The organism is Candidatus Kuenenia sp. (assembly GCF_039794105.1).
Classification (GTDB): Bacteria; Planctomycetota; Brocadiia; order Brocadiales; family Brocadiaceae; genus Kuenenia.
The window spans coordinates 1-41,693 of sequence record NZ_JBDIWA010000033.1 but is presented as its reverse complement, the minus strand read 5'-3'; the positions used below and the strand labels follow the sequence as shown (position 1 = coordinate 41,693).

The window sequence follows — 41,693 nt, the reverse complement described above, 5'->3', positions numbered from 1 at the left end:
CACCATTGTTAATACTTATCGAACAATTCGGCGCTGTGGTATCAGCGGTAGAGGTTGATGACGGTGGCGGTAATTTCCACGTGCCGGCAAATGAACTTATATAAACGTAGCTATTGTCTGGCCTTACTGTTATGTTGGCAATACCAAACATTGTACCGAAAGTGTTATATGTTATGTTAGTCCATGTTTCGCCGCCGTCTATAGAACGAAAAAGGCCATTTGCCATGCCCTTCCAGTTTGCCCTTGTGCCTGCATAAACAACATTTGCATTATTAGGGTCTGTTGCTATCGTGCTCGTATTTATTTCCCCAAACTGGTCTAATTCGATTCCGTGCGCATCGTTTTTCAATACCACCGTTCCACCATTGGCAGAAGTGTCGTTTATTATATAAATCCCCTTTCCCGCTACTGCCGCATAAATCCGATCTTGATTTACAGGATCTACGGCAATTTGCGTTACAGAATACCCAGACGGAATATTTAATGAAGGATATGGCGTCGTCCATTTAGCACCCGCATCGGTAGATTTATAGATAGTACTTCCGCTATATGAATAAATTATGTTTCCATCCCCCTTAAATACACTAGCAACTATCTTGCGAAGGTTAGTAAAGGTATTTTTGTTTTGAATGTTGGTAAATTTGTATTTTCCTGCATATACAATATTATTGTCCTGCGGATGAAAAGAAATGAGTTTAAAAGTATCAGTTGTGCTTTCAATTTTGGTCCAATTTGTTCCTGAGTTCCTTGATATAGCTATCACCTGTGAATTAGTACTATAGTCATTTGTAGCGCCAACTGCTTCAATAATAATATTCTCATACATTGCTGCCGCCGCAGTTGCGTATCGACCATTATGACTAACAGTGGCTTTTAATGCGAAAGTATCTTCGTTATCCTCCGTAAGCGTACTCCCCCAATCGCCCTGGGAGAAAACCGCTCGATTATAATTAGTGGAATCCCACCCAATCGCGCTGGAACTTTCCTGATTACCCACGGCTGATCCCGTATAGCCTGTATTAGAATATTTCCATGTAACGCCGCCGTCAGTAGTTTTCTTAACCTGATTACCCCATCCAATCGTCAATGCGATATTTTGATTTGTTGGATGAAAACTGATAGGTGAGTGAGCATTATCAACGCCAGACTGATTTTGTGTATAGCCAAACACAGAACCCGCAATCCACCCATCTTCATTTGATTCATCCATATTAGTTGTCTTTGTCCAGTTTGCTCCTCCATCGCTAGTGTGATACACATAACTACCAAACAAATTCCTAAAAGTAATTATTAGTTTGCTAGAATTGACCGGACTCATTGCTATATATCTGACCTGTCCACCAGCGCCAAGGGGGGTTGACAATCCATTATTCCTTGTGCTAAAAGTAGATCCGCCATCGATAGAGCGATATACGCCATTTGAATTAGCAGCAACATACATTGTACTTGGCGAACCGGGGTCAATCTGTAGCTGATATACTGCGCCCGAAGGCAGTCCTGTTCCTATCTTGGTAACAGTCGCAGAGCTACCACTATCCACAATCTTATACAATCCTTTAGAAGCAGATACATATAAAATGGTATTATCCTTAGGATGAGCTGCTATATTATTAAGATCCAAGGTATCAAGAATCTTCTCGCCGCCAGATGTAGTTAGGAAATTCCACGTAGTTCCACCATTCGTTGATTTTAAAATACCGGTTTTACTTGGCGCTGCATATATATTGCTTCCGGCAAAAGCGATATGAACACCATCTGAACGGGCAATCCTGTTGAAATTTGCACTTTTTACTAATGTCCAGTTGTTCCCACCATCTGCGGTTCTAAATATACCCTGTACAACATCAGGGAGCGGTGTCCAACCACCTGCATTTTCATTCATACCTGATACATAAGCAATATCTGCATTTGTTGGGTCAAAAACTACAGAAGTACCTCCGGTTGCCCCAAATCCATTAGACTTTCTCTGCCAACTTGTACCCCCATCGATACTTTTCCAAACCTGACTTGTGTCGGCAACAAAATATGCAATATTTGGATTGGATGGAGCATAGGCAATCCCAAATATCATCTGCTGCCCTTCACCCCCTGAAAGTCCGGCAGTTTTCTGAGCGGCAGTTCTTTTTGCTACCTGCTGCCACGTCAGCGTACTGTCAGATTGTTTGGAGGTTATGGCCTTCGTCCTCTTTTTTGACGATACACTGTTACGTGGTCCACCAGCAGAATAGTACTCTACCCACGTCGTATGCGTCGGTCCACTGCCATTTACTGTTTCATCCGAAGTCTCCGAACCCGATGTCGCATCTGACTCTGACTCTGTCTCTGCCTCTGCCTCCGCTGCTAACGGTTCACCTTCTGCTGATACGGTAAAGATGTAACCTTTCCCTATGTTATCTTTACTCTTTAGCCTTATCTCGTTACCAACAATGCTGACATCGGCGCCTCCATCCACTGACTCAATAAAATAACCGTCAGTGCGCTGCACCGAGGTTGCCGTCTCACCAGCATTAAGCGTTATAGCCCCGGACAACGTTAAAAATACCGCAAATAATTTCCCTGTCTTTGGATGATATGAATACATGACATCACTATCCGCATAACTCTTTGTACTCTGATAAACGCTGCCATCCCATGACCGTTCACTCAGAGGCACATTATTAAGATTATCCCAGTTGGGTATGCACCTTATGAGTTTGAGTCTGGAATCAACCTTGGTAATACTCCCAAAGTCCGGCATATCCACTGTGTCGCCAAACCGCCCAAACCAATTACACCAGGCGCCGTTAATGCTCGCCTTGGCTGCAAAAAGACGATTCCTGTATTCATCTGCTTCGCTTGTCTGGGAGTTGCCAACCTTGTCTTTTGTAATATCTACCCCGGCATTAAAATTGTTGGCATCATCTACATAATTTGTATTTTGCGGGCTTTTTTGGCTTAGCATATCCGGCGTTAGCTCATCCTTGTCTGCCCGGACTTTTATCTGATATATCCATTCATCATTGTCCGCCTCACTATAGAGCAACGTCGGTTGAACGATCCATTTCGGATTCGTGAATTCCTGAGAAATCCTTGTCCTTAATTTCTTGTAAAATGCCGCCATTCCCTCTGAATACGTTGCATACTCATGGGTAATAGCGTCATGCACCAAACCCAGATCCGCCCCTGTCCAATAAGACAAACCTACAGATATGTTATTCCCCGTTTCGTCTAATCTGTAAAATTCACCTGCAAGCTTCGGCTCATCAATTATATATCCGCCAAAGGTGAACGACAATCCTGTGTTTTCATAACTCTTTGCCAGGCTTATAATATTTTCAACTACCTCATCAATAACCGCCTGTTGCTGAAAATCCCACATTACGTAAAATTGCTCTGAAGAACCAGCAGGATGATACCCTGTCGCCAGATTGTAAGGAAACGGCTCATGGCTTTTCCATACCATACGCTGATTGTAAAATTCCTTTGCTTCCTCTGAAAGAGACTTTGTAATGTCTATCGTCCTGCTATATCCGGATAAAATCTGTGGATACCAATGTGGGTTGATCAGATAATACTTAAGGCCTGTGCAATTGGGATCATTATGATAGTCTTTAACTTCTGAGGATGGATTTATAACAATAGAATCATACCCCATCTGCCTTGCATAGTTAATGTCCTCAGATGGTTTATCATTCCAGAGTATGCCATAAATATTTTGATATGCTTTTTCTTCCGCAAAATTCTTTTCAGCAAAAAGAACAATATGGGCAATTATTAAAATGCTTACTACGATGCTAATCTTTGACTTCACAAATATTTCTCCTAATAAGAGATTAATTAAAAAAACAGAGGCGTACCCCATTGTCAATACAATATTTTGATAAAAACAAGATATTAAATCAGGCCTTCGGCAACTATTAACTGAATAAACAAAACGAGGAGACGCATGCAATGCGTCTCTACAAAAACTTTGAAATTCCTAAAAAATAGGGGCAACATACCTTACGAATGAGAAAATGGGTAATCCATATAACCGAGGGAGGACTCACATCCTGTGACCATGCCCCTAACCGCAAGATATAAGGGAAAACCGAAGTCCAGGCCGTATGAGATGGTGATATGTGTTTTTTTCAAACAGGTATCTTCATAGTAGTCAGCATTATTCGTATTAGCTTTGAACTTATTTCGGGGTAAAAGGGGGAGTATAACCGTATAGGAATGTATGAAAGGTACAGATTAAATACGTCCACAAGCTAAGATATTATTCAAATAACATTGAATAGGATACAGTAGTTATATATCCCTTAAACTTGTGAAAAACGATTGTTAAGTCTGAATCCACAATAAATCAAAGGTAGCATCGGGAGACGCTCTTGCATGCCCTATACCCATTTCTTTGCGTATAGAGCAAACTATACGCGGAGCTTTGGAAGTAGATGAAATTTCCGTCCGTAGAGGACATCCCTATATGACCAATATCAGTGCTCCGGATAAAGGAAGTCCCTATGAGGATATCGGCGGTAAAGATCCTGGCGGAATGCCCGGATTTATTTTACTATTCTTTCTGATAGCCAGAAGAAGAACATCTAAATTGCTGTCACAGACATGTGGAAACCATTTAGGAAGTTAACATTTAAGCATATTCCTCATGTTCAAATTATCTACGACGCGTTTCACCTCCTTCGCCATCCGCATGATGCTATGTACAAAGTCCGTAACCAAAAATTTCGCCCGCCGGGTAAATGAGAAAGAACGGATGTTTACAAAATGCCTGAAGTATTCACTTCTTTCACACAAAGCCAATTTCGGTCTCAATGGTAAAAGTGCATTAAGGCTTCTCTTTATGTATCTTACAAGGCTTACCTCTTGGAAGAGTCTTTGGCAAGCTCTGGGATGATAGAACTATATAATAATGCCAAACGGTTCTTTGCTAATTTAAAATTGCACCATTCAGACAATTTGTAAAAATGATTAAACGCGATTGATGGCACGGACAAACAGCGTTTGCCTATACCATCCTGAAAATCCAATCAATTGTTTACTGCTTATTATTCCTCGCAGGTGCAATCATCTTTCTTTTTTCCGCATTTTTCGCAGATATCCTCATTGGAAACAGCAGCACTAACATATGAGGCACTCCTTGTTTTATAACTACCCATCAACTTTTTTAACAATCTTCAGGGAACACTTCAGAAACAAATTTTTTTCACGGCGCAACACCTACGCAATGCGTTTGCCATTGAAAATTAAAACAATAAAATTTTTTCATACCAGCAGTAATAAATTTATAACCTTCAAAGATAAAAGTAGTTATAACTGATAAAATTAACAACGGAATGAGAAGCAGTGATGAAAACAAATCCGGGCAATTTACGAATAGTGTATGCAAATCAATACACCGTATAGTTGATATTTCATTAACTATTAATAATCAAAGTTGTTATGCTTGTTTCCTACTGTATGCAAATACATACAGCAGATTATCTGATTAAATTCAGTATTGCATAGCGCAGTGAAACCGCAACCAAAAAGAGTTTAACCACGAAGAACAAGTGGCACAAATGGCACGAAAAAAAACTTACAAAAAAAGAGGTTTTTTGAGGAAAAGACAACGACGGGTGACGAAAGATTGCGGCAGTCGGCAGTCGGCAGTCGGCAGTCGGCAAATTGCAAATTGATGATAGAGCGACGTGTGTTTAGTTATAATGAGAAGAGGGCATAGCCATTTTACTGATTTACTGACTTTAATAATTGCAAATGCACAATTCATTAATTCGTTGGATAATTTTAAATTTTAAAATTGCAAATATGATTTCATTTTGTATAATCTGACAATCCACCTTGTTCAGGTACTTACCATGATATTGTATTCTACTATAATTTTGATCAAAAACCACAATCTTGCCCTGTTGCAGGTGGAATTACCACTGCCTTGCGATTCAAATTCCATAAGATTAGCAGGATAATCTACCATGATATATTTGTACTTACCTGAGTAAAGCAGATATTCCTATTGTATAATTAATGCAAATAATCAGACAAATAGAGGGATTGGTTTGTTTGTACTATATACAAGCCCTGATGTCTTTTTAGGTTTAGATATCACCGTTTTGCTCTCTAGGATAACAACTGTAACAAAGCCATTGCGGTTGGTTTAAGGATACTAAATAAATGCTTTGGATAGGACAAAAAATTACGCACCTATATGGAAAATTACAGTGAATAACCTGACAAGACATTTAAAAACTATATTAATCGCATGCCTTTGGGCAGTTATTTTCATCACTTCCCCTTCAAGCACTTATGCCTTCGGTAATGATAGATTAGATCTCACCATTACCCGATTCCTTGATGCCCTTTCTTATAAATACAAAGGATTCGATATAAAGATTACAGAGGTTTCAGTTGGCGAAACATTTGATGATAACATCACCTTTACCAACAAGAATGAAAAAGAAGACTTCATCACTAATGCCCGACTAGGGCTAGGGGTAAATTACGAAGGCAAAACCAGGACATTTGAACTAACCGGCGACATCGCCTATCAGGCATTTGCCAAAAATGATACTTTCAACAATATCACCCAGCACATAAATTTAAATTTCAAAAATGAGTTTTCAAAACGTGACCGCATAAACCTAAAAAACGTCTTTACACACATCGAAGCGCCCTCCTCGGATGAAGAAGATTTTACCTCGCAGCAATTTGGCAGGTCAAGGGGGCGATTTGAATTTTTTCAAAACAAGTTTGACATAAATTACTCAAACGATATTGCCAAACAAATTTCTCTCTTTGTAAAATACGCTAACGAGATAAACATATTTTCAGGGTCAAACAGGTCAAATTCTTTTCTCAATAAACCAGGCATAGGCCTAAGTTATTTGTTTAGTCCCACCGAAACTATTTTTTTGTTTTCATACGACTTCATCAGTGCACAATTTGAAGATGAACAAGATGCCACAATAAATACAATTGGCCCGGGCATAAGACAGTATATAACAAAGAAACTTTTTTTTGATGGGAAAACGGGGGTAGATTTTATCGATTCTTTTGACGGTGAAAACCTCACCAAACCCTTTGTTCAGACATCACTGACATATATCGTAGACGAAAGGACCCGTGCAAGACTTTCGTTTGACAAGAAATATACAACAAGCCCTTACTTTGCAGACATCTTTAATAACTGGCGTACTTCTGTTTCTGTAACCAGACAAATGTTAGAAAGACTTGGTTGTTCCTTATCAATTTTTTATGGTGAGGGTGAATATGTTTCCTCGTCCTTTGAACAAAGACTGTTGGGGGTAAATTCCTCTTTAAACTACGATATTAGCAGGAATTTAAAGGGACGTTTGACATACACTTATTCACAATTAGATTCTAATTTTGAAACTGCCGAATATTCAAAAAATACCATATTCCTGGGATTAACCGCAGGGTTTTGAGATGATAACTTTGCAATTCACCACCGAAAAGGCCGGGATAAAACTATCTCGTCTCTATCCAACACTTGAGAGTTGACGAAACATTATTGAGAATTGTCCACGAAGTTTATAGCTTTCCATACAGCATCTCCTGCTTTACTTTTCCCTTCTTTGAGTTGAACCTTTACAACATTTTGATATCCGCCAGGAAAGCGAACCCTCACATCAACAAATATTATTTCCCCGGATTTCACAACTTTTCTTACTTGGAATATAGCATCACGGTAGAAATTTCTAAGAAAATTTGGATATTCCTTGTTTTGTTCTAATAAGACTTTATTTTTTTCATACATATCGTCAGAAATATACTCTTTTATTGCATCAACATCGCCATTTTTGAATGCCCGAAAAAGAGGAACAAATGTATCACTCTTAACATTTTTATATAACAAATCGCTCCTTGAAATCTCTTGGGCATTTAGTATATTGCATGAAACATAAACGAAAAAAACAAACCATGCTAAAAAAACCACTCTCATCATTTTCCTCCTTTATTGAGTTAATGCCTGGAACCACAGATTGGACATAGACCGGTACCCAATTCCATTTGGGTGGAGTGTATCCGCATATTCGTCTTCATAACGACGACGTTCTGTTGACGCATCTAAATAGTTAAAATAACTGTAGAAATCAGGAGGAATTATGAGAATATTGTTACTGAAATTACTTTTTAATTCATCTACAACCTGATTATACTCTTTAATCAGTATATTTCTTGGCGCCTGGTCAGGGTCTTGATAAGTTCCGGAACTATCTCCTAAAGCGATTGGGGCTTTTGCTAAACAGGCTTTCTGACCTGCAGCATTTATTGCATCTAAAATTTTTTGCATATTATTTTTAAAAGTCCCGGGATATCCAGGATCGCCAGGATTCAAACCCAGCCCGCTTGGGATTGGCAATCCAAACGGATTCGCATCATTTGTTCCATACTGAACCAAACACCAACTGGCGTTGGGATGTCTTAGAAGCATTCTATTAATAGAAGAAGATCCATCAGATGATGTGGCCCCCCCAACCCCTTCATTAAAAACAGTGTGCGGAGTCCCTTTCTCTGCTGTAAGTAAATCATTTAATACTGGCGTGTAACCACCCCCTTCATTTCGTCCGTCTTGTGAAGTATTATCAGAAACGTCATCGTCCCCAACTCCTTTTGTAATACTATCTCCCATTCCCCAATAATAATCACCAATACCAATCTGCACTCTTTTGTCGTGTGCATACTCTCCGGAAATTTTATTACCCTCAGCATCCACGACAAAAGCATCCATTACATATTCACCCTGAGAAAGGTTTGTAAATACAACTTCATAAGGCGCTGTGTAATCGCTGATACTTTGCTCATAAGCAGTTCCGCTATCGAGCACAAAGAGAATTCCCTGCTTTTGCTGTAAATTGTTAGTTTCTGCCTGAACAGAGAGATCAGAATTTTCCTGTAAATAATAATTATCGGGTGTTGTAATCCTCACAAGCGGCGTCGTATCAGGCGTTGTAGTGTTATAAAATCTTAAGGACAACACCTCCCCGGCGCTCAGCGCCCGGTTGTAAACCCTAACCTCGTCTATCTTACCGTCCATATGGCCATAATTAGAAGTTAATGCCCCTATAGCCATATACGATGCTGCTGTGTATGGCACTATGGTATTTCCCGCAGGGTGTGTTTGTGTATTAACGAGTTGCCCATCTACATATAATTTCTGTTCACCCGTAGTTTTGTTGTAAGTGCCGGTAACGTGGTACCACTTGCCGGTTGAAGTGCTCAAATCCTTGGTAGCGTGCTTTTGCGTTTTCGTGCCTTCGGATGTTTTACTGGTTACAATAAATCGTATGGTGTTTCTCGAAGCGCTATACTGATTAAAATATAATCCATATCCCTGTAAGTTAACCCAACTCCAACCGCCAAAAATAACATCTTCCCCTGCCGTATCTACTGAATATCTGTAAAACCACGCAGAAACCGAAATCTCGTCATAATTTAAAGGCGGAATCGATACATAAGTACTTTCGCCGTTAAAACTCAGCGCCCTTCCGAATTTCCCTGTTGTAGTCCATGTGGATCCGGTAAAGCCAGTAATTGTGCCGTTTTTATTATGACCCGAAGAATCCGTTGCAATCGCTCCCGTCCCTTCATCAAATGCATAGTGGACCTGCTGACCACCTGGATCTTCACTCAAGCCCGTGGTAAAGTTCCATGTGTAATTGGCAGTCATCCCATTGCCAGACGCATCCGTTACCCCTGTGGTAATCGTAGCCGTGTAGGTGGTGGAAGAGGACAGGTTGCCAGACGGGGTAAAAGTAGCAGTCGTACCGCTGTACGATACCCACCCACCTATATTACTGATCCCATCACTCACCAGAAAGGTGGCCGTTGTTATGCTGCTTGCGTCCATCGCCTCGCTGAATGTGCAGGTGATGGTACTGTTTACCGCCACCTCAGTAGCATTACTTACAGGACTCGTTGCACTCACCGTCGGCAGTGTCGTGTCGGGCGTTGTAGCATTATTAAATAAGGACAACACCTCCTGGGCGCTCAAGGCTCGATTATAGATACGGATGTCGTCTATAATTCCACGAAAAAAGCCAAAATCGGTATACCTGGTTCCTATGGCCATATAATTCCGATCCGTTAATGGCACTATCACATTCCCCGATGGATGTGTTTGTGTATCCACCAACTGCCCGTCCACATATAACTTCTGTTCTCCCGTAGTCTTGTTGTAGGTACCAACAACATGATACCAACTCCCATTCGAATCGGTAAAATCCTTTGTTGCATCTTTTACTGTCCTTGTTCCGCTTGTATTACTTGTGGCCGCGACAAACCTAAGTATATTTGGCGTACCCGAACTAAAATACAAGTCAAATCCTTCCCGCAATTGCACATTAGCATTATATCTAAAACCACCAAATATAACGTTAGTGCCAGATGTATTTTTATTGAACCATGCAGATACCGAAATCTCGTCATAATTCATGCGAGGAATTGTTACATAATCATTCCCGTCAAAATTCAATGCCCCTGCGATTTTCCCTGTTGTCCATGTAGCTCCGGTAATTGTCCCATTTCTGTTATTACCTGACGAATCCGTTGCAGTCGATCCCGTCCCTTCATCAAATGTATAGTATGCCTGCTGACCGCCAATACCCCCAGTAGCTGCCGTAGTAAAGTTCCACGTATAGTCCGTAAGCATTGCATTACCAGACGCATCCGTTACCCCTGTGGTAATCGTAGCCGTATACGTGGTGGAATAGACAAGAGGACTTGGACTTGACGGGGTAAACGTGGCCGTCGTACCGCTGTACGATACCGCCCCACCTATATTACTGCTCCCATCACTCACCAGAAAAGTGGTCGTTGTTATGCTGCTTGCGTCCATAGCCTCGCTGAATGTGCAGGTGATGGCACTATTTACCGCTACCTCCGTAGCATTACTTACCGGACTCGTCGCACTCACCGTCGGCGGTGTCGTGTCGGGCGTTGTAGCATTGTTAAATAAGGACAACACCTCCTGACCACTCAACGCCCGGTTGTATATCTGGACGTCGTCTATAATTCCACGAAAAAAGCCAAAATCGGTATACCTGGTTCCTATGGCCATATAATTCCGATCCGTTAATGGCACTATCACATTCCCCGATGGATGTGTTTGTGTATCCACCAACTGCCCGTCCACATATAACTTCTGTTCTCCCGTAGTCTTGTTGTAGGTACCAACAACATGATACCAACTCCCATTCGAATCGGTAAAATCCTTTGTTGCATCTTTTACTGTCCTTGTTCCGCTTGTATTACTTGTGGCCGCGACAAACCTAAGTATATTTGGCGTACCCGAACTAAAATACAAGTCAAATCCTTCCCGCAATTGCACATTAGCATTATATCTAAAACCACCAAATATAACGTTAGTGCCAGATGTATTTTTATTGAACCATGCAGATACCGAAATCTCGTCATAATTCATGCGAGGAATTGTTACATAATCATTCCCGTCAAAATTCAATGCCCCTGCGATTTTCCCTGTTGTCCATGTAGCTCCGGTAATTGTCCCATTTCTGTTATTACCTGACGAATCCGTTGCAGTCGATCCCGTCCCTTCATCAAATGTATAGTATGCCTGCTGACCGCCAATACCCCCAGTAGCTGCCGTAGTAAAGTTCCACGTATAGTCCGTAAGCATTGCATTACCAGACGCATCCGTTACCCCTGTGGTAATCGTAGCCGTATACGTGGTGGAATAGACAAGAGGACTTGGACTTGACGGGGTAAACGTGGCCGTCGTACCGCTGTACGATACCGCCCCACCTATATTACTGCTCCCATCACTCACCAGAAAAGTGGTCGTTGTTATGCTGCTTGCGTCCATAGCCTCGCTGAATGTGCAGGTGATGGCACTATTTACCGCTACCTCCGTAGCATTACTTACCGGACTCGTCGCACTCACCGTCGGCGGTGTCGTGTCGGGCGTTGTAGCATTGTTAAATAAGGACAACACCTCCTGGCCACTCAACGCCCGGTTGTATATCTGGACGTCGTCTATAATTCCACGAAAAAAGCCAAAATCGGTATACCTGGTTCCTATGGCCATGTAATTCCGATCCGTTAATGGCACTATCACATTCCACGATGGATGTGTTTGTGTATCCACCAACTGCCCGTCCACATATAACTTCTGTTCTCCCGTAGTCTTGTTGTAGGTACCAACAACATGATACCAACTCCCATTCGAATCGGTAAAATCCTTTGTTGCCTCTTTTACGGTCCTTGCCCAGCTTGTATTCCTTGTGGTCGCGACAAACCGAAGTCTATTGGGCGTACCAGAATTAAAATACAAGTCAAATCCTTCCCGCAATTGCACATCAGCATTATATCTAAAACCACCAAATATAATGTTGGTGCCAGATGTATTTTTATTGAACCATGCAGATACCGAAATCTCGTCATAATTCATGCTAGGAATTGTTACATAATCATTCCCGTCAAAATTCAATGCGTCACCGATTTTCCCTGTGGTCCATGTAGCTCCGGTAATTGTCCCATTTCTGTTATTCCCTGACGAATCCGTTGCAGTCGATCCCGTCCCTTCATCAAATGTATAATATGCCTGCTGACCGCCAATACTCCCGGTAGCTGCCGTAGTAAAGTTCCACGTATAGTCCGTAAGCATTGCATTACCAGACGCATCCGTTACCCCTGTGGTAATCGTCGCTGTGTAGAATGTATCGTAGGACAGATTGGCTGTCGGCGTAAACGTGGCCGTATTACTCGTTCCATTGTAGGATACTGTCCCCGTTACTCCGCCCACGGTAAATGTGGCCGTGGTGATCGTAGCAGGGTCCATCGCTTCGGTAAACGTCGCTGTTATCACGCTATCTACCGATACCCCAGTCGCATTACTTACGGGACTCGTTGCGCTCACCGTCGGCGGCGTAGAGTCCTGTGCATAAGTCGATTGCAAAAAAGGCACAAAAATCAAAAAAAATAAAAGGGTTTTATAAAAGAATGATTGTGCAAAAAATGTTTTGCTTCGCTTCGTCATATTATCATTCCGATTTGTTATAAGAACAGTCATTTAGTATTATTACCTCACAAAACTTCTTTTTAATCTCTCAAGCAAAATCTGCGTGAAGATTATCGAAAATCATCGTATAGAAGGAGATACTATGTGTTGTATTTACTTAAGTTAAGGAAATATACACTTAGATTTATTTGACTATAACTTTTTGAAGGAACAGCGCAAATCTGTGTCCAAATGCATTTTTTAGGAATTATCTTATGTCAAAAAGAAAGATATGATCTTTTTTCTTTTGTCAATTATTTTCACTTATTATAATTTTACTTTCTTTATATGATTATATCTATACCCGAAAATGGATACGCCCATAAGAATACCCCCTAAAGGATATACCGTACTGCTTCTGCTACAATAAATACGAAGGAGCAGCTTCAAATGTTCGTAAATTTATGATTAATGCCTATGCACTTTACTCAGATATTAATATCGTAACTAATTAAAAATAAATATAATCAAACAATCGCATCACTTTAGTTTTTTGAAAAATCCAAGGGAACATTTAAAAACCATGTAGCCCCTGTGTTTTGCTTCAGACGGAAATGGAATTTCTCTTATTGAAATAAGCTATACTTAAATTATTTCAAAGGAGGGAAAAATGAAAGAAGTAAGTGTGAGAAAAAGGTATCTACCGGAGAAACGAGTGGAGATAATGAAGCAACATTTACTCGAAAAGAAAACACTCTCGGATGTGTGTGAAGCCCAGGTTATTCATCCAACCATGTACTATCGTTGGCAGAAACAGATCCTGAAAGGCATAAGATAGGTTAAAGTCAAAGTATCCAAATACCACAAAGGTACGTTTAAGACATCTGTATTGCGTCAATCTGAGGTCAGATACGAGGGAGAACATGGGTAGGATGTTTTTAGTGCCACATATTAAGTTTATAAAGCCACAGGTTATTGGGGAGGAGTCTTACCCACTAGAGGGTGTGAAAGGCAAATGTTTTACTGGTCAAGTATCTGAAGTGAGTAAGTACCTGAATCTTGCGTATAATCCAGGAAGTCAATTTGTTACAAGATTAATGTACTAGCTACTCTTATTATGACGCGCCTTCATGGCATCAAACAATTTTGGCGCGTGAGTACGCAACAGCCGTCCCGCCGTGCGCCGCATACGTGCTGCGGTAAGAGGGAGTGAATACACCGGATTCCACCACTTGTGGAAGCGGTAAACAGAATGCTGCAGTGCGGTCCTATACATGAGGGATTCGTTCTCTCGCATGATAACGTCGCCTGTGCGCTTTTCCGGCAGCAGAACGCCGAGAGCAAGGCCACACCACATCTGCCGGTAACGATTACCCTCTTCCTGCATGACAAACCTGCCGACTACGAAATCCAGTTCTACCATGTGCACATGGGGATTGCTTGACCAAATGGCCGTCTTTATTCCCCTGCGGCAACCTGGGTTGAAACTGTCGTGCATGACGATATAAAGAGGCCTCTGAGGCATGTAACGCAGCACATTGTCCAGGTCGCACCTAACCCCTTCCTCGGAATGGTTGGCATCGATAAGCACGAAACCCAAGGGTTCTCCCGAGTTTTGGATCCGGTCGATAAGTTTTGGCAGAGTGTTCTGTGATGGCCCGGTGATAAATTCGACGTTGGGGAAACGGCTTGCATATGTGGCAGCACAAAATGGGTCGATGTCCAGTGCGTAGACCTTCTGGCACTGGGCCGCAAGAATAGCAAGGCTGCCTGCCCTGTAAACGCCGACCTCGATCGCAACTTGCGGTTTCAGCGTTGAGAGCATCGAGTGCACCGTGGCGCGTTCGGCATCGGTCATCATCCACTCATCGTGAACACCGCTCAATCGCTGAACAATCTCCGTGTTAGTTGACGGTAAGCGTATTGCACGGTCTAGAAACTGGAAAGCCATTTTTGTCTCCTAATATCGGGTTTGGTCAAATGCCAACTTCCCTGTGTTCAGATAATAAATAATCTCATTACAACAATTGATGTAAATTATAACAAAACATAGCAGCTTGCAAACTTTTTTAATTTATCAGCTAACTTGAAGCAAAACAGTAAGACGGAAATCACTTCCAAATTGTGCAATGATACCCCGAAGGGCAAACTTATCCCCTTCTAGTGGTAAACCCAAAGCCACCTGCTCTGCGGGTGGATTCTTTACTTGTTTGAGGTATTGCATCACTATGAAATTATTATGGTTAATTGGATAGATTCACCAGTCATTATGATCTTTCACATACCAATTCCGTTTCTGTGCACGACCGTACATTAACAACTCAGGGATAGTGACAAAACGAAACTGGCTGCCCACCTTCGCAAGAAACATATCGAGCGCTTCAAGCATCGGCGCCCTATCTTCCGCTCCCTCTTCTATAATATCCCCCCATAAGGCGTCATGGAGGAGGATAATACTCCCTGGCTTAAGGTGACTCGTAAGGCTATTCGCCATCCATTGAGCATCGTGCTTTTCCCAATCGCGTACCTGCACATTCCAGGTGATAACCTTGTAACGAAGTAAAAGTGCATCCAGCCGGGACGCTATAGTCTGATGGCCTTTCGGGGGTCTGAACATTTTTTCTCCATAAGGAGAAATTGCATTTTGGCACATGCGAAACTGATTTCGCCGTTCCTTTCCGGAAATTGAAGGAAATGAAGGGTGATTCCAGGAGTGATTACCTATTGCATGCCCTGCCCGTGCAACTTTTTGAACCAGTTCCGGGCAACGTTCCGCATTTTTACCAATCATAAAAAATGTTGCATGCGCATTATACTTTTCCAATACGTCGAGAAGTCGGGGTGTAAAAATAGGATCAGGCCCATCATCGAAAGTTATGGCAACAACTGGTTTCTGTGTTGAAACATGTGTTATTGTTCCCATCACATGCACTGGAATGGACTTAAAGAGCCTATAGATTTTCTTTATCAATCTGAACATGGTTCCCACAGTGAATTCTTAGTCATTCAAAGCACAAAAACTCTATACTTAATGCTACCTTTCAATCGCCCTATATACCATCCAAACTGCCATGCCCAGTAAGCAAGATCCCCTTTGTCACGGATTCTGGGAATGCTTTTCATAAAGTGCATAATAAATGCCTTCCATGAAAACACACCTTGTTTCCATGAGAGTTTTGGCATACCCAACGGAAGATATTTTTTATAAATTTTCACGTTGTACTCACCGTAGCCACGGGCTTGTCGGTAAATACCTTTAATAGTATCTCTTAAACGGACATGCATTGCAGCATCTGGGACAAAATGAAGTTCTAGACCCTTAAGCTGAGCCTTCCAGCAGAAATCAGTATCATGGAGCAAGGGAAAGGATTCTTCAAAACATCCTATTGCGTCGTAAAGCCAACGTTTAAAACCAATGGTCCCCCCACCCGCATGTGGTAGATAGGGAGGATAGTCATATTTTTGAATCCCATCTTGCTGAGGACTCTTGCGGTTCTTTCTTACCCACGGTGCGTTCAGTTTGTCTATATCAATACGACAGGCAACAAAATCATATTTCGATAGGGCCTCACCCATAGCAATCAACCACCCAGGGGCTACTTCATCGTCAGCGTCGCATAATGCCAAGGATTCACCAGTTGCAGCCTGTATACCAACATTAAGTGCATAAGGTTGTCCTCGCCTTGCGGATGCATCAACAATGCGTAGGTAAGGTAGTCTATTTTGATATTGTTTCACAATTTCCATTGAATTGTCAGTTGAGCCATTGTCTGAAACAACAACCTCCCATTGTTCAGACCACTGCTGATTTGCAAGTGCCTCAAGTTGATCAGCAATTGTTGCAGAGGCATTATAACAGGGAATTATTACGCTTAGCTTCATATCAATTGAACAAATATTCCTCTCTTAAATAAGTTTTTTAAACACTTCGCCGCATGCTTTAGCAAAAAACAAATAACCATCCAATCATCTGAGACTCCCAAAACGCTTAATCTTGTGTATGATATTTTTTTTAATCCTTGCACACTGCGTTGAGAAATACAAAAGTAATGGCAACGTAAAGCGCTGATAGCTATGTTCAATCCACCACGAATCCTCAGCATATCCAAGTTCACACAACAGGCCTCCAGCCGTGCAGTGAAATACGAGTCTCTGTGTCGGATCCAGTACATTCTGCCAATCTCCAACCTGCCCTTTCCGGTAAAAATTTTTGGCCCGATAAAATTTGCTTGCTTCCATCTGTTTTTGTTTCATCTTCTCAAATTGGTGCTCCTCCAAGATCGAAGCAAGCTCTTTTGAATCGACCGGTAAGCCAACAAAATTGAATATTGACCCAAGAGTCTTTACTCCATTATTCAAAAGATCTTCGTACCTTACTTCCAGATACCGATTACCGTATTGCCGGGCCTTTTGCGCTCCCAAAACCCATTTTTCCCACATTGAGGCAGCCGATTCAACGTATTTGGGCGCCCACCCCTTTGCCCATCCTTGTGAGGCAGCCATCGTTGATACGGCAACATCGCGTCCGTCCCTGATCACATGGATATATTTCGCATTAGGCACTAAACTCTCGATGTGTTCTATATGAAGGGCATAACTTGGGGTCTTATCTAAAAGAATAGTAGCCTCGGGCTTTGTCGCCAGAACCCGGCTATAAACCCTCTCCAGGAATTCCCGAAGAAACCCATATAAATCGCCCTCAGTCCAAACAATTGGCAATCCAACAAAATTGCCATCAGTCTTCTGAAGGTTAATTTGTTGTTTCCAAGCATTTACCCAGGGAGATGTGTAGAAGTCGAAAAGCTGAAGCTCACTCAAGGTACAGACTGAAGGATGTGCTCCCAACATTTGTTGTAGCCACGTTGTACCACTTCTTGGAGAACCTATTATGAATACGAATTGTTTATCTTCTAAAATCATTTTTTTTAACACTCCCAACGTACAATAGTTAACTACAAAAAGACGTCTTTTCAACCGAAGGGAAAAATATTAAGATTCCTCGCTTTGCCCGGAATGGCAAGTCTTTAATGTAGATTTATTTATGCCGTTTAATATTGGTGTAACCCTGTCTGTTTGTTTCCTCTCTTGTTGCCATGTATAATCAACCAAGACTCCCGGCAGATGAGACGCCGGGAGGTATCCAGAACCATAGTAATCACTAGCCTCCACGTCAAAAGAACCTGCATCCGTAACCCAATCAAGCACATTATTATTTTTTTCAGCAAATAGAGCATAAGTGTAATGCCCGGCCTTGAGTGGGAATCTGGGTAAAGAGCAATCCGTATACCCTTCCCCGGGATGAATGTCAAGTTTTACTCCCACGGCCTTGCTTCTACAGCCGAATAGCTGGGCGCCTGTCATAGTAGCAATCGCAATGCCAATCCCTACATCTTTTATGGTTTTACTGGATTTGCACAAATAGTCAATCCTTATGATTACTGGTTGACCAGAAACCAAAACATTCCACGGAGTCATGTTTTGTGGATTGAGAAATTGTACACTGGCAAAGCGAAAACTACCTCCACCCACGCGATCCTGCCGCAAATCGAGTTGTTGTTTGTGCAATTGCTCTCCAATGGCACAATATTTCATTACCGCTTGATCTTGTGGTCCTTCAAAGGCGACACTGCCTTCGTTCAGAAGGATAGCTTTCGTACAGAGCGACTGAATCGCCATCATGTTATGACTTACAAAGAATACCGTCCTTCCCTCCCCTGCCACGTGTTGCATCTTGTCCAGACATTTCTTCTGAAACTCTGCATCACCCACTGCCAATACCTCATCCACTAGCAATATCTCCGGCTCCAGATGTGCTGCCACTGCAAAGGCAAGTCTCAGATACATGCCACTGGAATAATGCTTTACTGGTGTATCAATAAATTTCTCTACCTCAGAAAAGGCCACGATTTCATCAAAATTTCGATCAATCTCGGCTCGCTTCATGCCCAGTATTGCGCCATTCAGATAAATATTTTCTCTACCGGTCAATTCTTGATGGAAACCGGTACCTACCTCTAACAATGACCCAACGCGACCGTGAATCTCTGCAAAACCCTTAGATGGTTCAGTAATTCGTGAAAGGATCTTTAAAAGCGTACTTTTGCCTGAACCGTTTCGTCCAATTATACCTACAGCTTCACCTCGTTTGACCTCAAAGGATATATCCTTAAGCGCCCATATCGTTTCATCCAATTCGGCAGCGCCTGCGGCCTGTCCCCGCAATAGTTTACCAGCTCTGCGTATGGGAGAAACAAAGGCATCTGTCAATGTCTCTCGTAAGGTTTTATGCTTCCCTTGCCGCCTGCCTATATGAAATTTTTTACTGAGTCCTTCTACTCGTATTGCAATGTCACTCATTAAGTTTACTCACAATAAAATATTAAATTCCAATATCGAAATCCTGATTTAATAACCCTTTTTGCAAAATTTAATGCCCTCTCCTCTAAATCATATCGTTTTGAATTTTTGATTTATGTCATTTGATGTTGTTTAGTATTTAGGATTTTATTCACTTTTCATAACAAGCACTATACACTGAGCCTTCGGCGCTACACCACATCTGCAAAGTTCTTTTCCATACGCCGGAAATAGAGAGCGCCGCTGAGAAGAAGCAGGCATGCCACAAACGAAGAAACTATAATACTTGGTCCAAAAGCCAGAGGCGTTCCCAACAATGCCCAACGAAAACCCTCCACTACCCCCACCATGGGATTAATACTATATATGGTTCGCCACGGTTCTGATAACAGGCTACCGGGATAGACAATGGGCGTTGAAAACATCCAGAGTTGCGTAAGAAAAGGCATAATGTAACGCACATCGCGAAATTCTACATTGAGGGCAGAAAACCAGAGAGACGCACCAAGAGAAGTAACAAGCGCAAGCAGTAAAAAAAGGGGTAACCAGAATACGTTTATTGTCGGTGTAAAACCAAAATAGAACATTAACCCGATCAGCATAATAAACGATAACATAAAATCCACCACGCCGGACAAAACAGTCGCAATGGGTATTGCCAGTCGGGGGAAATAGACCTTCTTAATGAGGTTGGCGCTCCCTACCAGACTGTTTGACGCCTGATTCAGCCCGTTAGCAAAGAATGTCCATGGCACCAGCGCAGCAAAACTGAAGATGGGATAGGGGACGCCATCAGACGGCATCCTGGCTAAACGCCCAAAAAAGAGACTAAATACTACCATAGTGAAAAACGGTTGGATAAGTGCCCAGGCTACCCCTAATACCGTTTGTTTGTAACGCACCTTAACATCTCGCCATACGAGAAAGTACAGGAGTTCCCGATACGCCCACAGTTCTTTGAGCTTAAGGGAAACCCAACCCTTTGAAGGTTCAATCCGAATCACTAATGGATTAGATGGTACAGTTGAAACACCCAGATTTTGATTACTATTTTGTTTCATAATAGTGCTATCTTCCTCATTGGTAGTTTTAGATGAGATTAAAACTAACTTTTCAATGTTGCCTTCAACAACAACAGCTTTCCGTGCTTCAAATGTAAAGTTTCTTAATCGGGACCAAAAATTGAAAAACAAACAGAATTTCGTTGTTAATAAAGCACGCCTACTTTTATTCATATTTTAGAAAAGGCCTTATATGGATATCTGTAACTTCTGCGCTTCGAGGTAATGTAAGTGCATTTATGACCACTTCGCCTACATCTTCTGGCTGCATAAATCTTTCAGGGTTATATGGTTTACCTTCCATCTTACAGATAGATGCCTGCATGGGAGTGGCAGTTCTCCCGGGATAAATACTCAGAATCGGGATTCTTCATTAAGAAGTCTCTGGTACAATTCTAGCAATTGGTCGTTCAATTTATTAACATCGTAATTCTCTGCCACATATTTTCTTCCCGCTTTTCCCATCTCAGCCCATATTTCCTGATGCCCGATGAGATACATCAGTCTCTCTGCTAAACTATCAACATCTCGCTCAGGAACGAGAAAACCAGAGATTCCATCGTGAACCAGTTCAGGTATTCCACTGTGGTAGGTACTAAGTACCGGTATACCTTGTGCTAACGCCTCCATTAATACAACAGGAATTCCCTCCTGATCCCCATCCTGACTAGTTACACTGGGCGCTAATAATATATCCGTAGTTTTCATTAATTCCATAATTTCTTCCTGTGTCTTCCACCCTAGTAATTTAATATTATTACTTACGTCTAACTCATCTATTAATCTTGTCATATCACCTCTTAAGGTACCGTCCCCAACTATCTTGTATTCTATATCGGGATGATTCTTAAGCACTTTTGCCACTGCGTTAATGCCATATTGTACACCTTTTTTTTCAACGAGACGTGCAACAGTTAACAATTGTACTTTCCCATTGTCTCTTGGCTTTCGTGGATAAAAAAGAAATTTTCTCGTATCTATACCCATTCTATGGACAAAAATCTTTTTTTCATCACAGCCTAATTTAATCAATTCATTTTTCCATCTTTCGCTTATAGGCAAGAACATATCACCTTTTTCAAAAAGATAGTTATATACATCATTACCTTCTTTTTTTATATACAATGACATATCATAACCATGGAAAGTTGTAACAAGCCTGCCTTTTATGGTTCCAATATCTTTCAGTAAAGCACCTATATTACCAATTTGCCCAAAATGACAATGAATAATGTCATAATGACCTTTATCCGAAAATTGAACAGTTTTATAAAGTATATTCAATAATGATGACTTTCCTCTAATTTTTAAAATATTTAGTGTTTTTAGTAAAGCTATGGGGTTCTTGTGAAAATTTGAAATTACTAAAAAAAAATATTTACCAAGGCGTGAAAACTTATTTATAGGTATAGTTTGATAATAGGTACACTTTAAGAGATTATATTTTATTACATCTTCGTGCATTACAGGATAATTCCCCAGTTTTTCTGGAAAAATATCAACTTTATGACCACGATCGATTAGACCGGTAATTTGATTTAAGATAAAGGCTTCAGATAAAACCGGAAATTCACCAACAATAAATGCAATTTTCATATTACTATTTACATATCTTTATCAATGATTTTAATAAGCAACCAAACTTTTTTATGTTTGTAATATCTGTTGACCCACAAAGTCAAACTTAGTAAAGGCCAAAGCGCCAGGCATAGTTATGAGTAAAACTGGAAACTCTCCAATAATAAACGCAATTTCCATCTTAGCTTTCTCTATCAAACTAAGAAAATCATTGATTTATCTTCGCAAATTTTTCGATAGCATATTGATATACTTCCAAATCAGGTCTGCATATTTCTCTAATTTTCTCTTCTATTTCTTCAGTTATTATGGAATTACGTAGTGATTCCGGCGCGGGACTTTGATTTTTCTTTTCGATGTTTAATTTGACTGCAAACCGTTTTTTAAATTGATTTAGGAAATTTTCTTCATATTCTATAAATCCGACAATATCAAATTTATCTATATTATTCTTCGCTCGATTAATGGCATTTTTAGAAGTATAGTCCCCCTCATTATCAAGTCCACCCAAAAATTTCACATATTCATACCCTTGTGCCTGGCCAAATTTTGATTCCAAGTAGACAGTAATGTCATCTTCCATTTTACAGTGATCCTGTTTTTTATATCTATTGAAGAAATAAAGAGAAATCCATCTCTTTATAGGATTTCGCAGAACAGTAACAAAAACATATTTATTAGAAAAGTTACGATAAGCTATTTCACTAAAGCTAAAGTGGCCATAAATATATTTTTTATTATTTTGACTCATGTAATACAAAAGCAGATTTTCACGAAATTTTAATATTGGATAATCATCACTTGTATCATAAGGAAATTCTTTTTGGTTAACAAAATTTATTGCTTTTGCAGATGCGACAGGATCAAGAGAAGCTACTAAATTATAGTCATTTCTAATATTTAAGGTATAATAACAACAACCAATTGCCCTACTGATTGATACACCACCACATTTAGGTACATGCAAGAAAAATATATTTCCCTTTACTCCTCCACAAATTAAATTGAACGCTCTTTTAAAAACAGATCTAAAAATATGCATTTTTACCTGCCCCCAGGAAAATTTCTGTAAGATGTTCAAAAAAAACTTTCACCGTTTAGAGACTACTTTTGTAATACGAAGGTCTATTTCTTTGCGCCTGAAGCGGAGGCCTGCCGATAAAAACATCTTTAACAGGTTGCCACAACTCATGAAATGATGGTGCATTTTGTTCTTTATCTTGAGGATGAAAGCTGCGCGCGCAACTCCTATAGTTCGGTGTTTTTGCGAAAAATTCTACCAGTGCTTCTTGCTGAATTGTCAAGAAAAACAGCGCCTCAGAACATTATTTTTTTCTAATTTTTTCTGATACCAGTATTACGCAATTTCTTAACCGGATAATCCTGGTTTTTATAATACCTTTTCTTTCTTTTAAAAATTTTATTCCATGATATACAGACGTCCCATAAAGTGCTTGATAAATAGGCATAAGAAAAAAACTTTTAGACGGAAGATAATGATAATTAAACTTTTTAAAAATAATTAAATATGTAATAAAACGCTTACATGGTGACTTAATTTTCCTGGCTTTCAGATAATTTAGCATAGAGAAGAATCGCATCCCTTCTTTCCGGATTATCTTTTTACTTTTCTCCGGAACTAACTCACACATCAAATCCAGCAACATTAGTGAATCTTCACACCAATCAATAATTTTTGCCTTAAATGCCATTTCACCAGTATGTTTACGAAAACTAGCTTTAATATCTTGCACATCCACTCTGCCAAACTTTGACACTAATTGTACCATCGCAAATACATCCTGAAAAAGATTCTTTTTTGATTGAAATCCTCCAACCTCTTTTAATTTTACAGTATTAAATAATGTGCTACAAATATATAAGGCTGTCTTATTTGCAAACCATACTCTAAAAAATTCCTCGACAGAAAGTCCTCCAGCCACATTGAGATGCTCATGTATTATTGTCCCTTGGGAGTCAATTATACGGGTTCCTGTTCGTATAATGCCGACATTAATATTGTAGTCAACACCATTCATACACTTTTCTATAAAATCGCTATCAATCAAGTCGTCATCCATGAGAAACAAAAAATATACACCTTTTGCCTGCTCAAGGCAAAAATTGAAATTATTATTTGCTCCAATATTTTTTTCCTGTCTGAAATATCGTATACGTGGGTCATTAAAATCTTTTACAACCGCTTCAGTATTATCAGTAGAGCAATTGTCAGAAACAATAATCTCAATGTTTGAATATGTTTGGTTTATTGCACATTGAATGGCTTGCTTTAGATAATTATCAGCTCTATTATATGTTGGAATTGCAATGGTAATTAAGGGATATGTTGTTTCGTTAATCATCTCTTTGTACACGATTTACTGCCTTTTTTAGAATTTTTTTAAGTGGTGAGCGTATATACGATTTTATAATTGAACAAAAAGTCTTTGTATCATAATGAGGATTTATAGAAACACTTAAAAGTTCTGGCCATAACTTTAATATGAGTTTTTTGTGTAACACATATTTTGGCGGTCTTCTGCATTTTTCTTTTACCGACAACATATTTATGAGTAAATTTCTACAATTATAAGGTGTAAAAATGTCTTTCCAGGCAATATCAAACTCCAACTGACACATAGCAAGCCAGGTACCATGCCCTTGTTCCCACTCAAATAAGTCCAGCACGTCTACGTTATATATTTCACCTAACCCTAAAAGCCAATTTTCAAAATGTTTAATTGCAAATTGATTTTCCCCCATATTTTGCACTTGTGATAGGTCATGTACTGTCACTTTTTTCCAATGAGATCTCGGTAGCCGTGACCTAAAAGGCCACCTTGCAATTTCTGAAATACTTCCTGTTACTGCAACTTTACTTTGACAATAATAGGCTAAAATAGCATGCGCATCAGGTGCATATATGTAATGTGGTAACGTAACATTTTTTTTAAATATATTTATAAATTCATCATTTATAATAAAACTGCTTTTCACAACATCATGCTTCATTCCTAATTTCGAAAGGAGCATAGAAGGTATTATTATATCCGGATAGTTATCAGGCTTATCGATTTGTCTCACTGTTATATAAGAAAGTTTATTACTAATTTCCTTTGAAGCTGCTAATACTAATCTGCTATCCAAACCCGCTGTTAATCCAAACGCTAAGTCGAAACGATTTGATGCGCTTTTCATTAATGCCTTAAGAATTTTTGAACTTTTTTCTAAACCCTCTTCCAGTGATAGATTTTGAAAAGGTTTATCAGGCCAATACCTTTTACACAACCCCGTTTTTAAATTTAAATAGTGATTAGGTAATAAATGTTTTATTTCTTTATACGGTGAACTATCGCATGGAAACCTGAATTCTTTATTTTTTCTGAATTCGTAAGAATTAATGAAATCAACCGCGTCTTTATCCATTTTTAAATTTAATAATTGTGCTATAATGCCCGGTTGCGATGCACACCATAAATCTTTTGTATAATGAGTTTCTGTATAAAATACTTGACGCAAGCCCGTTGCATCATTAAACAATCTTATTTCTTTGGCATCATTTACAATAAGTATCCATCTGCCACCGAAATCATACGTGAGCTCGAAAAAAGTGTCACCATTAGAGAGCTTATGAATCAAACCATTTATTATATCGGAATCGCTAGCCTGTGGATTATCCGGATCCAAAATAAATCCTAATAAAGTTATCGATTTGTTTTCATAAACAGCCTGGTAGGTATTTAAATCCGGATGCACATTTAAATGCATCGAACTATTCATTTTAATCCTTTTCCAGGATGCAAGTTCTTCAATGAAGAATGGTCCTAAAACAAACTGATTATGATATAGCAATTTTTCAAACATTAGATGTTATGTTATTGACGTTACTTCACATGAACTCAAAAATTCAGGCGTATATTTACTGCCGGTTGTTGTGCAAGATTGATTGACCATGCTTTCGATTTTCTTGAATAACGTAAGATTTTCGTTGAAGAACATCTCGTACCACAGGATAAAACTAATAGCCCTCCAGTCTTTCTGGAATTTTGCTTTATTAGATAACTCTATGAATGGGTTATCCGCATGTGATAAGATAAGGTCTATTATCTTTCTACTATTTTCATAAAATGTTTGATACGGAAACGGGAATCCCATTTTTTGTTTTCGCCAAAGGACATCAGATGGCAAATAATCTTCCAATGCCTTGCGCAGAATCCATTTGTGCCACCCATGCCGTATGAGATATGTGACAGGCAGTTGCGTGGCAACTTCGACGACCCGGTAATCAAGGAAAGGGCAACGACCCTCAAATGGCATGCCCATCAATATCTTATCACCTGAACGCAGCCAGTATGGAATCCGTGTATTGGTAATATCACTATATAGCAATTCCGTCAACGTTTCTGTGTTGTATCGCCACTGTGGCATAGAGATGTTACGCAAGTAATGGCGGTTTCTCCGCCTAAACTTACTAGCTTGCGGCACGAGGTACTTAAGGAGATACCGTGGTGGACGAATCAGTGATAGCGCCATGTTTTTAATGCTGTGACGGCGCTCTGACCAATGCAATGCGTTTTCGATAAATTGACGGTAGCAACCATTTTTCAGGTTTTCTCTCTGCGCTTTCGAATAATAATGAGTATAGCCGGCAAACATTTCATCGCCTGCAGCTCCAGTTAGGGTGACTTTGGTTCCCTCGCCGCGCATATGCGACCAGATGTCCTGACTCGTCTGCAAATTGGGGGAGTGGAATGGCTCCTCCTGAAGATATGTAAAGGCAAGGATGTGCTGCCAGAACGTTTGCGAAGGTGGATCAATCACTCTGTAATCGACGTTGTAATGCTTTGCAACTGAGCGGGCAAATGGCTCTTCGTTAGTGCCCGGATCATGAAACCGAACGGTGTAAGTGGTGATTCGTTCCGGATGAATTTGCGCTGTCATAGCCAGAATGGCAGAAGAATCTAATCCTCCGCTCAGTTCGAGCGCTATGGGTACGTCCGCCCGCAAACGAATACGAACTGCTTCCATAAGTGTTTCCCGTACAAGCGTAGCGGCTTCAGAAATTCCAATATCATTTTCACTCATGCGCTTTTCCGGAACTTTCCAGAAGGTTTTAAGCTTATTTGGAAAATTCTCATCAACAATCACCCAGGATGCAGACGGAAGACTGAATATGCCCTCAAAACAAGTCGAAAAGTTCAGATCTCGCAAGCCGGAGGAGCACCAATGCCAGATTGCATCCTGGTTGACCTTTTTGTTTCGAGCGATCTCAGGCACTTTAAGGAGAGATTTGATTTCAGACGCGAAATAGACACGGGAATCGTTCCTGACCCAATATAGCGGCCTCTTACCAATGCGATCCCGGCTGAGGATCAGGCGCTTTTTCCGAAAATCATAGAGAGCCAATGCCCAGAACCCATTAAATCTCGTAAAACATTCAACATCCCAAGCCTTATATGCCTCTAACAGGACTTCGGTATCAGAGTGTGATCGAAAGATAACGCCTCTGCTTTCTAATTCGGCGCGTAACTCTATGTAGTTATATATCTCACCATTGAATACGACGCAACAGGATCGGTCGTTATTAAAAAATGGCTGGTGGCCTGCTGCCGTCAAATCAATGATTGAAAACCGTCGGTGACTCAATCCAATATTTCCGGCAAAGGCAAATGCGGATGTTTTGAAATTGGGATTGAATGCCTGAATGTCGGGCGGGCTATCGGGACCAGCATAGGTTTGGAAGCTTGAAGTCGCCTGGTTAATTAGCACATATCCCTCGTCATCGGGACCACGATGACGGATCACATCAGTCATAGGTTTCAATATTTCAGGATCGATTGCTTTACCACTAAGATCAATTAAACCTGCTATTCCGCACATTATTAACTTTCCCCAAGATTTTTATTTTTAATGAAGCTTATTCAATGTTTTCAACAGAAACCCATCGCTGTGTATTTTCATCCCATGTTTTAATAACCTTAGCGGGAGACCCTACCGCAATACACCTATCTGGCATACTTTTTGTTACAACACTGTTAGCTCCTATAATCGAAAATTCACCAATTGTAACACCGGGTAAAATGACCACATTTTGTCCAATCCAGCAACCTCGCTTAACTCTGATAGGTGCGATTCTGAACATTTTCTGATATTTATAAGGTTCGTTTGCATTTTCATATCCATGGAAACCATCAGTAATGTGTACATTAGATGCGAACATTACGTCATCTTCTATAGAAATTTCACTTAGTGCACCTATCTGTAAATTACCGGTGGCTGTTACCCTGTTACCAATAAAGATTTTCGGATTAAACCACTGGTTAATTTCTTTCTTCTCAGGATGCTGCATAGGGGGAAATGGGTAACCCCTATTTGCAAGAAGTAAAGATCCAGGACCAATATAGATGTGATCGCCAAGAAACATATACTCCGGGTTTACAATCCTTCTTGGCAAATCGATTACCAAATTTTTCGGATTGTTTCCAAATTTTGGCAGGGTCCTATTGGCAATAGCACCATTTGCCTCATAAATTAAGATACCCAATTTTGTAATGAGTTTTCTGATTAATTTCCGGAATAATCTTTTGATGAGCATAGAAAAAACGTAATTATTAACGTTCCCTATCAGCAGAAATGTAAAGAACCGCATCACTATTAAATGGAGGATTGAAAGATTGATTGCCACCCTTAGCTGTAAATGTTCCTGTTGAAACAATCTCTCCTACGCCTGGATTGAACCATTCGTAACGATACTTTCCCTTTGCAAGATTCACAGTAAATAATGTATTAGATTTTGAACCGCCAAATATCTTAAGCTTTTTATAAGGCTTATAGACTAAATATTCAAAACCAGGATTAGCTAAACAATATGTTGTTGACGTCAAGTCATTGCGTGGTGACATATCATTGAGATTCATTTTACTGGCATAGGCAAGAGTGTGTCCCATTGCTTTTCGGGCATCTTCTTTTACTGCATCCGAAGTTGAATCAAGGTCATCGTCCATGTAAATAGGATTATATCCCCTAATGAAGCTCTTCCATACCCATACTCTATCCCCCCCCACACCCCAGAGATGGTCTGTATCAAGAATGATAACCTTGTTGCCATCTGCTACAGGAGGATCAACTTTATACGGATCATTGTCATCCCCCCAAGTGGAAACAGCGGTAGAAATCCATTCGGCAGCGCTATTAAAAACGGCGTTGTTTCCAAGTCCAACATGAGTGGTCATCCCTACCGGATGTTGCTTAGCCTTTGTTTTCTCATAATTATGAATGAAATTAATCATATGATATTGCCATTCAATTGAACCATCATGATCTTCGTTAGATATCTCATATAACACGTTATCCAGATCATTCACCGTATCAATCACTTTTTTTAAATACTTCTCTTGTAATTCCACAATTGAAGAAATTTGCAGTGTGTGAGACTCTAACCCTTTTCCATCTTTGTTCGGATCCCCGTCAATCCCATTTATATTATTATTCACATTGAACGGATGTCCATCCCAGCACCACGAAGAATTCATATAAAACATACCCCATCCCTCAAATAACATGATCGATACATAAATCTCCCTATCTCTGGCTGCAATTACTCGCGACCGTAAACGATCGAAGTATGTCTGATCAAATTGACTCAGATCAAACTTTGGTTTCCCATCTAATGCCAGTCCTGGTCCTGAGCGTTGCCACGGAAATGGAGTAACGAAATAAAAGTATACCTCTTTATTAGCTGTATTTTTTGTTAATTCCCATGTCCAAAGACGCATAAAATTGTGATTATATCGTTGAAGGAAATCCAAATAGCCATTAAAATTGAAGGCAGGTGGAGGGTCTGTTTTACCTTTATCCTTTAGGTTATCCCAATTATGTGAGCCGGTTAAATATATTGCTCTGCCACTGCTATCAGTAAAATACCGCTTGTTACAGGGGTTTTGCCTGAGGGCGCCTAAAGATGAACCACATTCGTAACGTTGTAAAATTCCTTTGCCTGAAAGATCCCCAACACGAAGGTCTATTTCGTTTACTATCCCTTGAAGGTGATAATCAGAAAGTGCTTGTGCCATGACCGTGTTATTTAGGGACATCAATACAAGCAGCACACCAAATACAAATAGAAACGGCAGGATTTTATTTCTCAAAAGCATTTTAGTATTCACCTTTGAATTTCAACATAAATTATAAGTTGAAGCAAAAAATAGTGCAATGCGAGTGGCGATTCTTCAAAAAGAACTCAGACCAGCATAACGCGTCCAAAAACGTGATCATAGAGATTTAAATTTTAATAGCATCATTGTAAAAAATATACTATGAGACCATATAATCATTCCGTAAAGATATTATACTCAAGGGGTTCACAAAATGTGATTTCCGAAATACTATAACTATTTATATTAACAAAACTTAAATGCAGATTGAGAAATCCCTGTTTGTGAACCCTCACAGTATATCAATAACTTTAACGAAGTATTTTTTGGATAATGTTTGCAATACGATGTTTTATCCAGATAGTTCCGGGGACTTTTTTTGCAAATAAAATAACGTATTGGTAAAAATTCTGCCTGAAAAGAATAAGTTTGCTATAAGAAATCCAAACGATACTGTATGTCTGTTTTAAATTAGTTATTGATAAATCGTATCCCAATTGTTTCAGTTCTTTACGCTTGCTAAATGCCGCGGTTATTTTTACCTGTTGAGCAAATGTAAGATTTTTTTTTCATTTGTCTATTTCGTTAATACATTTTTTTGTCATACCAAATTTCATTAGATTTAGAGGTTATAGCTTTTTCACCAAGATGTTCCTTATTTGCCGGGAATATCATCTGGCTGTTCCATTCAAATCCCAGGAATTTACATATCTTTTTTGTCTCTTTCTCAGGATCAATTACCAGGCGCTCATACACTACCGTTAACACTTTATCAGGTGCATTCTTTGATGCAGTAAGCCCTGCATTGATACATCGTTCAGCATATTTTATGCTTGCTGAAATAGTAGCAGTAAATGCAGGAGGGATAAATCCTTTGTTTATTGCACGATTCCGAACCTGTTGCATGGAGAAAACAATAGCCCTGGGGTCTCTTATAACATGTATGAAGTGCGCTTGCGGAAACAGTTTTAACAATTCTGAAAAAACAAGAATATTTTCAGGCGTTTTTTCACTTATAAACTTTGACCTTTGCTTATCTGCCAATGGTAATAATAGATTCTCAATAAAAGAACGTATATATCCATCTACATCCTCACATGAACAAAATAAGTCAATCCATCCACGCGATATAGAACCATGCAATTTTTCTCTCAAGTGTATGATATCCGGAAGATGGAGAAATTCCGGTCCTCCAAAAATATCGGGATGCGAATCTAATATGTTTTGCACCAATGTCGTTCCGGAACGAGGAGATCCGCCAATAAATATTAGTCGTTCGTCTTGATTTAAAGAATACATAATTGTTTTTTATAACAGATGTTCAATCTCCTAAACAGTTTAATCAGTGCACTGTTCATTGCGTATAACCTCCCATCCAAATAGTGGTGTAATAATGCCCATTCGGGTAAGATTCAAAAAATAATTGGTAGAAGAGACTTCAAATGAAAGTATATTTTCATGAGTAACAAAAATATTGTTACTGACAAGTGAATGTTTGTCAGTGAATACTCCAACGGTCAAGAGGTAACGACCAGGCCTTAGTAAGCATCCAGGAACAGTGCAAATTGATAAATACGGTACAGGTTCTCTAACACGCTCCTTCCAATCTGTAGTGTCTGTGTCCCACGAAGTACATATAATGTTGCCCTGTAAATCTGTTATTCGGCATAAAACTGATATTCCTTTTAGTGGCGCACTAATTTCATATCCTATTTCTATTCTGAATGATTTTTGAAAGTCAACCATAGCAACCGGTTTGTCGTCTTTTGATAATATGCGGACAAACTTCATTTGTAACTTACTATTAATATCTGAGATTGGAAGTTTAACCTCGCCCACGCAGTCTTTTATTTGAGACGAGAGATATGATTCAATAACATCGGGAGTCAAGCCAATATGCCTTACTTGTCCGGCATCTACCCAAACAGTACGGCTGCATAGCCGATTGATTGCACTCATATTATGGCTCACGAAGAATATAGTCCGCCCTTCCCCTGCTATATCTTGCATCTTTCCCAGACATTTCTTCTGAAATTCTAAATCCCCTACCGCCAATACCTCATCCACAAGCAATATCTCCGGCTCCAAATGCGCAGCCACTGCAAAGGCAAGTCTTAGATACATGCCACTGGAATAATGCTTTACTGGTGTATCAATAAATTTCTCTACCTCAGAAAAGGCCACGATTTCATTAAAATTTCGATCAATCTCGGCTCGCTTCATGCCCAGTATTGCGCCATTCAGATAAATATTTTCTCTACCCGTCAATTCTTGATGGAAACCGGTACCTACCTCTAACAATGACCCAACTCGACCGTGAATCTCTGCAAAACCCTTAGATGGTTCAGTAATTCGTGAAAGGATCTTTAAAAGCGTACTTTTGCCTGAACCGTTTCGTCCAATTATACCTACAGCTTCACCTCGTTTGACTTCAAAGGATATATCCTTAAGCGCCCATATCGTTTCATCCAATTCGGCAGCGCCTGCGGCCTGTCCCCGCAATAGCTTACCAGCTCTGCGTATGGGAGAAACAAAGGCATCTGTCAATGTCTCTCGTAAGGTTTTATGCTTCCCTTGCCGCCTGCCTATATGAAATTTTTTACTGAGTCCTTCTACTCGTATTGCGATATCATTCATTGAGTTTACTCACAATAAAATATTAAATTCCAATATCGAAATCCTAATTTAATAACCCTTTCTGCAAAATTTAATGCCCTCTCCTCTAAATCATATCGTTTTGAATTTTTGATTTCTGTCATTTGATGTTGTTTAGTATTTAGTACTTTGTATTTAGGGTTTTATTCACTTTTCATAACAAGCACTATACACTGAGCCTTCGGCGCTATACCACATCTGCAAAGTTCTTTTCCATACGCCGGAAATAGAGAGCGCCGCTGAGAAGAAGCAGGCATGCAACAAACGAAGAAACTATAATACTTGGTCCAAAAACCAGAGGCGTTCCCAACAATGCCCAACGAAAACCCTCCACTACCCCCACCATGGGATTAATACTATATATGGTTCGCCACGGTTCTGATAACAGGCTACCGGGATAGACAATGGGCGTTGAAAACATCCAGAGTTGCGTAAGAAAAGGCATAATGTAACGCACATCGCGAAATTCTACATTGAGGGCAGAAAACCAGAGAGACGCACCAAGAGAAGTAACAAGCGCAAGCAGTAAAAAAAGGGGTAACCAGAATACGTTTATTGTCGGTGTAAAACCAAAATAGAACATTAACCCGATCAGCATAATAAACGATAACATAAAATCCACCACGCCGGACAAAACAGTCGCAATGGGTATTGCCAGTCGGGGGAAATAGACCTTCTTAATGAGGTTGGCGCTCCCTACCAGACTGTTTGACGCCTGATTCAGCCCGTTAGCAAAGAATGTCCATGGCACCAGCGCAGCAAAACTGAAGATGGGATAGGGGACGCCATCAGACGGCATCCTGGCTAAACGCCCAAAAAAGAGACTAAATACTACCATAGTGAAAAACGGTTGGATAAGTGCCCAGGCTACCCCTAATACCGTTTGTTTGTAACGCACCTTAACATCTCGCCATACGAGAAAGTACAGGAGTTCCCGATACGCCCACAGTTCTTTGAGCTTAAGGGAAACCCAACCCTTTGAAGGTTCAATCCGAATCACTAATGGATTAGATGGTACAGTTGAAACACCCAGATTTTGATTACTATTTTGTTTCATAATAGTGCTATCTTCCTCATTGGTAGTTTTAGATGAGATTAAAACTAACTTTTCAATGTTGCCTTCAACAACAACAGCTTTCCGTGCTTCAAATGTAAAGTTTCTTAATCGGGACCAAAAATTGAAAAACAAACAGAATTTCGTTGTTAATAAAGCACGCCTACTTTTATTCATATTTTAGAAAAGGCCTTATATGGATATCTGTAACTTCTGCGCTTCGAGGTAATGTAAGTGCATTTATGACCACTTCGCCTACATCTTCTGGCTGCATAAATCTTTCAGGGTTATATGGTTTACCTTCCATCTTACAGATAGATGCCTGCATGGGAGTGGCAGTTCTCCCGGGATAAATACTCAGAACACGAATACCGGAGGCATTTACTTCAGCACGTAAACTATCCGCGATAGCTTTTAGCGCATGTTTTGTTGCAGCATACTGACCTACATTTGCCCTTGCGCTTAAACCAACACTGGAATTTATAAATACTATCTGCCCACGACGTGATTTAATCATAGGCAACAATGTCTGAGTAAGTAAGTAAGGAACACGAACATTGGTTTTATATTGCCAATCAAGGTCTTCAATAGAAGCACATTCAAGCGAACCCATCGAAAAAACACCGGCACAGTGGATAAGTATATCAACATATCCAAAATCTCGTTGAAGATATGTCTTTAGCTTTTGAATGTTATCCTCCCTGGTCAAATCAACCTGATAGCTCTTAATGTTAGGCGCAATCACCCTGGCACTCTCAGCAACAATCTCAAGGGTTTTCAAATTACGACCTACAATACAAAGTGCGGCTTCCTGCGCTGCAAGACCTAAAGCAATAGCCTTGCCAATACCACCACTTGCTCCTGTTACAACCGCAATTTGATCTCTCAGTTTGGACATAAATTAATTTATAACCAGGCATAATATTAAAAAATGATATTACTACAAAGAAACGATGTAACTATTCGTAAAAAATATGGAATATTGCCATTTATACGCTTCGTGTTTCAATCTTTTTATTTTAAAAATACTACTCTGGACATTCTTTCAATAAATCATGCTTAAGTAATATATTGGCAACATCTTTGATTAGCGCAAATTCAATTCCAGATTGATCAGAAATGTATAATAATGTATTATTCCCGTCAGACAAATTCAGCACCCAGAGTAGGGCAAGTTCCTTTATCTTCTTATCTTTCTGACCTCCCATCATCTGATATAATCCTCTTTTACCCAGTTGCGGTTCGCATTTCGGATTTAGATTTATGTATTTTTTATTATTTTCTAAAATGTCGAAAACTGATAGTGCTATTGAAAATGAATCTGCAAGGTATTCGGGTCGAACAAGGACTAGATTATCTGCTGAGGTATGATATTCCTGATAATAACCGTGTGGCGTCTTCATTAAACAGCCTACTGCAAGATTAAACCCTGGTGAGCAGTATTGCCGCTCATCATAGCCAAATGGAATAAAATCAATTATTTTATAATCATTTCCTGAATTCCTCAGAACATTTATAACGGCCCGATCTATCTCTGCATTGCCCTGACGGCTCTTCTTATAGGTAAACTTCCCGGAATCTCCAAGGCATGCAGCAACCAGACCATGCTTTATCTTTGAAATATTTGACTCGTTCAGACAAAGCCAGGTTATAGAACCAATCGTTCCCGGAATGAATAGAAATCGGTAAGAATATTTCAGCGATTTTTGGCTGAGGTGTTTTGCAAGAAAGACTGCGAGAACAATGCCTGAGAGGTTATCATTACAGAGTGACGGATGACAAACATGGGCGGATATTAACACTTCCTCTTTTTTCTCGCCCTTAATATAATATTCACCATATGTTAAACAACCATTTTCAAGCGATGAATCAATAAACACCTCATATTCGTCTTCTTTGAGATCTATGAATTGATTATGACTTATACAAAATCCCCAAATTTCTTTGTAATATGAAGTCCTGTAAGGAATCCAATCAGGATATTCTGGTAGTGTAAAAAGATGTTCCTTTAATTCCCCCAAAGAAATCTTTTTCTTAACAGGCACACTATAATTAAGAACGTGTAAATTATTTTCCATGAAGTCGATTATTTTTTTACCTTTTGAGTTTTTAACATAGGCCTCAGTTATATTCCATTCTTTTGGAACCGTCCAATCAAATACCTGCGTTCCGCTTGGAACCTCATGGACTGTTACCGGAATATGTTTTTTTATAATATTTAAAGTTTCCCGAACGCCATTTCCTGTAATACTTCTGCATATTGGGAATAACTCAGTCATTAACTGATACATTTCTCCGCCAACTTCGTTGTAATTAATAGTCATCTGGTTTTATCCTTTGCCACCCAATTATCATATGATTTATCTTTATCCGATATGATCTTATCATGAATCGGCCATTGCACAGCGAACATAGGGTCATCCCACCTGATACCCCTTGCACTTTCAGGATGATAAAACTCAGACATCTGATAAAAAACCAATGTATCATCCTCTAATGTCTGAAAACCGTGGGCAAAACTCTCAGGAACATAAAGCATTTTAAAGTAGGCCGTGCGCGGTAAGCCGTGAGCAGTAAGTTTAAACGCCATCCACTGACCATAAGTAAGAGAATCTGACCGCATATCTATAATGACATCATATATTGATCCCCTTATGCAACTTATCAGTTTAGCCTCTTCATGAGGTGCTATCTGATAATGCATCCCACGGAGTGTCCCCTTCTTTTTATTATAAGAGATATTGCACTGTACAAGATTAGGGTTAAGCCCGTGAGACTCAAATTCTTTACGGCAAAAGGTTCGGGCAAAAAAACCCCGTTCCTCTTCTATTCTTTCGATCTCTATAATGTATGCGCCTTTTAGTTTAGTTTCTGTGAAAATCATTTTTTGTAAAAAGTAAGCAGATTACGGTTCACTGCTCACCCTTTTTATTTCTAATGGATTTCCTCAACCCATTCGTAAGGGCAAGACAGTTGTCTAAGGTTTCAGAAGTTAATCCGTATATTTCTTCTCTTTAAAAATTCATAGTTACATGCTAAATAACAACTACTAAATCCATTGCTTTCTGCCATGCAGTTAGATTTTTATGCAGGTTTCTTGCTGTGAACTGCTCACTGTTCACAGTACTTCTACCTCTGGAATAAAAACGACAAATCGACCGCCCCAGTCCCTTATATAAGACATTTGTTCCATAATTTCTTCTTTAAGGTTCCAAGGAAGGATCAGTAAATAATCAGGCTTTGTTTCATTGATTTTGTCAGGGTTGTAAATTGGTATGTGAGTTCCTGGCAAGTAATAGCCTTGTTTATGAGGACTACGGTCCACGGTATAGTCAATAAAATCTGTACGAATACCGCAGTAATTAAGAAGCGTGTTGCCCTTGGCAGGGGCACCATATCCGACAATGGATTTTCCGTTCCGCCTGGACTCAATTAAAAAAGCAAGAATCTTTCTTTTTGTTTCTTTCACCTTTTCAGAAAATGAAAAATAGTGCTCAAGGTGCGCATATCCCAAAGATTCCTCTTTGTTCTTAAGATCGGTAACCTTCCTATCAATCGGTTTGGAAGCATCTTTTGTATGCCGGGCATAGATGCGTAAAGAACCGCCATGTGTAGGGAGTTCATTCACATCGAAGAGGGTCAACCCATGACTTGCAAAGATATTGTCTACAGTAATAAGTGAAAAATATGAAAAGTGTTCGTGATAAATTGTATCGAACTGGTTTCCATCTATAAGCCGCATCAGATGAGGAAACTCCATGGTGATAACGCCATTGGGCTTTAAAATTATTTTCAATCCCTTTACAAAATCATTGAGATCGGGCACATGAGCTAAGACGTTGTTTCCTAACAAAAGATCAGCATATTTGCCTTCACTGGCCAATTTTCCGGCTGTTTGAGTTCCAAAAAATTCGCTAATAGTGGGAATTCCTTTATCCTGAGCTGCTCTCGCCACATTTTTCGCAGGTTCAATACCCAGTACAGGAATACCTCTGTCTTTAAAATACCGAAGGAGATATCCATCATTGCTGGCAATCTCAATAACCCGGCTTTGAGAGTTAATACCGAAACGCTCTATCATAAGGCCGGTATATGTCTTTGCGTGTTTAAGCCAGCTTTCGGAATAGGATGAAAAATAGGCGTACTCGCTAAAAATATTTTCAGGAGACTCAAATACTGGTAGCTGAACCAAATAACAACCCTCGCAAACGTAGGCATGTAATGGATAGAAAGTCTCCGGCTGCTGGAGCTGTTCAGCGCTCAGATACGAATTCGACAGCGGCGATAGCCCTAAATCTAAAAAAGAATGGTGTAATGGTGTTTTGCAAAAACGGCATTTTAACGAATTCATGTTCCCTCACTTTTCTCGTAGCGTACAATCTCTGCTTCCGTAAGATTTCGCATGTTCTTTTTTTGCTGATAACCACGATACCATGCCACAATCCACTGAAGCGTTGTTGAAAGATCAAGTCTGGACTCCCATCCAAGCAAGTTTTGTGCTTTAGAGCAATCCAGCTTAAGGTGACTGGCCTCATGTAGTTGCTGAGTTGAGCCTAACTCCCAGCGGGCATCTTCTCCCCATTGTTCGGATAAAGATTCAATTATCCAGGAGACCGGCCGAACATCTTCACCTTTTGGCCCGAAATTCCAGGCTTCGGCAAAACCACTCCCATGCAACCACAAACGTTCCGCAAGGCCTAAATATCCCCGTAACGGTTCCAGTACATATTGCCATGGACGGATTGAGTTTGGATTGCGTATTTTTACAATACGTTTATCCATAAATGCTTTCATGATATCAGGAATGAGTCTATCCTCCGACCAATCTCCCCCCCCTATCACATTACCAGCCCTGACACTTGACACTGCCACACCGTGAACCTTATAGTCCTTCACTGGAAAAAATGAACTCCGGTAAGCTGATGTTACTAACTCAGCACACCCTTTGCTGCTTGAATATGGGTCGTGCCCACCCATAGGGTCATTTTCTCTATAGCCCCATAACCATTCCTTGTTTTCATAGCATTTATCGCTTGTAACAATTACAACAACTTTTACACATTTAATCTGACGCACCGCATCTAAAATATTTACCGTTCCCATAACATTGGTAGCATACGTTTCTACCGGATTACTATACGAATAACGCACGAGCGATTGTGCTGCCATATGAATAATTATTTCCGGCTGATACTTTGAAACTGTCTTGGTCACCTGTTCAATGTCACGGATATCACCTGCTATAGATTCCATACCAGCAGAAACATTTGCTACCTCGAACATATTTGGTTTTGTTGCGGGCGGCAATGAATACCCTATAACATTAGCGCCCATATTTTGCAACCATAGCGATAACCAGCTTCCTTTAAAACCGGTATGTCCGGTGATTAATACTTTTTTGTTTTTCCAAAAGGTTTTATTTATTACCATACTTTCCAGGGGGCTTTACCCGAGTTCCATAATTCTTCCAAAAAATTTTTTTCCTTTAAAGTGTCCATACATGACCAAAAACCTGAATGACGGTAGCCAAATAATTGCCCTTCACTGGCAAGACGTTCCATAGGACTACGTTCCCAGATTGTTTCGTCGTTCTCAATATAATCGAAAACTTTGGCATTAAGAACACAATAGCCACCGTTAATCCAACCTTCAGCATGCTCCGGCTTCTCATGAAATGTGGTAATTTGGTTACCTTCAAACGCAATTCTGCCAAAACGTTCGGGGGTATGCACACTCGTAATAGTGGCTAACTTTTTGTGTGAATAGTGAAACTTTAATAGGGCATTAATATCAATATCAGCTACACCGTCACCATAGGTAAACAGAAATGTTTCTTCTTTCTCCAGCCAACTTTTAAGCCTCTTGAGACGTCCGCCAGTTTGTGTATATAACCCCGTATCAACAATATGAATTTTCCATTTAGGATGATTCCCGTTGTTGTGAATAATAGTATTTCCCGTATTTAAATCAACCGTAACATCATTATTGATAGCATAAAAGTTGAGAAAATACTCTTTGAGCACCTCTACTTTATAACCTGCCGCAATAATAAACTCGTTTATACCATAAACACTGTAGATATTCATGATATGCCACAATATGGGTTTACCGCCAATCTCTATCATGGGCTTAGGTCGTGAAACCGTTTCTTCTGACAACCGGGTACCAAATCCTCCTGCAAGAATAACTGCTTTCATGCGATTGATTCCTTTTGATAGTATTTTATGCGTCGGTCCTTTGCCACGAAAGTAAAATATCTTTGCACAGTGTGGTTAGTCGACGCATTACCATAAATTAGGTTGCCTTGGGCAACTACTTTTAAGATCTCCTCTAAAAAGAGGAGATTAATGGGTGTGTAGATACGCCTTTGACACACCCCCAGCCCTCTTTTAGAGGGGAAACTTTGATTTGGAATTTTTCAAAAAATTAAATTGTTACCATAAATCACAATTGTCTTGCGCAGGTGTATGATGTTTTATTGCTAGCAAACCAAAGACCAAAAAATCCGTATCGGATATTCTGATTCCATTGCTAACCACTTAAAATGTGGGAGTATAAATACAAATTTAGAATAAGAAAATAAAATTCTCCGCTATTTCGCCTGACCCCCATACAGATATCCTGAAAAAACTACCGTACGCTTTATAGAGAGTACATCCGGCAAAATAATGGATAATCATCATGAAAAATAATACAGCACATAAACAAGGCAAGCTTAAGAGAAATGGTTTCAGAAAAGTATTCTTATGCAGAATTTGCGCGATTGTATACAATGCCACGAAGTAAATGGTATACTGATATGCATGGTTATTGGAGAATATTTCATCTCCACAATGCCTAAGTAAAGATAATATTATTATTTAGGTTTACAATGTAATAATTTGTGTAACAACAAATTTTGCTCATTATTTTTAACGCATGATTTGCGAGATTACAGATTTCTTCGAAATGAATTGAGACTGTAAGGTATGGCGAGCTTGGGGAAAAATATCTTCATTCCTTTCTGATGTTCAGGATGATACGGATGATGCGGATGATGCGTAACGGAACCTTTCGTAACAGAAAATATCAGAGGATGGTCAACCCCTTGGTCCATGCCGTCCGGCTTACTGTTGGACAATTCTTTTGCCGTACAAATCAACCAGAATCAAACCGATAAATACTCAAACTTCAATGAAAAGGTTTTCCTTTAGCTATTTTTAACGCAAGATTTGCGTGGTTGCGGATTTTCTCGAAATGAATTGATATAATAAGGTAAGAGTAAGCCTGAGAAAAACTATAATGGACTGGATTTTTCAGACCAGTCATCCTGTTACATTCGCAACACCCAGAAACGATGAAAATGGTTTTATAGCCATATCATATTGTCGTACCTGTACTTGAGCTATTTTTTGTAGTCTTATTTTCGAGACAAGTTTCAAAACCTGTCTTTTACCGCTTTAAAATAAAAGAAACAACCCTGACAGAGTTAAAAACACTGTCAGGGTTAATCAAACAAGATGCTTGTGATACACAATACCTATAAGCCGGCAGGCAGGTGCTAATATTTACAAAAAATCGGTGATGCACCCGTAGAAATATGAGAAATGTAAGTAGAAATGTATGCCATTTTCAAACATATACATCTTCCTTGGATACAACAATTTTATCCTTATGCCCCTTTCCCATAAAACTCAGACCCCCCCCATACCAACGGCGTTAAAGGTGGAAATGATCCGGCATTACTGGCCTGACTTGTTGCGAACTCACCGTTGGCGGCGTAGTGTCAAACACTATGTCGTTATTAAACAATGACAATACTTCCTCTACATTTAATGCCTGATTATAGATGCGGACTTCATCTATACTTCCACGGAAAAATCCCCAATTGGTATACCTTG

At 39.8% G+C, this 41,693-nt stretch carries 29 protein-coding genes and 1 pseudogene; 3 read left to right on the top strand and 27 right to left on the bottom strand.

Translation table 11 applies throughout. The features are described 5' to 3' along the window. A partial coding sequence (locus ABJL82_RS13545) for a hypothetical protein (RefSeq protein ID WP_347275231.1) occupies nucleotides 1-3,790 on the bottom strand: 3,790 nt, incomplete at its 3' end. Between the two features lie 615 nt (nucleotides 3,791-4,405). Here ABJL82_RS13545 and ABJL82_RS13540 point away from each other — a divergent pair. Both ABJL82_RS13540 and ABJL82_RS13535 read left to right on the top strand, forming a co-directional pair. Continuing rightward, nucleotides 4,406-4,609 carry a hypothetical protein gene (locus ABJL82_RS13540; RefSeq protein ID WP_347275230.1) on the top strand — a complete coding sequence of 68 codons (204 nt, stop codon included), beginning with the start codon at nucleotides 4,406-4,408 and terminating at the stop codon, nucleotides 4,607-4,609. A 1,588-nt stretch (nucleotides 4,610-6,197) separates the two neighbouring features. Next, nucleotides 6,198-7,421: an outer membrane beta-barrel protein gene (locus ABJL82_RS13535; protein ID WP_347275229.1), complete on the top strand. Its 1,224-nt coding sequence runs from the start codon at nucleotides 6,198-6,200 to the stop codon at nucleotides 7,419-7,421. An 83-nt stretch (nucleotides 7,422-7,504) separates the two neighbouring features. Here ABJL82_RS13535 and ABJL82_RS13530 read toward each other — a convergent pair whose 3' ends face one another. Together ABJL82_RS13530 and ABJL82_RS13525 are read right to left on the bottom strand one after the other, a co-directional pair. Continuing rightward, complete coding sequence (locus tag ABJL82_RS13530; protein ID WP_347275228.1) at nucleotides 7,505-7,942, bottom strand: hypothetical protein; 438 nt, start codon at nucleotides 7,940-7,942, stop codon at nucleotides 7,505-7,507. Nucleotides 7,943-7,951: 9 nt separating this feature from the next. Then, on the bottom strand, nucleotides 7,952-13,027 hold the full coding sequence (locus ABJL82_RS13525) for an Ig-like domain-containing protein (RefSeq protein ID WP_347275227.1): 5,076 nt from the start codon (nucleotides 13,025-13,027) through the stop codon (nucleotides 7,952-7,954). 598 nt (nucleotides 13,028-13,625) lie between these two features. Here ABJL82_RS13525 and ABJL82_RS13520 point away from each other — a divergent pair. Beyond that, nucleotides 13,626-13,793, top strand: a complete 168-nt coding sequence (locus ABJL82_RS13520) for a transposase (protein WP_347275226.1) — start codon at nucleotides 13,626-13,628, stop codon at nucleotides 13,791-13,793. A gap of 264 nt (nucleotides 13,794-14,057) precedes the next feature. Here the strand turns inward: ABJL82_RS13520 and ABJL82_RS13515 are convergent, their stop codons facing one another. The 24 genes and pseudogenes from ABJL82_RS13515 to ABJL82_RS13400 all read right to left on the bottom strand — a co-directional run. Continuing rightward, nucleotides 14,058-14,906, bottom strand: coding sequence for a class I SAM-dependent methyltransferase (locus ABJL82_RS13515; protein ID WP_347275225.1), 849 nt, complete (start codon nucleotides 14,904-14,906; stop codon nucleotides 14,058-14,060). A 306-nt stretch (nucleotides 14,907-15,212) separates the two neighbouring features. Continuing rightward, on the bottom strand, nucleotides 15,213-15,878 hold the full coding sequence (locus ABJL82_RS13510) for a polysaccharide deacetylase family protein (protein WP_347275224.1): 666 nt from the start codon (nucleotides 15,876-15,878) through the stop codon (nucleotides 15,213-15,215). 83 nt (nucleotides 15,879-15,961) lie between these two features. Then, the gene (locus tag ABJL82_RS13505) at nucleotides 15,962-16,837 is read right to left on the bottom strand and encodes a glycosyltransferase (RefSeq protein WP_347275223.1); all 876 of its coding nucleotides are present in this window, start codon (nucleotides 16,835-16,837) and stop codon (nucleotides 15,962-15,964) included. Nucleotides 16,838-16,921: 84 nt separating this feature from the next. Next, nucleotides 16,922-17,875, bottom strand: coding sequence for a sulfotransferase (locus tag ABJL82_RS13500; protein ID WP_347275222.1), 954 nt, complete (start codon nucleotides 17,873-17,875; stop codon nucleotides 16,922-16,924). A gap of 69 nt (nucleotides 17,876-17,944) precedes the next feature. Beyond that, nucleotides 17,945-19,312, bottom strand: coding sequence for an ABC transporter ATP-binding protein (locus tag ABJL82_RS13495; protein WP_347275221.1), 1,368 nt, complete (start codon nucleotides 19,310-19,312; stop codon nucleotides 17,945-17,947). Between the two features lie 191 nt (nucleotides 19,313-19,503). Further along, nucleotides 19,504-20,373, bottom strand: coding sequence for an ABC transporter permease (locus ABJL82_RS13490; protein WP_347275220.1), 870 nt, complete (start codon nucleotides 20,371-20,373; stop codon nucleotides 19,504-19,506). 354 nt (nucleotides 20,374-20,727) lie between these two features. Further along, nucleotides 20,728-21,969, bottom strand: coding sequence for a glycosyltransferase (locus ABJL82_RS13485; RefSeq protein ID WP_347275219.1), 1,242 nt, complete (start codon nucleotides 21,967-21,969; stop codon nucleotides 20,728-20,730). 190 nt (nucleotides 21,970-22,159) lie between these two features. Next, entirely contained in the window at nucleotides 22,160-22,993 is an 834-nt protein-coding gene (locus tag ABJL82_RS13480) for a hypothetical protein (RefSeq protein ID WP_347275218.1), read from the bottom strand. 283 nt (nucleotides 22,994-23,276) lie between these two features. Then, nucleotides 23,277-24,314, bottom strand: coding sequence for a glycosyltransferase family 2 protein (locus ABJL82_RS13475; RefSeq protein WP_347275217.1), 1,038 nt, complete (start codon nucleotides 24,312-24,314; stop codon nucleotides 23,277-23,279). Further along, complete coding sequence (locus ABJL82_RS13470; protein ID WP_347275216.1) at nucleotides 24,307-25,815, bottom strand: hypothetical protein; 1,509 nt, start codon at nucleotides 25,813-25,815, stop codon at nucleotides 24,307-24,309. The genes ABJL82_RS13475 and ABJL82_RS13470 overlap by 8 nt, the downstream gene beginning before the upstream one ends. 6 nt (nucleotides 25,816-25,821) lie before the next feature. Then, complete coding sequence (gene asnB, locus ABJL82_RS13465; protein ID WP_347275215.1) at nucleotides 25,822-27,831, bottom strand: asparagine synthase (glutamine-hydrolyzing); 2,010 nt, start codon at nucleotides 27,829-27,831, stop codon at nucleotides 25,822-25,824. A 37-nt stretch (nucleotides 27,832-27,868) separates the two neighbouring features. Then, nucleotides 27,869-28,546: an acyltransferase gene (locus ABJL82_RS13460; protein ID WP_347275214.1), complete on the bottom strand. Its 678-nt coding sequence runs from the start codon at nucleotides 28,544-28,546 to the stop codon at nucleotides 27,869-27,871. Nucleotides 28,547-28,562: 16 nt separating this feature from the next. Then, complete coding sequence (locus ABJL82_RS13455) at nucleotides 28,563-30,104, bottom strand: DUF6298 domain-containing protein (RefSeq protein WP_347275213.1); 1,542 nt, start codon at nucleotides 30,102-30,104, stop codon at nucleotides 28,563-28,565. 585 nt (nucleotides 30,105-30,689) lie between these two features. Further along, on the bottom strand, nucleotides 30,690-31,403 hold the full coding sequence (locus ABJL82_RS13450) for a sulfotransferase (protein WP_347275212.1): 714 nt from the start codon (nucleotides 31,401-31,403) through the stop codon (nucleotides 30,690-30,692). A 39-nt stretch (nucleotides 31,404-31,442) separates the two neighbouring features. Continuing rightward, a complete protein-coding gene (locus ABJL82_RS13445) occupies nucleotides 31,443-32,741 on the bottom strand; it encodes an ABC transporter ATP-binding protein (RefSeq protein ID WP_347275211.1) in 1,299 nt (432 codons plus the stop codon). Nucleotides 32,742-32,946: 205 nt separating this feature from the next. Continuing rightward, nucleotides 32,947-33,816 (bottom strand): ABC transporter permease, encoded by an 870-nt coding sequence (locus ABJL82_RS13440; protein ID WP_347275210.1) that lies wholly within the window; start codon nucleotides 33,814-33,816, stop codon nucleotides 32,947-32,949. A 166-nt stretch (nucleotides 33,817-33,982) separates the two neighbouring features. Further along, nucleotides 33,983-34,711, bottom strand: coding sequence for an SDR family NAD(P)-dependent oxidoreductase (locus ABJL82_RS13435; protein WP_347275209.1), 729 nt, complete (start codon nucleotides 34,709-34,711; stop codon nucleotides 33,983-33,985). A 130-nt stretch (nucleotides 34,712-34,841) separates the two neighbouring features. Next, nucleotides 34,842-36,137 (bottom strand): DUF4910 domain-containing protein, encoded by a 1,296-nt coding sequence (locus tag ABJL82_RS13430; RefSeq protein ID WP_347275208.1) that lies wholly within the window; start codon nucleotides 36,135-36,137, stop codon nucleotides 34,842-34,844. After that, the gene (gene rfbC / locus ABJL82_RS13425) at nucleotides 36,134-36,697 is read right to left on the bottom strand and encodes a dTDP-4-dehydrorhamnose 3,5-epimerase (RefSeq protein ID WP_347275207.1); all 564 of its coding nucleotides are present in this window, start codon (nucleotides 36,695-36,697) and stop codon (nucleotides 36,134-36,136) included. The genes ABJL82_RS13430 and rfbC overlap by 4 nt, the downstream gene beginning before the upstream one ends. A 234-nt stretch (nucleotides 36,698-36,931) precedes the next feature. After that, complete coding sequence (locus ABJL82_RS13420; protein WP_347275206.1) at nucleotides 36,932-38,164, bottom strand: class I SAM-dependent methyltransferase; 1,233 nt, start codon at nucleotides 38,162-38,164, stop codon at nucleotides 36,932-36,934. After that, nucleotides 38,161-39,243, bottom strand: a complete 1,083-nt coding sequence (rfbG, locus tag ABJL82_RS13415) for a CDP-glucose 4,6-dehydratase (protein WP_347275205.1) — start codon at nucleotides 39,241-39,243, stop codon at nucleotides 38,161-38,163. The genes ABJL82_RS13420 and rfbG overlap by 4 nt, the downstream gene beginning before the upstream one ends. Next, nucleotides 39,237-40,010, bottom strand: coding sequence for a glucose-1-phosphate cytidylyltransferase (gene rfbF, locus ABJL82_RS13410; RefSeq protein WP_347275204.1), 774 nt, complete (start codon nucleotides 40,008-40,010; stop codon nucleotides 39,237-39,239). Before rfbF ends, rfbG begins: the two co-directional genes overlap by 7 nt. 734 nt (nucleotides 40,011-40,744) lie before the next feature. Beyond that, entirely contained in the window at nucleotides 40,745-40,909 is a 165-nt protein-coding gene (locus tag ABJL82_RS13405) for a hypothetical protein (protein WP_347275203.1), read from the bottom strand. Between the two features lie 602 nt (nucleotides 40,910-41,511). Then, nucleotides 41,512-41,693 (bottom strand): annotated as a pseudogene (locus ABJL82_RS13400) (hypothetical protein); the annotation flags it as partial.

Excerpts from the sequence above, each read along its gene's own strand:
- ABJL82_RS13530 (WP_347275228.1), bottom strand. The coding sequence starts at position 7,942 with ATGATGAGAGTGGTTTTTTTAGCATGGTTTGTTTTTTTCGTTTATGTT.
- ABJL82_RS13525 (WP_347275227.1), bottom strand. The coding sequence starts at position 13,027 with ATGACTGTTCTTATAACAAATCGGAATGATAATATGACGAAGCGAAGC.
- ABJL82_RS13520 (WP_347275226.1), top strand. The coding sequence starts at position 13,626 with ATGAAAGAAGTAAGTGTGAGAAAAAGGTATCTACCGGAGAAACGAGTG.
- ABJL82_RS13515 (WP_347275225.1), bottom strand. The coding sequence starts at position 14,906 with ATGGCTTTCCAGTTTCTAGACCGTGCAATACGCTTACCGTCAACTAAC.
- ABJL82_RS13510 (WP_347275224.1), bottom strand. The coding sequence starts at position 15,878 with ATGGGAACAATAACACATGTTTCAACACAGAAACCAGTTGTTGCCATA.
- ABJL82_RS13505 (WP_347275223.1), bottom strand. The coding sequence starts at position 16,837 with ATGAAGCTAAGCGTAATAATTCCCTGTTATAATGCCTCTGCAACAATT.
- ABJL82_RS13500 (WP_347275222.1), bottom strand. The coding sequence starts at position 17,875 with ATGATTTTAGAAGATAAACAATTCGTATTCATAATAGGTTCTCCAAGA.
- ABJL82_RS13495 (WP_347275221.1), bottom strand. The coding sequence starts at position 19,312 with ATGAGTGACATTGCAATACGAGTAGAAGGACTCAGTAAAAAATTTCAT.
- ABJL82_RS13490 (WP_347275220.1), bottom strand. The coding sequence starts at position 20,373 with ATGAAACAAAATAGTAATCAAAATCTGGGTGTTTCAACTGTACCATCT.
- ABJL82_RS13485 (WP_347275219.1), bottom strand. The coding sequence starts at position 21,969 with ATGAAAATTGCATTTATTGTTGGTGAATTTCCGGTTTTATCTGAAGCC.
- ABJL82_RS13480 (WP_347275218.1), bottom strand. The coding sequence starts at position 22,993 with ATGCATATTTTTAGATCTGTTTTTAAAAGAGCGTTCAATTTAATTTGT.
- ABJL82_RS13475 (WP_347275217.1), bottom strand. The coding sequence starts at position 24,314 with ATGATTAACGAAACAACATATCCCTTAATTACCATTGCAATTCCAACA.
- ABJL82_RS13470 (WP_347275216.1), bottom strand. The coding sequence starts at position 25,815 with ATGTTTGAAAAATTGCTATATCATAATCAGTTTGTTTTAGGACCATTC.
- asnB (WP_347275215.1), bottom strand. The coding sequence starts at position 27,831 with ATGTGCGGAATAGCAGGTTTAATTGATCTTAGTGGTAAAGCAATCGAT.
- ABJL82_RS13460 (WP_347275214.1), bottom strand. The coding sequence starts at position 28,546 with ATGCTCATCAAAAGATTATTCCGGAAATTAATCAGAAAACTCATTACA.
- ABJL82_RS13455 (WP_347275213.1), bottom strand. The coding sequence starts at position 30,104 with ATGCTTTTGAGAAATAAAATCCTGCCGTTTCTATTTGTATTTGGTGTG.
- ABJL82_RS13450 (WP_347275212.1), bottom strand. The coding sequence starts at position 31,403 with ATGTATTCTTTAAATCAAGACGAACGACTAATATTTATTGGCGGATCT.
- ABJL82_RS13445 (WP_347275211.1), bottom strand. The coding sequence starts at position 32,741 with ATGAATGATATCGCAATACGAGTAGAAGGACTCAGTAAAAAATTTCAT.
- ABJL82_RS13440 (WP_347275210.1), bottom strand. The coding sequence starts at position 33,816 with ATGAAACAAAATAGTAATCAAAATCTGGGTGTTTCAACTGTACCATCT.
- ABJL82_RS13435 (WP_347275209.1), bottom strand. The coding sequence starts at position 34,711 with ATGTCCAAACTGAGAGATCAAATTGCGGTTGTAACAGGAGCAAGTGGT.
- ABJL82_RS13430 (WP_347275208.1), bottom strand. The coding sequence starts at position 36,137 with ATGACTATTAATTACAACGAAGTTGGCGGAGAAATGTATCAGTTAATG.
- rfbC (WP_347275207.1), bottom strand. The coding sequence starts at position 36,697 with ATGATTTTCACAGAAACTAAACTAAAAGGCGCATACATTATAGAGATC.
- ABJL82_RS13420 (WP_347275206.1), bottom strand. The coding sequence starts at position 38,164 with ATGAATTCGTTAAAATGCCGTTTTTGCAAAACACCATTACACCATTCT.
- rfbG (WP_347275205.1), bottom strand. The coding sequence starts at position 39,243 with ATGGTAATAAATAAAACCTTTTGGAAAAACAAAAAAGTATTAATCACC.
- rfbF (WP_347275204.1), bottom strand. The coding sequence starts at position 40,010 with ATGAAAGCAGTTATTCTTGCAGGAGGATTTGGTACCCGGTTGTCAGAA.
- ABJL82_RS13405 (WP_347275203.1), bottom strand. The coding sequence starts at position 40,909 with ATGGACCAAGGGGTTGACCATCCTCTGATATTTTCTGTTACGAAAGGT.